The following is a 56,879-nucleotide window of genomic DNA, read 5'->3' as shown; positions in this document are numbered from 1 at the left end:
GTCGCTTGTCGCCCTTCTCGTATTCGAAAGTGCCGGTCATCGAATTGGCGATGACCTCGGCGTCGGCGCCGACATATTCGGGCCGCGACAGGATCTCGACGGCTTCCTGGCGGTTGGCGCCATCGTCGGCGTCGAGCCACTGGCCGGCGCGGATCAGCGCCTTGGTCACGGCGATCGCGGTATTGGGGTTCTCGTCGACGAATTGCTTCGTCATCCCGAACACCTTTTCGGGATTGTCCTTCCAGATCTCGTAGTCGGTGATCACTGGAACGCCGATGCCCTTGAACACGGCGGCCTGGTTCCAGGGCTCGCCGACGCAATAGCCCTGGATGGTGCCGGCCTCGAGCGTCGCCGGCATCTGCGGCGGCGGCGTCACAGACAGCAGAACGTCGGCCTTGATCTGACCGGAGGTATCGGACGGCGAATAAAAGCCCGGATTGAGCCCGCCCGCCGCGAGCCAGTAGCGCAGCTCGTAATTGTGGGTCGAGACCGGGAACACCATTCCCATGTTGAACGGCTTGCCAGCGGCTCGGTATTCGTCGACGACAGGCTTTAGGGCGCTGGCGGAAATCGGATGTTGCGGCTTGCCGTCCGGACCCGACGCGATATGGGCCTTCATCTTCGCCCAGACGTCGTTAGACACGGTGATGCCGTTGCCGTTGAGGTCCATCGAGAACGGCGTCACGATATGTGCCTCGGTGCCGTAACCGATCGTCGCCGCAAGCGGCTGCCCCGCCAGCATATGGGCGCCATCGAGCTCGCCGGTGATGGTGCGATCCAGCAGAACCTTCCAGTTCGCTTGGGGCTCGATGCTGACGTAAAGCCCTTCATCCTCGAAGAAATGCTTTTCCTTGGCGATGGCGAGTGGCGCCATGTCGGTCAGCTTGATGAAACCGAATGTGAGTTCGTCCTTTTCGACCGGCAGCATGTCCGCTTGCGCCACGGTCGCCGTGAGGCCGAGAGCGACGGCGGCTGTGCCGCCCAGCAGGACACGTCTGGAGATCGTCGTCAGGTTGCTCATGGCGTAAAACTTCCCCGTTTCGCCGGTGGCGACGCCGCCCGGCAATGGTGCTGATGAAACGAAAAAAGGCTGCTCGACCCGTCGATGCCCCCGCTGTCGCGGGGCACTTCAAACGAAGTCGGCAGCCTTGCCGAAAACCGCCCGCCATTGGGCGTAAATTCCATTGGCCTGTGAGGCCCCGTCGGAGAAAACGACTGGTGATCAGCACCGCGCTTCGTCCGACAGGCCAATCTATACGGCCGCAAATTTCATGTTGCAATGCAAAAACAGCAAATTCTGCAATTTTTTTATACGCAGACATAAGTTGATCAAAAAATAAGCATAACGATGCGAGAGCGCGCAGCGAGCTTGCTCAATTCGACGCCGGATTCTCCTCGGCGACGTCATAGAGCCCCGCAGGCCGATCATTCTCGCTCAGCCTCCGTTTCGAATCGCGGTTCGGCGCAAGACGGCCAAGAGCCGCGTCATACGAGGCTGGGCTGAAGACCGCGGCCGCTTGGTCACGCGCGGTCTCGGAGTCGGTGGCGTCGCCCCAGCGGACCATTTGCCGAAACAGCCATTGGCCATGGTCCGGGTTCGGGCGGTTGGCATCCGCGCCGTGGAAGGTGACGAAGCCTTCGATGGCGCGCCGTTTTCCTGGTGCTGTCTCCAGGCGTCCTTCAAGGGCCGGCAGCAGGGCGCTCTCTGGAACATTGAGGTGTTCCTTTGCCGCGAGAAGGGCGGCGAGAGCCTCCCGGTTGTTCGGGTCTTCGCACCATGCGGCGGCATCATGAAGCGCGAGGATCAGTCGTGCGAGCACCTCACCGCGTGTTTTGGCGAAATGCGCAGAGACACCGAGGACTTTTTCGGGTCCACGTCGCCAGATCTCCGCCTTGCTGGTCACGATGTGGCCGGCGCCCCGGCGGACGGCAATCGTGCTCCACGGCTCGCCGACGCAGAATCCATCGATCTGCCCCGTCGCCAGCGCGTCGGGCATCAAGGGCGGCGGCACCACGGTGATGTCGATGTCCCGGTCGGGCCCGATCCCGGACGCCGCCAACCAGTAGCGCAGATCGTAATTGTGGCTGGAATGCCGATGGACGACGGCAAATCGGAGTGGTGGGCGACCGTCGCGGCGAGCCGCCTCGACGGTGCGGCACAGTGCCTGTCCCGCTGCGGCGGCACCGTCCATGACCGGGTCGGTGGTCGCCATCCTTTCCGCCACGGCATTGGAGACAGTCACCGCGTTGCCACCCAGCGCCAGGATGAACGGCGCGACCATCGGCACGGCGAGGGGGCCCAGGCCAAGGCTCGCGGCGATCGGCATCGGCGCCAGCATGTGCGCGGCGTCGAGCTGGCCGACGCCCATGCGGTCGCGGATCGTCGCCCACGAGGTTTCGCGGTTGAGGATGAGGCGGACATCCCTGGCCTCGGCGAAACCCTTGTCCGCGGCGACGAGCAGAACGGCGCTGTCGAGAAGTGGCAGGTAACCGGCGCGGATGTCGTCCAGCCGTGGCATCAATCGTCTCCTAGCAGGCTGTGGGCGCTGACGAGACCGCGGGCAACGTCGGCGAGGCGCCGGTTCTCGTTCATCGCCGTCTTCCGCAGCAGCCGATACGCGGATTCTTCGTCGAGGTTCTTCGCCTTCATCAGGATACCCTTCGCGCGGTCGATGATTTTTCTGTCGGCGAGTTCGGTGCGCGCGTCCTGAAGTTCCCGCGTCAGCCGGTTGAAGGCGTTAAAGCGCGAGATCGCCATGTCGAGGATCGGCTTGACGCGCTCCTTCTTGAGCCCGTCGACGATGTAGGCCGATACCCCCGCGTCCACTGCGGCGGCGATCGAGGCGGTGTCGGATCGATCGACGAACATGGCGATCGGTCGCTGGACGGATCGCGACACCTGAAAGAAATGCTCGAGCTGGTCCCTGTTGGGATTTTCGAGATCGAGGACGATGACGTCGGGATTCAGCGTCTCGATGCGGCGCACCAGGCCGGCCGTCTCCGTCACAACCTCGACCCGGGAGTGGCCCGCCTCGCGCAGCCCGTCCTCGATGATCGCCGCGCGCGCCCGGTTTTCATCGACCACGAGAATGGAAAGGGCAGCGCTCATCTCACGGGATCGCGCATACGGAGGGTGGCGCGGCAATACCACATCGCGTCAGCGTGTTGCGTCCAGCTTCGGCGCCAGCGCCCGCGCTTCCTCGAACGACAGGCTGCGCGTGGCCTTGCCGTCGAAATAGACGAAGGCGAGGGATTCGCGCCGGGACACCATCGCCGCCGGAAGCGGATCGTAGCGAAAGCTCTCGCCGCCGAGATGCGGCGCCAGCGCGCCGATGTCGACGACGTTTTCCTGCGCGACCCTGAGCAGGGACAGCGTACCACCGTCCCCGGCCACGGCGAGGAGCGGTATGCCGGTCAGCCGCAGGAAACTGGTCGGGTCCTTGACGGCGGGAAAGGCGTCGGTGAATGCCTTCTCCACCAGATCGAAATCCGGCTCGTGGGTGTGATCGTCAGCCGGATGCGCGGCGTCCGGCTCATGCGGCGTTTGCCACTGGGCCGTCGCCTCGGTGTGGTTGTGGCCACGGGGCGCCCGTGGCGGGTCGAAGGGGTGGAATTGGTCGTGATCGTGATCGTGGCCGCGATGCATGGTCGGTGCTCCCTCTCGCGATCAATAGGTGACCGGCTTGTCGATGATGCCCTTGTGCTTGCCCATGTTGCCATGGGCAACCATCGAGCCCAGCGCCTCGACGCAGACGCGGACGCCCATAAGGGCTGTGATGTCGGACGTGTCATAGGGCGGCGAGACCTCGACGACCTCCAGTCCGCAAATGCCGGGAGCGCAGACGAGGCCGAGGATTTTCAGCGCCTCGCGCGGCAGGAAGCCGCCCGGCTCGGGCCAGCCGGTGCCGGGCACGAAGCCGCAATCGAGCGAGTCGACGTCGAAGGAGACATAGACCGCGTCGGCGTCCTTCCAGGCGAGTTCGAGGGCGATTTCGGCGGTCTTTTCGAGGCCGTAGTTTTCGATGTCCTCGATGGTCAGGACATTGGTCTGACGGCGAAACGCCTCCTTGGCGCCCGGACGTGGCACCTGCCAGCCGCCGATGCCGAGTTGCACGAGGTTGACCGCCGGCACGTTCGGCAGATTGGTGGCCCAGAACCAGGGCGTCGTGTGCATGCGCTCGTCGAGATCCTTTTCCTGGATGTCGATGTGGCGGTCGAAATGAATGATGCCGATCCGCTTCGAGGTGCATTCGGCGATGCCCCGAACGCAGGGAAAGCCGATCGAATGGTCGCCGCCGAGCATGATCGGCACCGCGCCCGACGAAAACACGTGGCTGACGCCGCGCGAGATCTGATCGAAGCTCTTTTCGAGATTGCCCGGGATGGTGAACACGTCGCCGGCGTCGCACAGCGTCATCTGTTCGCGCAGGTCGACGCCGAGCTCGTAATTGTAGGTGGTGTAGAGTGAGGAGATGCGGCGGATGCCCTGCGGTCCGAAACGGGTGCCGGGCCGGTAGGTCGTGCCGCTATCGAACGGAATGCCGAGGACGGCGGCATCATATTTTCCGACGTCGCGGACGTTCTCGACATAGGGCGCCTTGAGGAAGGTGTTGATCCCGGCGAAATGCGGTAGTTCCCCGCGCGAAAAGGTCGGAATCGACTTGTCGGTGATAGAGTCGGCGCCGGGCAGCCCCATATCGAGCGCCCATTGAACCTCGCGCTTCCAGCCGTCGCCGGAAAGCTTGTCCTCGGCTTCGAGCGCCTTCCAGCCGCGCGTCGACTTGGCGTCGAAATTCGGGTGGTGCGCGCGCGCGCGTTCCCATTGCGGCGAGCGCGCGCCGGCCCTTCGCGTCGGGCGGGTCGGCTGTCGGTCAAGCATCATGTGTCGTGTCCTTGTTATTCAACGCGGCGATGGCAGCGACGGTGTTCTCGTCCGTCGTCCATCCTTCCCGGGTCTTCAGGGGTAGATCGTAGGTGATGGTGGCGCCGTAGGCGGCGGGGAACTGCGGGTCGTGGCGGACCTTGTCGAAAACGATCAGCCGTGTGCCGAGATCGAACGCTTCCTGGATGTCGTGGGTGACCATGAAGACGGTCATGCCGGTCTCGGTCCACAGGTCGAGGAGCATCGCCTGCATGTCCTTGCGCGTTCCCGGATCGAGCGCGCCGAAAGGCTCGTCGAGAAGCAGGATGCGCGGTCGCTTCAAGAGCGCCTGGCCGATGGCGAGGCGCTGCTGCATTCCGCCGGAGAGCTGGGCCGGATAGCGCTCGCTTGCGTGCGCGAGGCCGATCTTGTCCATCATCCGCTCAGCCATGTCCGCGGCTTCGCGGCGACGGCGGCCGAACAGCCGGGCGAGAAAGCGCGACCCGTCGAACTCGAAGGGCAGCATGAGATTCTGGTGCACGGTGAGATGCGGGAACACCGAGTATTTCTGGAACACCACGCCCCGGCCGGGGTCGGGCTCGGGCGCGATCACCGCGCCGTCGATGCTGATCTCGCCTGACGTCGGGGTTTCCTGGCCGAGCAACAGCCGCAGGAACGTGGATTTGCCGCAGCCGGAGGCGCCGACGATGGTCACGAACGAACCTTCGTCCACACCGAGATTGACGCGCTCCAGGATCGGCGCGTCGCCGTAGGTGACGGAAATCTTCCGTGCGTCGAGAAACCTCACAGGCGGTCTCCCGACAGATGCGCCCACGGAAACATCCGCCGCGATAAAAACGCCAGCGCCCGGTCGATGGCAAAGGCCAGAACGGTGATCCAGACGACGTAGGGCAGGATCACATCCATCGCGAGATAGCGGCGCACAAGAAAGATCCGGTAGCCGAGGCCGTCCGTTGCGGCGATCGCCTCGGCCGAGATGAGGAAGATCCAGGCCGGAACCAGGCCGAGCCGGATGGCGACCAGAAGCAGCGGTCCCATGCGCGGAAAGACGATCCGCGTCGCGATCTGCCAGGTGCTGGCGCCGAGCGTCTGCGCCTTGACGATCTCCTCCTGTGGGATGTCGAGCACGCCCTGCGCCAGCGCCCGCGTCATCAAAGGCGCGGTCCCGACCACGACGAGCCCGACCTTGGCCGCTTCGCCGAGGCCGAGGACGATGAACAGGATCGGCAGGATGGTGATCGGCGGGATCAGCGAGAAGGCCGAGACAAAGGGCGAAAACAGCGCGCGGGCTGTCGGGAGGATGCCGATCAGCGCGGCCAGGACGAAGGCGAGCGCCGCCGCGATGGCGATGCCGAGCCCGAGCCGTTCCAGGCTCGCCGCCGTATCCGTCCATAAGAGATAGTCGCCGGTCCGGTTGTCGGCGACCGCGGCCATCCGATACATCGCCTCGCCGATCGCCTGCAGCGACGGCAAGAGCTTGTCGGCGGGGTTGTCCGCCCGGCGAATGGCGCTGCCGGTCGCATAGGCGCCGACCGCGATCGCGAAGGGCAGGGCGCCCAGCGCGATCGCCGTCGCACGGCTTGGCTTGAGATTGATCAGCCGCATGGCGTCTCGTGCCTCGCCACGGTTCTTACAGCGCCGCGTCGGCGGCCATTTTCATCACGCTCGGGTCGTAGCGCAGCTTGATATTGTCCGCGTCGCCCGTCGTCTTGTCGCCAGGATAGGCGATTCCGACGAAATCGGCGCTCGGCGCGCCCTGGCCGAGAATCCCGTGGTCGAACAGGAATTTCGACACGAAGGTCATCGTCTTCGGCAGCTGTTCGGCTTCGGTGAAGGCGACGGCGTCCTTGGGATCGTAAAACATTGCCGTCGTGGCGAGTTGGGCCTTGTAGCCGGCGAGATCGGTGCCCGACGCCTCGGCCATCGCTTCGAGCGCGGCCTGGCCTTCAGGCGTGTCCGACTGCACCAGCGTCATCGTCTCGTACCAGGCGCCGACCAGCGCCTTGCCGAAGTCCGGATTGGCCTTGAGGGTCTCGGTGTTGACCACCATCAGATCGATGATCTCGCCGGGAATCTGCGAGGAATCGAAGACCTGGTGCGAATCCGGGGCAGCCGCGACCTCCGACAGGAGCGGGTTCCAGGTGACCACGGCGGTCACGTCCGGCGTCTGATAGGCGGCGACGAGATCGGCGTCGGAGGTATTGACGACGGTGATGTCGCGCTCGGACAGGTCGACGCTCTCCAGCGCGCGGGCGAGCAGGTAATGGGAGACGGACAGTTCGACGAGATTGACCTGCTGCCCCTGGATGGCGGCCAGTTGATCCTTGCCCTTGAGGACGATGCCGTCATTGCCGTTGGAATAGTCGCCGACGATCAGCGCCGTCGTGTCGACCCCGCCACCGGCCGGGATCGACAGGGCGTCCATGTTGGTCATGGTGCAGCCGTCGTACTGGCCGGCGGTATATTGGTTGATCGACTCGACATAGTCGTTGATCTGCACGGCCTCGATCGTCAGGCCGTAGGTGTCGGCCCATTTCTTCAGGATGCCGGAATCCTGCATGTAGCCCCAGGGCATCCAGCCGGCATAGATCGACCAGCAGACGGAGAACTCGGTCTTCTCCTGGGCGTTGGCGACGCCGCTCAAAGGGGGGGCGGAAAATGTGACGGCAAGGGCCAGTCCGGCGAGGAGGCGTCTCATGGGCATCGTCCTTCTTCGTCGCTGCGACCGCCATGCGACCGCGTTCGAAAATTGACGCGAAGAGGACCGGGAGACAGCCCGCGTCGCGCGGAACTGTGCGGCGTTCTCCCGGGATTTTGGCCCGCCGTGTCTCCCCGCAACTCACGGGGAGTGCGTCTCTCGGACCAGTCGCATCGCTCGATGCCGGAACCCTAGACGCACCGCACGAATGAGCCGAAGCAAGAGGTGTGCCACGTCGGGTATCCCCATTTTAGGTCGTTTGCTTATCTTGATCGACCGGCCCGCTGCCCACGTTGCGACCGGACGCTGCCTCGAAAAAGAGCAGACGCTGAATTTTGATGCTCCGGGTAAGATCATTCCCGGGACAGGTCGCCCTATGTCGACAAGCCCGTTGCGGTTTGACCATTTTTCCGTCGAGGAACAGAGCTCCGTGCTACCCGGCGCCTGCCTTCCGGAGATCCATGGAAGGCCTCGAGCAGGCGGTAACCGCAACAAAATGGACCAAACAAGGACCCATCGATCAAGGCGTGGGACTTGCGCCGAGGCCGATGTTCGGCTCAGCGTCCAGTGATTCCGGGAAATGCGATCAGCAGCCCGACCGCTAGCATCTGCATGGCAATAAAGGGGAGATGTCCCGTGAGTACGGACAATCCTACATGCCCTGGCATCATTGAAACCAAAATGTGGGCCTACAATGATACCGTCTGGGGCAAGCTTCTCGGCGACTACAAGCCGGGCGAACTGATGGCCGAATGGGTGGAGGGAATTCCGATGGGGGGGCGGGGTCGGGTGCGGACGTTGCCGGTCTCGTCGCATTCCTGGCATCGAAGGATGCCGCCTACATCACGGGGCAGACGATCAATGTCGATGGTGGGCTGATCATGTCCTAGAGGGATCGGGCCGCCTGGACGACTTAGAGGGTCTTCTCCACCAGCGCGCGCAGGTTCATCATGTCGTCGGTCATCGGTGGTCCTTTTCCGAAAAGGGTTGGCATTAACAACCAGACCCTACCGGAAAGCGCCGATGACCACCGCGCCGCCGCTCGCTCGCTACGGCGCGCTCGCGGGCAGCTTCGTTACCGCCGAGCTACACCACCTGTTGGGACACCACCGGTGGCGGATCGAAGTCGAGAATCCCATCCACTCATGCCGCCGGGAAATGAATCTTCCTCAAACCTGAACTTCGCGTCGAGCGTCGTCTTCTTATCCTTGAGTGAGAGAGGCGTTGGGCCTGATTCCGTTGCAAAATGAACTCGGTGCGCGTCCGACTCGCCGGAGCCTTTATTTATAGCATATTGGGAGGAGACTTCCCTTTGATCGCAATACTCGCACTATGAACTGAGTGTGTTCGCCTGGGTGCAGGACGCAGGGGCGGGAGTTCTGTCGTCGGCACCAGCGGCCCAGCCGATCTTTGATCGGGTAAGCTGAATCATGGGGTCAGATCGGTCCCTCTATTGCTGGCGTGGGACTACCGCGCCACGTCATACGATAGAGGGCACCCTGCCGCACCGATTGGACGGCAGCTGGCCTCAGCGCAACCAGGCAGATGCCGCCCTTATGCCTCACCGAAGGATATATGATGCCGTTTAGTCCAGCGGCGCGGGCGCCATCGGCCAGGGCGTTGCCCACGGGGTAAGCCTTCGCCTTGTCTGGATCGAGCGAAGGGTGACTAGGAAGTCGCCGGAGATCGAGGAACTCGCCAGCGAGGCTGCAGAACATTTCCGCATATTCGACGGTGGCGTTGAAGTCGCCGGCGTCGGCTAGTGCGTTCGTGAGATGATAGCCGACTTCATCCAGGCAGGTCGCAACGTCGAGCGCGGCGTACCAAGCACCGCGGTCGGCGCCGTTGAACCGGTTGGGTTGCTGCGGCTTGGCGTAGGCAAAGGACGCATTGATGAAGTGGGCATTGGGCAAATCGAAGACGAGTTCGTTGGCGGCAAGACCCGAAATGCCGCGGTCTTGGGCGATAAGCCGGGTGCTCGTTGCTCCTTCGATCTCGGCGAGGAGTTTGAGTTCATCATCGTCATCTACCAACGGTACAAGCACGGCCGCGCGAAGGCGCGCGGTCGTCACCAATCGGACAGTTTTCGGAAACGCCTCGGTGACGACGGGCACATCGTCGATCGACAATCACAGTCCTCCACGGACTGCATCGACATATCTGCGAACCTCAAGCATCTGGGGAATGCCGCCCTTCATCATCGAGCCGATGGGGCTCATGCGGGCGAAGAGGGGACCTTTGTTATCCAGCTTGGGCCAGCGATCAGCCATACCGTCGGCGAACAACAGGTGGAGGCCCTTGTAGATTCCGACCAAGGCCGAGATGCGCGTCAACTGATCCTGATTCAGGGACTTGTCTTTTTCCTGCTGCTTCAATCGCTCCCAAGTGCTTGTCGAAACGTCGAGCAGCGCTGCGGCCTGCTGGCCCGTGAGTTCCCACTGCTCGACGAGACGCTTGTAGGCCTTGAGCGCCACCTTCGACAGCCTGGCGCGATCAGCTTCGGCAGAAAAGTCTTGCCGTTCGGATAGGATGGGAAGTGTGCGGTCAGCCACTAGCATTGGAGTTCTCCATCACTTGACAGTGAATCTATACATCAGATGATGGTCGGATGTCCATAATGCAAGATTCGAGGCGGGGAGGCACCCCAAATAGGGAACTATGCGTCGCGATGGCGCCCGGCCGTCGACTCTTCGTCGACGATCCTCTGGAGGACAGCACGGTCCATTTCGGTAACACGAGAGCGCCTTGCGATCTCCGAAGCGACCTTGGCCCAATGCCAAAAGGCGGCACGGTCGCCTTGGGTCCGGCTGCGCGCAGCGCGGCGTTGTGCGGCATAATATGCGCGCGGTTCGTCGTCGTCGATCAGCCTGCGCGCATCGGCTTGCCAATGTCGCCTGACGGCTCGCCGGTGTTCGAGCCATCGGAAAAACGCACTGATCATTGTGACCTCGCACCCGCTTTCGGCGCGAGCATAGCGGGTTAGGTGGCCTCGTTGCACGATTTCCGCGCGAGGACCTTTCTGAGATAGGCGTCCCACTTCTTCATCGCGGCACGCTTCTGAGGCATGTAGTTCCAGCGGTCGTAACTCTTCGAACTGACATCCTGTAAGGCATGGTTCTGCAGGCGATCGCGCATTTCCTTGGAGATTCCGGCTTTGCCCGTGAGGGTCTTGAATGTTCTGCGCAGGTCGCGGTTGGTCGCGTAGGGTATTACCCCGCGATCCCGTTGCCGCCAGACGAAACTGTAGAGCGACCCGTGGCCGACCGGCCTTGATGAATCATTCGCCGATGGGAAATACCAGCCGTATTCGTTCGGGGTGATGGATTCGATCAGTTCGATTGCCAACGACGGAACCGGTACAGCGTGCGGCTGATCATTTTTTGTCTTCGACCAGTCGATTATCTTTTCGGCCGCATCCCATTGATCGACATGCAGACGCGCGATTTCCTCAACACGCTGGCCGGTCAGCATGATGAGCTGGATGGCGCGCGGATACGACGGATGCACCGGGACGTCGGGGCAGTCGAGCCACCAATAAAGGCGTGCGAACTCGTCCTCGTCCAACCAGCGTGTACCGCGAACCTTTGGCTCAGTTGGGATTGCGGATGCGGGATTGAACGGAATGTGGAAACGGCGCGGCGATTTGGTTCGATAGTCATGTTCGGATTTCATGCCCCAACTGTAGGCCGCGCGGACGTAGCTTCGGACATGATCGGCCATGGCGCGGGCGCCGCGCTCGTAGATGGGTCGAATAACCTCGACGATTTCTTCCGGCTCAATTTCGCGGGCCAGGCGATGGCGCCCGAGCGTGTTCGCGATCTTGTTGAGACCCTTTTCTGTTTCCTTCCAGGAGGGCTTGCCCGCAGCCTTGAGGGCAGCGACATAGCCTGCGAACAGATCTGCGACGGTTCCAGGTCGAGTATCCACCGCGATCTTGATGCTGCGACCCTTCTGGATGATCTTTGCGAAATCGCGCTCAAATATCTCGCGCGCGTTGGCGAGAGACATCGCCGGGTAGGCACCGATCTTCTTTTTGACCCGCTTTTTGTCGCGCCATTGCTGCACCATCCAGTCGGCCGTCACGCGGGTCGGCATTGGCTTTAGGATCATGATAAGACGGCCGGTGCCGTGTCCGTCGCCATCAACGAGTGTTTCTTGCTTGGCGCTTTGTTCGACACGCTTGATTGCGGAGCGGATTTCTCCATCGGCGATAGTCGGCATCCTGCTCTCCCCTTGAGTTGAGAAGTGGGATTTGCCGACGGGTGATAAGTGGGTTTGTTCCCACCGAAAAATGGGTGTCGGCAACTGGGGTCGGTAGGGGGGATGACCCCCCGAAAACCACCCCGAATTTGCCACACTATCCGGGATTACGACAAGTAAAAAAATATAGGTGAATCAGTTGGATAGAGCGTGATCCTGCGTGATCGAAATAGGCCATTTTGTATGATTGTGGACGAGGATGATCGCGGTCGCCGACAATTCGAGCGCGCGTTTGACCACCTCGCGCGGATAGACCGGCGTATGGTCGACGGTGCCCGTGCTCTGCACCTCGTCGGCGATCAGGGCGTTCTTCCGGTCGAGGAACAGGATGCGGAATTGCTCTCGCGTCTCGTAGGCCATCGCCGCCTTGCAATAGTCGAGAACCGCCGCCCAGGACGACAGCACCTCGCGGCTTTTCACCGCCGATCGCATCGCCCGCTGGTTGACCGCCGCGACGATGGCGATATCGAGCGCCACAGCGTCCCTGGCCCCTGGCACCTCCATCAGCCGGCGCGGCGGCGCGTTCAGCACCTCCGCCAGCGAACCGAACCGGGCGATCAGCGCCTTGGCGATCGGCTTGACGTCACGGCGAGGGATGGTGCGAAAGAGGATCAGTTCCAGCAATTCGTAATCGGCCAGCGCCGTGGCGCCGGCGTCGCTGAACCGCTCGCGCAGGCGATCGCGGTGGCCGTCGTGGTGCTTGGGCGCAGGCTTGGCGTGGCCGGCGGCAGCCGTCGTTCGCGGTGAAGGAGCCTCGCCGAGGCCGGGAAAATCCGGTTCGTCGTCGGAGCCGGAATGCGTCATCGCCGGGCGGCTATTCCGCCGCGCCGGCTAAGGGCTCGACCGTCAGCCCCGGCGTGTCGAGCCCGGCGGGCGACAGGGTGAAGACCTCGCAGCCGGTCTCGGTCACGCCGACCGTGTGTTCGTACTGGGCCGACAGCGAGCGGTCGCGGGTGACGGCGGTCCAGCCGTCGGAAAGGATCTTCACATGCGGCCGGCCGATATTGATCATCGGCTCGATGGTGAAGACCATGCCGGGGCGCATTTCCGGTCCTTCGCCCCGCCGGCCGTAGTGCAGGATATTCGGCGCATCGTGGAACAGCTTGCCGACGCCATGACCGCAGAAATCGCGCACGACCGAGCAACGCTCGGATTCCGCGTAGGTCTGGATCGCCTCGCCGAGGTCGCCGGTATGGCCGCCCGGACGCACGGCCTCGATACCGAGCAGCAGCGAACGATAGGTGATGCCGCACAACCGCTCGGCGGCGCGCTTGACGCGGCCGACCGGGTACATGCGCGAGGAATCGCCATGGTATCCGTCGTGAATGAAGGTCACGTCGATATTGACGATGTCGCCTTCCTTTAGCGGCTTGTCGTTGGGTATGCCGTGGCAGACCACATGATTGATCGAGGTGCAGACGCTCTTGCCGTAGCCGCGATAGTTCAGCGTCGCCGGAAAGGCGTTGTTGGCGAGCGCGAAGTCCACGACATAGCGGTCGATCGTCTCGGTTGTCACGCCCGGCTCGACGATGGCGGCAAGGCCGTCGAGACAGCGCGCGGTGAGCTGGCAGGCCCGCCGCATCCCCTCGAACGCCGCGGCGTCGTACAGGCGGATGGCGCCGGAGTTGCGGGTCGGGTTCGGTTCGGCTTCGAGATAAGTGGTCATGTTCGGGATGCGGTATCGACGATCGGAAGGGCGGTCACGGGACGGATGGCTGTCAAGCTGATGTCGCATCGAACGGCATGGGCTTCAACCCCTCGTGCGCGCGCGACGGCGAATGCGGCGGCGTAGGCCGGGTCCAGATCGGCGGCGAAGGCCACACGGTCGCAGTCCGCCCTTTGTACCACGTAGAGCATGATTGCCCGCTCGCCGGCCGTGACGCGGTCGCCGAGTTCGACGAGATGCTTGGCGCCGCGCGTGGTCACGCAGTCGGGAAATTCGGCGAGGCCCGGTTGGCGCATCAGGTGGACATTCTTGACCTCGACATAGACCGGCTGTCCCTCAGGATCGGTATAGAGAAGGTCGACGCGGGAGTTGCGGCCGTATTTGACTTCGCGCCGCGCCGCTCCGAATGCTGCCAGCGGCGGCACGAGCCCCGACGCGATCGCTTCTTCGGCGAGTCGGTTCGGCAGGGCGGTATTGAGGCCGACGAGGGTTCCGTCCGCTTCGATGATCTCCAGCGTCAGGGGAAGCTTGCGGGCGGGATTGGCCGACCGCGACAGCCAGACCCGCGATCCTTCCGCCTTGAGCCCCAGCATCGCGCCGGGGTTCGGGCAGTGGACGGTGACCGGATCGCTCTCGCCGTCGATCTGGACGTCGGCGAGAAAGCGCTTGTAGCGGCGCAGAAGGCGGGCCGGTATGAGCGGGGAGGGGAAGGCGACCATAGGCCCGCCGATAGCGGCGGCGGGACACTCCCGTCAATGCCCGTGTCCGCAGCCCGTCTTGGGCCGCGAACTGTCGTGATCGCCTCCCGCGCCGATCAGCGCACCGCCGTCGGGTTGATGATGGCCTGCACGCCGCCGGTGAATTTTGACTGGCCGAGCACGAACATGAACTCCCAGGCGTCGTCCGCGACGAGTTCGGCAGTGTCCATGTTCTCCAGAATGAAGACGCCGTTGCGCGGGATCAGGATCTGATGCACCTCGAAGATGCCGACGCCTTCCTCGAAGGGCACCGCTTCGAGCCCCCAGCTGTCGGCTCCGACGGCGACCACGTTCTTTCCAACGAGATACTCGGCGCCGTCCTTGCCCAGCCCCGGCTCGCCCTTGATGTAGCGCTCGTCGTCATTGCCCACGAGCGAAAGCCAGCCGGTATGGAAGAGAACGACGTCGCCCTCGCGAATCTCGACGCCCTGCTTTTCGGCCTGGGCCTCGATCTCCTCGCGATTGAAGGCCGTGCCCGCTTCGAGCACGTCCATGCCGAAGTGATCCGTCATATCGAGAACGATGCCGCGGGTGACGATATTCGGGATCGTCTCCACACCAAGCTTGGTCAGCCCGTCGGCCTGGACGAAGTCGCTGTTTTTGTTGCAATTGTAGTAGACATTGTCGATGCCGATATGGCCGAGGCCGTCGATTTGCGAGCCGGTCCCGACATAGCCCATGTAGATGTCGTCATTGTAGTTGGTCTTGGTCGGGCCAAGACCGATACCGCCGACCTGACCCGGCTGGTTGATCACCAGCGCCCATGAGCGGGAGCCGAATGCCGGCGTCTTGGAATTGGTCTCCGCGCCGAGGGAATAGACCTTACCGGTCTTCACCAGCTTGGCGGCCTCAAGCGCCATCTCAGGGGTCAGCAGATTGGCCGCCCCGATCTCGTCGTCAGGTCCCCATTTGGATTGGCACCATTCGTCCGGCTGGGCCGCGGCCTGCGCTTCCGGCTGGTCGGGTGTCTGGTTGTCCTGTTGTGCCCTGGCGGGCGCCGACAAGACTCCCGCTGCCAGCATGGCCACAAGACCGGTTTTCGCGAATTTGTTCATGTCGTCCTCCCCTTTGTGATTTTCGGTTTTCGTTCCCGTTCTATCGGTGGGCCGGCCGCAACCCTTCCGCCTCGGCTGTCAGCCGACCGTCCTCCTCCAATGCGATCGGACGGGAACTCCAATATCCGTTCGGCCCACCCGCCTGTGCTAAACCCTGACCTTCACATAGCTTCCCGGCGCATCCTCGATCGGTTTCAGCTTGCGACCGCCAGGCTTGCGCGCCTTGACGCGATTGCCAGACTTTTCGGTGATCCATTCCTGCCAGTGCGGCCACCAGGAACCTGCTGTTTCGTTCGCCGCGAGCAGCCAATCTTCGTAGGCCGCGACCTTCTTCGGCGTCGGACCCGTCCAGTACTGATATTTCTTCTTGGCGGGCGGATTGATGACGCCGGCGATATGGCCAGAGCCGGACAGGACGTAGGTGACATCCGAACCAAAGGCGCGACTGCCGACGAAGACGCTGCGGGCCGGCGCGATGTGGTCCTCCTTGGTGGCCAGATTGTAGATCGGGACGTTGACCGTCGACAGGTCGAGGCGTTTGCCGTCGATTTCCATCGTGCCCCGCGACAGCCGGTTTTCCAGATAGCAACTGCGCAGATAAAACAGATGGTTCGCCTTCGGCATGCGGGTGGAATCGGCGTTCCAGTAGAGCAGGTCGAATGGCATCGGCTCCTTGCCGCGAAGATAGTTGTTGACGAAATACGGCCAGATCAGATCGCCAGACCGCAGCAGATTGAACGCCGTGGCCATCTGCGAGCCGTCGAGATAGCCCTTCTTGCCCATCGTGCGTTCCAGCGTCTGCAACTGGGCCTCGTCGACAAAGACCTTCAGGTCACCGGCGTGGGTGAAATCGACCTGAGTGGTCAGAAATGTCGCGCTGGCTATGCGCTCGTCGCCGCTGGCTTTCAGATAGGCGAGGGTGGCGGCGAGCAGCGTGCCGCCGACGCAATAGCCGATCGTGTTGACCTCGCCGACGCCGGTGGCGGCCTCGGCTGTGTCGATGCCGAAGACGATGCCCTCCTCGATGTAATCGCTCCAGCCCTTCTCCGCCTGCTTGTCGTCCGGGTTAACCCAGGAGATGACGAAAACGGTATGGCCCTTTTCGACCAGCCATTTGATGAAGGATTTTTCAGGGTTGAGATCGAGAATATAGAACTTGTTGATCCAAGGCGGCACGATGAGAAGCGGCCGCTTGAACACCGTCTCGGTCTCCGGCGCATATTGAATGATCTGGCAGACGTCGTTCTGCGCCACTACCTTGCCCGGCGTCAGGGCCATGTCGCGGCCGACCTCGAACGAGGAGTCTTCGGACTGCCGCAGCCGCAGATTGCCGCCGCCGGCCGCCATGTCCTCCGCGAACATCTTCATGCCGCGCACGAGGTTTTCCCCGTTCGAGGCGACCGTCTCGCGATAGAGCTCGGGATTGGTGGCAATGAAATTGGATGGAGACAGCGCGTTCGACACCTGCTTCATGTAGAAAGCGGCCTTGTGGCGCGTGTGCGGGTCCAGACCTTCGGTCTTGTCGACCAGATCCTCGGCCCATTGCGCGGTCAGGAGATAGGCCTGCTTGACGAAGTCGAAGAACAGATTGCTGTTCCATTCCGTGTCGGCGAAGCGCTTGTCGCCGGGCTGCGGCTCGACCGGGCTCAACGCCGTCTCGCCGGACATGCGGCGGATCGAATTGTTCCAGACGTCCATGTAGCCGGTGAACAGGCTGGTCTGCGCCTCGACCGCGCGACCGGGATCAGTTAGCCAATAGTCGGAGATTTTCGAAAGGGTCTGGACCATTTCGTCCATGGAGACAGGACCGGCGTCGAATTCTCCCTTCTCGCGCGGCTCCACCCAGGCTGCCGCCGCCTTGCCCAACTGCTCCAGCACCCGCGCCATATTCAGGGCAAAGGCTTGTGGGTCCTTCACCACGTATTCCTCGCCGGTGCCGGTCTTGTCGATGCCGCCGAGCTCTGCCGATCGCTTGGTTGTCATCGTGCTTTCCTCCTGTCGAGGCTGCCGTTTTCTCCGTCCGGGCCTCGCTACGCTGCGTCGCGCGGGTGCATTGTGACCGCACCTTGGTCCATGAACAATCGATCGGCGGGATTTTGTAAATGCCGTTCCTGTAGGATATGACACAGTGCGCCGTTTCAAGAAGGCCTGATACCGACCTGCGATGATTACGCTTTCAGTTCTTCGGCCGCTTGCGGTCCTTGCGGTGCTTTTGCCGGCAGCCGCATGCCAGTCGATCTTTCCGGACGAGGAGGATCCATCGCTGGCCGCCCTGCGGGCGCAGGCGGCGGCGCCGGTCACCTCCTCGCAGCGGTTCGACAGCGACGGCTATCCGCTTCTCGGCGCCTATCCCGACACGGCGGCGCCGCAACTGACCGACGCGCAAGTTCGGGCGCAGCAGTCGCGTCTCAATGCACAGGCCAGCCAGCGCGCATCCGCCGCGACGTCGAGCAGCTATCCCTCCGAAATCGCTCGACTGGAAGGCGTTCGACGCAAGCAGGCGGCCGACGTCGATGCGGCGCTCGCGGCCAAGCCGACGCCGAACGCTCAGCCAACACTGAGTCCCGAAGAGGTGTTGCGGCAGATCGAGGCGGGGCAGTAGACCCGCGTCGTTCGCCGCTTCCTTCCCGCAACCAGCGCCACGCCGCGGAACGAAAACCATGGAAGAATTTCACAAAGTTCGCCGACTGCCGCCCTACGTGTTCGAGGAGGTCAACCGGCTCAAGGCGACGGCGCGGGCCAACGGTGCCGACATCATCGATCTCGGCATGGGCAACCCCGACCTCGCGACGCCGAAATTCATCGTCGACAAGCTGTGCGAGGTCATTCGCGATCCGCGCACGCACCGCTATTCGGCGTCCAAGGGCATCGGGGGGCTGCGCAAGGCGCAGGCGAAATACTACGCGCGCCGGTTCGGCGTGACGCTCGATCCGAACACGCAGGTTGTCGCGACGCTCGGTTCGAAGGAAGGCTTCGCCAACATGGCGCAGGCCATCACTGCGCCTGGCGACGTGGTGCTATGCCCCAATCCGACCTATCCGATCCATGCCTTCGGCTTCATCATGTCCGGCGGAACGATTCGCGCGATTCCGGCCAAGCCGGACGCGGATTTCATGGTCGCCATCGACCGAGCCGTCCGTCATTCGATCCCGAAACCGATCGCGATCATTCTCAATTATCCGTCCAACCCCACGGCCTTCGAGGCCGATCTCGATTTCTATCGCGAGATCGTCGCCTTCGCCCGCAAGCACGAGATCATCGTCCTGTCCGATCTTGCCTATGCCGAGATCTATTTCGACGGTCCGCCGCCGCCCTCGATCCTCCAGGTTGAGGGAGCCATGGACGTCGCCGTCGAATTCACCTCGATGTCGAAAACCTTTTCGATGCCAGGATGGCGCATGGGCTTTGCCGTCGGCAACGAGCGCTTGCTGGCCGCATTGGCCCGGGTCAAATCCTATCTCGATTACGGCGCCTTCACCCCGATCCAGGTAGCCGCGACCGCGGCCCTGAATGCCGGCGAGGAGGCCACGCGGGAGGTGCGCGAGATCTACCACCGGCGCCGCGATGTGCTCGTCGAATCGTTCACGCGGGCCGGCTGGCCGGTTCCCGCGCCGTCATCGACGATGTTCGCCTGGGCACCGCTGCCGGCGGCGTATCGCGACCTCGGCTCGCTCGAATTCTCCAAGCTTTTGATCGAAAAGGCCGACGTGGCCGTCGCGCCCGGCATCGGCTTCGGCGAACACGGCGACGAGCATGTGCGCATCGCATTGGTCGAAAACGAGCATCGCATCCGACAGGCGGCGCGCAACATCCGCCGCTTCCTTGCCAGCGGCGACGAAGCCGGGCAGAAGGTCGTTTCCCTCGGCGCCCATTTGTGAACGGCGCCAAAACGACGCGAACAGTCACAAGGTGCTCATGAAAAGCCCATTGCGGCTCGGCCTTGCCGGGCTAGGAACGGTCGGCGCGAGCCTCGCGCGGCTCATCGAGACCAAGTCGGAAACCTTGGCGAACCGGGTCGGTCGGCCGATTGAACTGGCCGGCATCTCGGCGCGCGACCGATTGAAGGATCGTGGTTTCGACACATCGCAACTCGCCTGGTTCGATGATCCTGTCGCATTGGCGAAAAACGGCGACATCGACGTTTTCGTCGAATTGATCGGCGGAGATACCGGGCCCGCATTGGAAGCGGTGACGGCCGCGCTGGGGCGCGGCTTGCCGGTGGTTACCGCCAACAAGGCCTTGCTGGCGCATCATGGCGTGGCGCTCGCCACGCTGGCGGCGCGAAACGAGACCGAGATCTTGTTCGAGGCAGCCGTCGCGGGCGGCATCCCGATCATCAAGACGATGCGCGAGGCGCTGTCGGGCAATGACGTCAGCCGCGTCTACGGCATTCTCAACGGCACCTGCAATTATATGCTGACGCGCATGGAGAACGAGGGCATCGCGTTCGACGATTGCCTGAAGGACGCCCAGCGGCTCGGTTATGCCGAAGCCGACCCGACCTTCGATATCGGCGGATTCGACGCCGCCCACAAGCTGGCGATCCTCACCTCGCTCGCCTTCGGTTGCGAGATCGATCTCGACAGCGTGTTCATCGAGGGTATTTCGTCGGTCACCAATGACGACATCGAAGCGGCAGCGGAACTCGGCTATCGCATCAAGCTTCTGGCGGTGGCGCAACTGACCGAGACGGGGATTGAGCAGCGGGTGCACCCGACGATGATCCCGGCGCATTCGGCGCTCGCGCAGGTGGACGGCGTGACCAACGCCGTCGCCGTCGACAGCGATCTCCTTGGTTCGATCCTGCTCGCCGGCCCCGGCGCCGGCGGCGATGCGACGGCCTCGGCGGTTCTTTCCGACATCATGGATGTCGCCGGTGGCGTGCTTCCGCCGACCCTCGGGCTGCCGCCGGCAAAGCTCGTTCCCTACAAGCGGGCGCGGATGCGCGCTCACGAAGGCGGCTACTACATTCGCTTGTCGGTCTATGACCGGGTCGGCGCCTTCGCGTCGATCGCCCGGCGCATGGCCGAGAACGAAATCTCACTGGAATCGATCGTCCAGCGGCGACGCGAGGACTCTGGCGACGCGACGACCGCGCCGGTCATTCTCGTCACCCACGAAACCACGGAAGCCGCCGTGCGCAAGGCGCTGGAGCTCGTCTCCAAGGACGGGCATCTCAAGGATGAGCCGAAGATGATCCGGATCGAGGCGCTGGACTGACAGGGGCGGCTCTGCCTGGCGGCGTTGCCATCCGCGCCAGGCGGATGACATTGCGTTTTCACCGTCGCCGGGCATATCAGGCTTGTAATCCGACGCGGGATCGAATCGTGTGGGGTTGGCCATGAAGGGAACGGACATGACCGACAGCAGCAGCGGCGGCGAAACGCTGGATCGGGTTCTCACTCTCGAAATCGCCCGGGTGACCGAAATGGCGGCCGTCGCCGCGGCGAATTTGCGCGGACGCGGCGATGAAAAGGCCGCGGATCAGGCGGCGGTCGACGCCATGCGCAGCGAACTGAATGGGCTCGCCATCGACGGACTCATCGTCATTGGGGAAGGCGAACGCGACGAGGCGCCGATGCTGTTCATCGGCGAGGAAGTCGGCACCAAAGACGGCCCGAAGGTCGATATTGCCCTCGATCCGCTCGAGGGCACGACGGTATGTGCCAAGAACCTGCCGAACTCGCTGGCGGTGATCGCCATGGCGGTGCGCGGCAGCCTCCTGAACGCCCCCGACGTCTATATGGAGAAGATCGCGATCGGTCCGGGGTACGACGACGGCATCGTCGATCTGTCCCGTTCGCCGGAGGAAAACCTGCAGGCCCTGGCGAAGGCCAAGGGCGTTGCGGTCTCGGAAATCACCGCCTGCATACTCGATCGCCCGCGGCATGCGGCGCTGATCGAAGCGGTGCGCGAGGTGGGCGCGGCGATCCGGTTGATCGGCGACGGCGACGTGGCCGGCGTGATTCATACGACGGATCCAGAGGAAACCGGCATCGACATCTATATGGGCATCGGCGGCGCGCCGGAAGGCGTGCTGGCGGCGGCGGCCCTGCGGTGCACCGGTGGGCAGATGCAGGGGCGCTTGCAGCTCAACACCAACGAGAAACGCGCGCGTGCCGAAAAGATGGGCATCTCCGATCCGTACCGGGTCTATAGCGCCGAGGAGATGGCTGCTGGCGATGTCATCTTCGCGGCGACCGGCGTGACCGATGGCAACCTTCTTGACGGTGTTCGCTTCTACCGCGACCGCATCACCACCCACACGCTGGTGATGCGGTCGCACTCGCGCACCATTCGCGAGGTGCGGGCGCAGCATCACGGCCGATCGAAATTCGGCCTCTGAGCAAAAGCCGCCGGGCGGGTTGCACGTCCGGCCCCGCTTCGCCAGAACAAGCTCCATGGCCACATCTGCCCGCACCTTCCTTGCCGTAGACCGCTCGATCGGTGGTCGCCGTTGGCTGAACGCCCTCGACGAACGCGCCGAGGCTTCGGCGCTGAAGATGGCCCAGACTCTGGCGCTGCCCGATATCGTCTGCCGCGTCCTCGCAGCGCGCGGAGTGGCCGAGGCCGACGCCACCGCCTTTCTCGATCCGCGCATCCGCGACCTGATGCCCGATCCGTCCACCATGACGGACATGGAGTCCGCCGCAGCGCGCCTCGCCGATGCCGTGGAGGGGCAGGAGGCGGTCGCGATATTCGGCGACTACGACGTCGACGGTGCCGCGTCGTCGTCGCTCTTGTGGCGCTATCTGAAGCATTTCGGTATTGACGCGACGATCCGCATCCCGGACCGGATCACCGAGGGTTACGGTCCGAATCCCGCCGCGATGCGGGAACTGGCGTCCGCAGGCGCGACGCTGATCGTCACCGTCGACTGCGGCACTGGCAGTTTCGAGGCGATAGAATCTGCCCGACAGGCGGGTGTCGACGTGGTCGTCCTCGACCACCACCAGACCGGCCCCGAGCTTCCCGACGCGGTGCTCGTCAACCCGAACCGCCAGGACGACTTGTCGGGACTTGGGCATCTCGCCGCCGCTGGCGTCGTCTTCATGACGCTGGTCGCTATTTCGAGGGAATTGCGCCGTCGCGGACGGGCGCAGGCGAGTCTGCCGGACGTCTTCGGCCTGCTCGACCTCGTGGCGCTCGCGACCGTCTGCGACGTGGTGCCGCTGGTCGGCCTCAACCGCGCTTTCGTCGTGCAGGGATTGCGGGTGATGCACGGCCAGCACAATCTCGGTCTCGCCGCGCTGGCGCGTGTCGCCCGCTTGTCGGGGCCGGTCGAATGCCATCACCTCGGCTTTCTTCTTGGTCCCCGGATCAATGCCGGTGGGCGGATTGGCGATGCGTCGCTCGGCAGCCGCCTGCTTTGCCTCGATGATGCCGGTGAGGCGGAGGAACTCGCTGCGCATCTGAGCGTGTTGAACGAAGAGCGGCAGGCGATGGAGCACGTCATGCTCGAACAGGCCGAAGCCGAGGTCATGGCCGAAATCGGTGGCGGGGAGGGACCGTCGATTCTGGTCGCCGGATCGCGTGAATGGCACCCAGGGATCGTCGGATTGCTCGCGGCGCGGCTAAAGGAGCGCCATCGCCGTCCGGCTTTCGCCATCGCTTTCGACGGCTCAGGGCGAGGAACCGGGTCGGGTCGCTCGATCGGCGGCTTCGATCTCGGCCGGCTGGTGCGTGAGGCGGTGTCGGCTGGCCTGCTTGAAAAAGGTGGCGGGCACGCGATGGCCGCGGGTATCACCGTTCAAAAGGATCGGCTCGGTGATTTTCGAGCCTTCCTCGAAGTCGGCGCAGCGAACGCGGTCGCGGCGTTACGCGAGGGGGAATCCCTGAAGATCGATGGCGCCGTCAGCGCCGCGGGGCTGACCCCGGATCTCTACTCTACAATCGAACGGGCCGGGCCTTATGGATCGGGACACGCCGTGCCGATCTTCGCCCTCGCCCGGCACCGAATCGCGTCGTCCTCGATCGTCGGCAAGGGGCATGTCCGGGCAACGTTGCGGGGCGCGGATGGAGCCAGCGTCCAGGCCATCGCCTTCAAGGCTGCCGAAACCGATGTGGGGCAGCGGCTTCTGGCGGCGCGGGATCGGCCTATTCATGCGGCCGGCACCTTGTCGCTCGATCGCTTCCGGGGCCGCGAGGATGTGCGCTTTCGGCTGATCGACCTCGCCGAAGCGTTCGACTGATCGGGGGCTATGCGGAAGGGGGCATGGACGGTGGAGCTTGTCGAGGCGCAGGCCGAGCGTCGCGAGGTGCCTCGATACGATCAACAATGCCGATCATTTTCGAGCACATTACCGAGAGCGCACGCGTCACAACTCCTGTCCAAACCGGCCGAAACGCTTGACCGCTAAGGGCGGCAATGCTCGGCGCCTGCCCGCAATGTCGAAGACCTCGCGGAACGGGGCGCGCCGAAAACGACTGCAAAGAGCGTGTTTCAGTGCTACAGGACATACAGGCCATGAATCATGGCCGAGGATTTTACTCCATCATCTGGAACACCATCTCGGGTGCGCCGTTGTTTGTGCGTGCCGAGAACCGGGAACCTAAACGTCGATGAAAACCAATAACCTACCGTCCACGACGGGTGTTCGCGAGCCCGTCTGGCCGAAAGTCCTGTCCAACTACCGCAAGCCGCGACGGACCCGTAGTGCGATCGAGCTCGCGATCACGCTGGTCCCGTTTGCCCTGCTCTGGGCACTGGCGTTCGCCGCTGTCTCCTACGGGATCTGGTGGGGACTGCTCCTGATCATCCCGGCGGCCGGTTTTTTGCTGCGGCTGTTCATCATCCAGCATGATTGCGGCCACGGATCTTTCTTCGCCAATCGACATTTCGATAACTGGACCGGCCGCGCGATCGGCGTCCTGACCCTGACGCCCTACGACTATTGGCGGCGCATGCACGCCAAGCACCACGCCTCGACCGGCAATCTCGATGAACGCGGCGTCGGCGACATCATGACGCTGACGGTGGCGGAATATAAGGCTTTGTCGCGTTGGGGCCGGCTGCGCTATCGGCTCTATCGCCATCCGATCGTGATGTTCGGCATCGGGCCGATCTGGTTGTTTCTATTCGAGCAACGATTGCCGATCGGGATGATGCGCGCGGGGGCCGAGCCCTGGATTTCGACGATGGCGACCAATCTGAGCGTCGTCTTATTGGCGACCGCCATGATCTGGCTCGGCGGTGTCGGGCCGTTCTTCTTTGTCCATCTGCCGATCGTCATCCTGGCGGCCTCGATCGGCGTCTGGCTCTTTTACGTGCAGCACCAATTCGAGGAAACGCATTGGTCGCAGGGCTCCGATTGGGAGTTCCAGGAGGCGGCGCTGCACGGTTCGTCACATTATGATTTGCCGGGTGTCCTGCGGTGGTTCACCGGCAATATCGGCATCCATCACGTGCACCATCTTGCCAGCCGCGTGCCCTATTATCGGCTTCCGGAAATCCTGAGGGATCATCCAGAACTGAGCGAGGTCGGCCGGATCACCCTGCGCGATAGCCTTCGCAGCGTGCCGCTCGTCCTGTGGGACGAAACCAGCCGCCGGCTGGTCTCGTTTCGAAAGGCCAAGGCGCTGGCGTGATGCCGGCCGGGGCAGATGAGAGCGGGCGCCCGGACATTCGTTCGCCTTTGACGCAACTGTCTTGATGTGCCTGGAGGCCTACGAAGCCTGAAGGATGGCCGTTAGATCCGTCAGATCGCGGCGGTCGTAGGTCGGCGCGTAGCGTGGATCGAGGACGGCATCGTCGGCTCGATTCGACCAAAAACACTCCAGACCGGCCGCCGCCGCGCCGAGGGCGTCGGTCCGGCTGCCGGCGACATGCAATATGTCGGCGGGTGAGAGGCCGAGCCGCTGCTGCGGCAGGCGATAGACGGCCGGATGCGGCTTGTAGCGGCCAGCATGCTCGGACGAGAAGACGTGATCGGAAGGGGTCGCCAATGCGGCTGGCGACGGCCTTGAGCATGGCCTCGTCCCCGTTGGACAGGATGGCCGTCTGATAGCCGCGATCCTTGACCTCTCGCACGACGGATTCGGCCTCCGGCCACGGATTGATTTCATCCCACGCCGCGACCAGTTCCTCGCGTAAGTCGGGTGATGCTTCGAGGCGGTGCAGGCGGACGGCATAGTCGAAGGACTGCCGCGTCGCGTCGCGAAACGGGACCCGCTCGCCGTCGAGCGAGTTGCTGAGCTGCAGCCGCTCCATCTGCTTGTCGCGCCAGAGGGCGAAAAACGCCCGCGCGTCTGTCTCCGACAGAGACAGGCGGGACGCGACACGCGGCGCGATGCTGCCGGCAATGTCGAACAGCGCGCTGTAAACGTCGAAGGTAATCAGCTTTTTCACGCCGGTCTCCAGTCAGACATACGGTTGCCGACGCGCGCATCGAACAGCGGGCAGGGCGGTTTCGGAAGGCCCGCGGTGATCATCGTTCGCGGGCGCTCGTGTCGGTAGCGCCGATCGTCGCCTCGTCGAAGGTCGACAGAAACCTGAGCTTGGCCTTTTGGACATGCCGAAAGAAGGTTTCCTGCGCCCGATCCGCATTGCCGGAAGCCAAAGCCTCGACCATCTCGCGATGTTCTTTGTTCGACACCGACAGCCCCTTGGCTTGAACCAGGGTTCGCGCGCGGCACAGATGCAGCCGGTTGACCAGGCTGCGGTATTCGCCGACCAAGGTCCGGTTTCCGGCCGACGTCACGAGGTAGGAATGGAACTCCAGATTCATCGGATAATATGCGTCGAAGTCGCTCTTGGCTGCGATCTCGTCCATCCGCGTGAGGTAACTCTGGAGCCGACGCATCATGTCGTCGGTCACCCGCTCGGCGAGCAGTCGCCCCGCGAGGCCGAAGATCGCCGAGCGCAGATCGTAGATCTCCAGCGCTTCCTCGACGTGAATCTGGCGGACGAATACGCCACGATTGCGCACGACGTCGACGAAGCCCTTCGCATGGAGGCTGCGCATCGCTTCGCGCAAGGGACCCCGGCTCATGCCGAAACGGTTGGCCAGTTGAAACTCGTTCAAGCGCTCACCCGGCTGGAGCTCCCCGCCGAGAATCAGATGCTCGATCTGCTTCTCGACCGCACTGGCGAGCGAGGAGGTCTGAAGCGTGGTGAGTTCGTCTCTGGCTTGCGAAGCGTCCGTCACCGACATTGAGCGAGCCTTCCTGGATCGAAAGTGTTCCGAAGCTTCTACGTGAAATGTCATGCGATACGCAAAAGCTCTTGATCCAGCCGGAGCAAATCGGTGTGACGCAACGCCGGTCACATGTTCGCAGACCGCAACACCTCAAAACCGCGGTGAGCGAGATCTTCGGACGAAGGACGGAACCCGGTTTTCAGATCGTTCCGATGCGCAATCAAAGTGCTAGAGCGCCCTTTTCTCGTACCCCCGCGATGACCGCGTCGATCATGGCGCGTTGGGTTCCGGTACCGCGGATGTCCGCCGTCCGCGTTTCGGCCCGCGACAGCGCATGGTCGATCCCGCGTTTCATCAGCGCGGCGGCGTCGATGGCCGCGGGGATGGCTCGGCGACGGCCGAGCCAGTCGAACAGCATTCGTGTCGATTCGATCATGGCGAAGGGATTGGCGATCCCCTGTCCGGCGATGTCCGGCGCCGAACCATGTGTGGCCTGCGCCATCGCGATCGCGCCACGGCCGATGCACAGGCCGGGCGCCATGCCGAGCCCGCCGACGAGGCCCGCGGCCTCGTCGGTCAGGATGTCGCCGAACATGTTGGTCGTCACCACGACGTCGAAGCTCTGGGGATCGCGGATCAGGCGCATCGCCATCGTGTCGACGATCACTTCGTCGACGGTGACCTCGGGAAAGTCTGCCGCCACTTCGTAGCAACTGTCCACGAACATGCCGCAGCCGAGCTTGAAGACCGTATTCTTGTGGACTAGCGTTAGGCGCTTCTGGCGCGAGCGCGCGATCTCGAACGCGGCGCGCGCGACCTTGCGACTCCCCTCGCTGGTGATCACCCGGACCGAGATCGTCACGTCGTTTGTCGGGCGGAATTCTCCCGATCCCATGACGACGTTGCGATCGGGTTGGAAGCCCTCGTTATTTTCGCGCACGATGACGAGGTCGATGTCGTCATGCAGGCAGCCGATGCCGGGAAAGGAACGGGTCGGACGCACATTCGCGAACAGGTCGAAATGCTTGCGCAGGATCGGATGCGGATTGATCGCCTCCGCGACCTTGGGATAGTCGCGATGGCCGATCGGCCCGAGAATCCAGCCATCAAGGGTGCCGAGCGTCTCCAGCGTCCCCTCCGGCATGGTGTGGCCATGCGTATCGAGGGCGCGACGCCCGATCGGAACCTCGGTCCATTCGATCGTCAATCCGGCCCTGTCGGCGGCAGCCCTGGCGATTTCGACCGAGGCCGGTACCACCTCGTGGCCGATGTCGTCGCCTTCCAGAATGCCGATCCTGAGCGCGTCCTTCCGGGGCGAGGGCGTCATTCGGCGGCCGTGGAAATCCGTTGAGCGGCTGCTTCCTCCGCCAAGTCCGCTGCTTCGCTCATGCTTTCGATCGCCCAGGACATGTCCAGGATTCGGCGCGACTGCTCGGCGCCGACAACCAACTCGGCCTGATTGAGGAATTTCACGTTGAGCTGGTCGTCAGTGAGCGGACGTTCCCGGCTGCCGATCGCGCGCTCGATCCGCTTGTGCAGCTTCGAACCGTCATTGAACACGATGTCGATGTCCACCGAGGCTTCATGGCAGGCGGGATCGGCGGTCGCGCTGACCCGGTCGCGGAGCGCGACGATGTCCAGCCGGCCGACCAGGTCGTCGGTAAAGGCGGTGGGCGATCCATCCCCATCAAGCAGCGCGCTCGCGGCGGCGTGATAGACGCTGAATTTGCCTTCCAGGCCGGTGCGCGGCGCGGTCTTGCCGGTCAGTTCGAGAACCAGCGGATGCGTCGTCAGGTGGACGGACTGAATGTCCTTGACCTTGTCGCCGATCTCGCTCCGGATCTGCTGGCAACCGTCGATGGTCGGATGGATGACGATTCCGCAGGCGAAGGGCTTGTAGCTGTTCAGCGCGGCTTCCCATCGCGTGCCGAGATCGTCGAGAATTTCGCCATAGTCCTGCTTGGTCGACAAGACGTTGGCGAAACCGCGCGGTGCCTCGATGCCCTGCAGCGAACTGTCGAACCCGGCCTCGGCCAGAAGGGCCGACATGGCCCCGTTCTGGGCAGCGCGGCCGGGATGGAAGCTTTTCGTCATGGTGCCGAACATCTCGCGCAGGCCAGAGGACTGGGTGGCCGCCAAGCCAAGCGCCCACTGCATCTGGGTCTTGTTCAGGCCGATGGCGTGTCCGACCGCGGCTGCCGCGCCGAAAACCCCGGTCGTGCCGGTGATGTGCCAGCCGCGGTCGTAATGCTCGGGATAGACGCAATTGCCGATGCGGCATTCGACCTCGATCCCGACCAGCATCGAGGTCATCAGGGCACGTCCGCTCATCGGACGGGTTTCGCTCAAGGCCAAGAGGGCCGACGCCACCGGTCCGGCCGGATGGATGATCGTCTTCAGATGCGTGTCGTCGTAATCGAGAACATGCGACGAGATGCCGTTGACGAGTGCGGCATGCAGAACGTCCAGCCGTTCGCCACGCCCCAGGATCGTCGCCATGCGCGGGCCGGAAAAGGGATCCACGGCCCTGATGGCGGCATCCACCGTCGGGTGGGTTGCCCCGCCGACGGCGCAGCCGACCCAATTGACGAAAGTGCGCACGCCTTCACGGCGGACCTGCGGGGAAATGTCATCGTCCTTGACGGCGACGATCCATTCGGCGAGGGGGCCGGTGACGTGAGGAACAGGCATGAGAACTCCAGAAATCAGGCTGCGGTCGATCCTTCGCGCCCATGCGGTGGGACGATATCCAACTCCCATCGCGACATCGGCGAGCCTGGCGAAGGATGCGGCCAGGTGCTGGAACTGCCGCGACAGGCGTTCGTCGTTATAGAATGGCGAAGGAAAAAATTGTCAACAGATGGCAATTCCCGCGCAGCAAAATGGGCGGCGAGCGCGACCGTTTCCCGGCTCAGGCGCTGTCCGGGTTCCGGGCCAGGCGAAACGCCCTGCGTTCATCGGCGTCAAGTTGCGCGATCAGCCCGGTCTCCCAATCCAGATAGCGGCGGGAGGATTCCAGATTGCCGTCGTGCCGGTCGTGGACGAAATCCAGGAAGTCGATCGCATCGGCATCGCTCGGGTCGTCGGGCGATGCGATTTGATGGCCGCCTTGGTCGACGAGTGCCGCGTGTCCTCCCTCGACGACGGCGACGTCTTCAACTCCCATGCCGCGCAGATCGCGCGCCACGCCCCTGACGATGTCGTCGTCGTCCGCGACCAGCAAGATCGGCGTCGGTCCAGCCGTCGATACCACCCGATCGAGCCGCGCCCGCGTCGCCCAGACAGCGCCTTCGACATGATTGCGGCGAAAACTGCGGGAGGATCTGAGATCGAAAAGACGGGCTTCGTTCGCCCGCAGCTTTTCGAGTGCCGGGACCGCCGCGATCCGGAATATACCGCCCGATGCTGCCGCGGACGGAGCGTCCGGAGCGGGCAGGGCCCGCAGGTCGCCGTCGAGGAGAGCGATGAAGGGCTCGAAGCCGAGTTGCCGCAGCCAGAAGGCCGCCAGTCCGGCGCGGATACCGACATCATCGCACAGGACGATGCGCGCATGCCGGACGCCAACATATTGGTCGGTGGCCTGCACGAAATGGCCGCTGGGAGCAGGGCGTGCGCATCGAACGGGATCGGCCGCCGCCTCGACCCCGGAGCGGACGTCGAAGACGACGGTCGTGCGCGAGGCGTCGCCGAGGAAGGACCGCACCGTCGCAGGGGAGGCGACCGGGATCTCCCATCGCTCGGCGAAGGCCGCGGCGCGCTTGCGTCCGGCGATGCGAGCCGCGCCATCGAGCGGCGGTAAGTGGTCGGCCTCGACGCCGCGTTCCAGATCAAGCCCGGCCAGCGCCCATCCCTGTGTGCCGTTCCGCATGGCGAAGACTGGCGCCGGACAGCCCATCAACTCTAGACCGATGGCCCCGATGATCCCGCGCGTTCGCCCGGCACAGCCGACGATGAGATTCCGGTCGTGCGTCCCAGCGAGGGCATCGACGCGATAGGCGAGTTCGCCATTCGGCATGCAGATGGCGCCGGGGACATGCATCTTGGCGTATTCGGCGGGCGGGCGGCCATCGAACAGTGTCGCCTGTCCCGCCGCCTGCCATTCTTGAAGCGTGAGGGCGTCCACCTGTTGCGGGTGCCATTCATGCTCGGCCAATTCGCCGAGCGTCTTGGACGGAACGTTGATGCCCTTGAAGAGCGTGTATCCGGCCGCCTGCCAGCCGGGCGCGCCGCCCTCGACGATCGCCAGATCGTGAAAACCGAGCGCCGAGAGATGGCCGGCGGCGCGATCCGAGACACCATCGCCGGCATCGATCAGCAGCACCGGAACGTCGCGGTTGGGGACCAGCGATGCGGCCAGCGTTTCGAGGCGGCTATAGGGGCAGGGGACCGCGAACAGCGGATGCCCCTCGCCGAACTGGCCGGCCTCGCGCACGTCGAGAAAGGCGATTTCGCCCTCCGCGTGAACGAGCGTCTTTGCGTCGACGGGATCGATGGTCCGGATCATTCCCGATGCGTCTCCGCTGCGCCTCATCCGGAGGGAACCGGCGCATCGGCCCGCAGGAGGCCCTCGGATCGCAGGTCGGACCAAAGCCCGGCGGGAATCGGGCGATGCATGAGCGCGAGGTTGCGGTCGAGATGCGCGCAAGCGGCAACGCCCGGAATCACGGCGGCAACGCTTGGATGGGTCAGCGGAAACTGCAGCGCCGCGGCCGCCAGCGGCACGTCATGCGCCTTGCAGAGGCTTTCGATCCGGCGCGTCCGTTCGAGGATTTCGGGCGGGGCGGTCTCGTAATCGTAGGTGGCGCCGGCTTTCGGTCCCGTCGCCAGGATGCCCGAGTTGAACGGACCCCCGATGACGATGGAGACATTCTCGCTCTGGCATCGCGGCAGGAACGTATCGAGCGCCGTCTGTTCCAGCAGCGTGTAACGCCCGGCGAGCAAAAAGACGTCCCAGCGGCCGTGGTCCATCGCCTCCTCGCAGACCTGCCATTCGTTGACGCCGAGCCCGATCGCCTTGATGTCGCCATTGCGCCGCAACTCGTCGAGCGCGCGGTAACCGCCCTCCATCGCTTCGCGGAACAGCGCCGGATGCGCCTCGGCGCCATGGGTCATCGCGCCGATGTCGTGCAAATAGAGGATGTCGACCCGGTCGATGCCCAGCCTTTGCAGACTGTCCTCGTGCGAGCGCATGACGCCGTCGTAGGAATAGTCGTAATCGGAGCGGAACGGGGCGGCGTCGATGAATTTCTCGCGGTCCGGATTGGGGCCTGGGTCCGGCCGGATCAACCGACCGACCTTGGTCGAGACGACGGCGTCACACCAAGGCAGCGAACGGAATGCGTCGCCGAAGCGCCGCTCCGAAAGGCCGAAGCCGTAATAGGGCGCGGTGTCGAAATAGCGCAGGCCGGCGTCCCACGCCGAGCGGATCAGCGCATGGGCCTCGTCGTCGGCCACCGGAGCGTAGAGATTTCCCAGCGGCGCCCCGCCGAAACCGAATTTGGTGACCTGGACGCCGCTGCGTCCGATCTCGCGAAGTGGAAATTGCAAGGTTTTATCCTCCTGGTGGGGTTGGGCTCGCGTCGCTCAGCGCGCGACATTGCCATTCGGGCGCGGGGAGGCAGGCCGCCGCGCCGTTGATCCGCGTTGGACGAGTTCTGACTTCAAGCGAATCTCCAGCGGTCGCCTGGCGGGATCCTCGATGAACCCCAGCATCATATCGGTGGCCGTGTCGATCATCTCGCCAATCGGCTGACGGATCGTGGTCAGTTCGTAAGCCGCGTTGGCGGTCACCGGGATGTCGTCAAATCCGACCACGGCGAGGTCGCCCGGCACGGCGAGGCCGAACTCGCGGCGCGCCACGTCCATGGCGGCCATCGCCATCAGATCGTTCGCGGCATAGATGGCGTCGGGTCTTTCCGCGGCCGACAACAGCGCGCGCGCAGCGTCGAGTCCATCCGCATAGTTGAAATTGCCGATCGCGACGGCTGCGAGCTGCGCGCCGCGCACGGCGAGGCGATCTTCGAAGCCGCGCCGGCGCTCGCGGCTCGTCGTGGCAGCGGGAAGTCCGGCAAGGTAGGCAAGGCGGGTGTAGCCGGAATCGAGCAGCAGATCGGCGACGCGCGCAGACATCTCGACATTGTCGACGCTCACGGCGCCGACGGGCACTTCGTTGCCATGATCGGAAATCCCCTCCATGTCGGAATTGAACACCACGATCAGCGGAATGCCGAGTTTGGTATATTTTGCCGCCGCGCTGGGCGAAAGATCGTTGCTGAGAAAGAAGCAGCCGTCGACCCGGTATTCGATCATCGACGGCAGCGCGACCTTCAGATCGTTTTCCGCGTCGCCCGAATAAATCAGCGACTTGAGGCCTTCCTGTTGCAACCTTCGGGAAAGGTGTTCGAGCGCCACGGCGATGAACGGATTGTCCAGACGCCCCGCGACGATGCCGATGATGCCGGAGCGCCGACGAACCATGCCGCGCACCAGCGCATTGCGATGGTAGCCGAGTTCCTTGGCGGCGCGCAGCACCTTGCGCCGGGTTTCGGCCGACACGCTGGCCCCTTCGGTCAAGGAGCGCGACACCGCCGATCGCGAGACGCCGGCACGCCGGGCGACATCGAGAGCGGTCACGCGGCGGCGGGGAGGGGCCGGGGATTGAATGTTGCCACTCATGCCGTCTCGATCGCGCCCGTGATCAGTGCGGTCGCCTCTTCGGGAGAGCTTTCGGCGATGGGCTTGTCGGCAACCTTGCGGCCGCGCCGCAGCACGACGAGGCGTTCGGCCACGGCAAAGACGTCGGGCATGCGGTGGCTGATCAGCACTACGGTCACGCCGCTGTCCCTGAGGCGTTTGATCAGGTCGAGCACCTGCGCGACCTGCCGCACGCTGATCGCGGCGGTGGGTTCGTCCATCATGACGATGCGGGAGTCCGACAGCCGTGTCCGGGCGATGGCCACCGCCTGGCGCTGACCACCCGACATCATGCGCACCTTATCGGCTGGCCGGGTCTCCGACTGCAATTCGGCGAAGATCTCGGCCGAACGCCGGGCCATGGCGCGATAATCGAGGATCGTGAACGGGCCGATGCGCCGCTTGAGTTCGCGGCCGAGAAACACGTTGTCGGCCGCCGTCAGATTGTCGCAAAGGGCGAGATCCTGATGGACCACTTCGATGCCTCGATCGCGGGCAGCGGCACTGTCGGCGAACCGCACGGTCTCGCCATTCATCCGGATTTCGCCTTCCGAGGGCTGGAAGTTGCCCGCGATGATCCGCACCAGCGTCGACTTGCCGGCACCATTGTCGCCCATCAGTCCGACGACCTCGCCGCGGCCCAGCGACAGATCGATATTCTCCAGCGCATGAATCGCGCCGAACCGCTTGGAGACGTTTACGAGTTCGAAGAGGGGCGCGTTCACTGGGCCAGCCTCCGGCCGGCGGCATACTGGTCGAGCGCCACGGCGGCGACGAGGATGACGCCGATGACGATCTGCTGGACAAAGGACGAGACATTGAGCAGCACCAGCCCGTTGGTCAGGACGCCGATCAACAGCGCGCCGACGACGGTGCCGAAAATGCCGCCGACGCCGCCGAACAGACTGGTGCCGCCGATCACCACCGCGGCGATGACAGTGAGTTCGAGGCCGAGCCCGGCGACGGCTTCGGCGGAGTTGAGGCGCGCCGAGAGCAGGAAGGCCGCGAGGGCGCAGAAGAACCCGCTGATGACATAGACCGACAGGACGATCCGCTTGGTCGGAACGCCGTTGAGTGCGGCCGCGCGGGCGTTGCCGCCGGTGGCGTACACATGCTTGCCGAAGGCGGTGTAGCGCAGCACCAGATGCGCCAGGATCGCGGCAACGAGGAAGATGATCACCGGGATGGGAACCATGCCGATGCGCCCCTGTCCCCACCAGGTGAACGCCGGTGAAAAGCCGGAGATCGGCCCGCCGCCGGAAAACAGCAGCGCGGCGCCGCGAAAGGCGGTGAGCCCGCCGAGGGTGACGACGAAGGGTGGCACCTTGAGCCGCGTTATGACCAGCCCCTGGAGCGCGCCGCCGGCGATCCCGACCGCCAGCGCCGCGGCGACCGCGAGGATCAGCGGGTTGCCCGCCGCGTCGGTAGCGGCGACAGCGAACCGGTCTTCAAGGCCGCCCTTCGACACATAGGCGCCGACGAGGCCGGCCAGGGCCATGAGCGAGCCCACCGACAGGTCGATCCCCGCCGTGAGAATGACGAAGGTCATGCCGACAGCGATGAGGCCGGAGATCGAAACCTGCCTGAGCACGTTGAAAATGTTCAGCGGATGCAGGAAACGGGGCTCGAGGATCGCGAAAACGGCGATCAGCAGCAGCAGGAACAGGGGCGCGGCATAGGTGGCTATGAATTCGATCGCATCGAACCGAGGCTCCGGCGGTTTCGAGACCGCCGGCGAAGTCGCGTTGCTCATGATCACATCCCGGAAAGCGGCGTGTGGGCCGGGCACGGGCCCGGCCCTCTCGACCCGTGAGGACTACTGGATCTCGCCGAGGCGTTCGGCCTTGTCGAGATTGTCCTTGGTGATCGCGATCGGCTGCAGCAGAATCAGGCTCTCCGGTTTCTTGTCGTCCCGAATATAGTCGACCATCGCCTGAAGCGCCGTGCTGCTCTGTCCGCCCGGAAATTGCTCTACCGTGGCGGCAAGGCCCCCGTCGCGGATCGAGGCCAGCGCTTCCGGCAGCGCGTCGAAGCCGAGGATCGGGACGCTCAAACCCCGTTCCTGGGTCACCTGAAGCGCCCCGAGCGCCATGTCGTCATTGGCCGCGACGATCGCATCCGGCGGACTGTCGAGACCGGCGAGGATCGCCTCGGTGACAGACGCGCCCTCTTCGCGGGCAAAATTGGCGGTCTGCTCGGCGACGAATTCATACTTATCGGACACCGGGTCGAGCACGTTGTGCAGACCCTTGTTGCGATCGATCGCGGGACTTGATCCGGGCTGGCCCTGGAGGTTCACGATCCGGGCGCCGTCCGGAAACAGCTCCATGATCAGCTTGCCCTGGGCTTCGCCGCCGATGACGTTGTCGGCGCCGACATGAGCCAGAATGCCCGGCACGCCCTCGACCCGGCGGTCGATGGTGACGACCGGAATGCCGGCGTCGACGGCCTGCTGCAACGCAGGAGCCATCGCCACCGAGTCGAGCGGGCTGATGATGATGCCGCCGACCCCGCGAATGATCGCCGCTTCCACGTCGCCGGTCTGCTTGGTGGTCTTGTTCTGCCCGTCGGTCGCGATCAGTTCGATGCCGCCGATCTCGGCGGCCTTCTTGGTGAGGGCGTCCTGCATATGCACGAAGAACGGAAATTCGAGCGCCGGCATCGACGAGGCGATCGTCACCTTTTCCTGCGCGTGCGCCGCCCCGAAGGCGCCTAGCAGCGACGCCGCGACGGCGCCCGCCAGCAGCGATTTCGACCAAAACAGTTTCATGATGTCCTCCCTCTCAGGCTCGCACCTGCCTCCCAGCATGTGCGCCCAACTTGTTATCGTTGAGGGTCGGTCGAAGTCTTGCGACCGCGCATGCGACCCAAGCCATTGCACACGTGTGCAGCGATGCTACGCTATCGCTGGGCCAGGATTGGGTCAACGGCCGTGGAATCGGTTGCCCCGATGGCACTTGGTGGAGACGGGGCCGGACCGAACAAAGACGGTGTGGGGAAGAACAAGGAATGGCGACGGAACAGGCATTTCTTTCCTCAGACGATGCGCGCTTTGCGTCGTTCTTTCCGGCGGGCGCGACACTGGAGCGGATTGCGGAGGGCTTCATCTGGGCCGAAGGCCCAGTGTGGTTCGACGAGATCGCGGAGCTGCGGTTCTCGGACATTCCCAACAACCGGATGATGGCGTGGTCCGAGCAGGCCGGGCTGCGGGTCTTCCGCCAGCCGGCGCAGTGGACCAACGGTCATACTCGCGATCGCACCGGGGCGATGATTTCCTGCGAACATGGCGGGCGTTGCATCAGCCGCACGACGATGGATGGCGGCTATGAGGTGCTGGCCACCCATTGGCGGGGCAAACGCCTGAACTCGCCCAACGACGTCGTGGTCAAATCCGACGGCTCGATCTGGTTCACCGATCCGCCCTACGGCATCGTCTCCGACCATGAGGGCATCCGCGCCGAGAGCGAGATCGGCGGCAACCATGTCTACCGGATCGACCCGGCGCGCGGCGCGGTCGAGCGTGTCGCCGACGATTTCGACCGGCCCAACGGCCTCGCCTTCTCGCCCGACGAGACGACGCTTTATATCGCCGATTCCGGACGGGCGATGGGGCATGGCTTCGGTTCCGACGACAGACGCCCGCATCATGTGCGCGCGCTGGAGGTCGTCGACGGATGCCGGCTTGGCGCCAGCCGCGTTGTCGCCGACATCGACCGTGTGCCCGACGGGCTGCGCGTCGACACAGAGGGGCTGTTGTGGGTCTCGGCCGCCGACGGAATCCATTGTCTGACGCCGTCCGGCGCGCGGCTCGGCCGGATTCTGGTGCCGGAGGTCGTCGCCAATCTGACCTTCGGCGGTCCGGGTCGGTCGCGGCTGTTCATTTGCGCGACCAGTGCGATTTATGCAGTGGACACGACCCGATGTGGCGCGCAAATCTCATGAGGCTGGGAGAACATGAACAGCGATGAAGGGGACTTGACGGGACGACGGAGTTCAAACCGCCAAGGGAAGAGGCCATCGGAGGGGGAATGAAATCATGCTGAAGGGGATCGACCCGCTCTTGAATCCGGAGCTTCTCCAGGTGCTCGCGGCGATGGGGCACGGCGACGAAATCGTTCTGGTGGACGCCAATTTCCCGGCGGAATCGGTGGCGCGCGAAACCGTTCACGGTCTGGCGATCCGCGTCGACTGCGCCCTGCCGCGAGCGGTCGAGGCGGTGCTGACTCTGTTGCCGATCGATAATTTCGAGCCGGGGGCGGTGCGCTGTATGGAGGTGGTCGGCGATCCTCAGGCGGTGCCCGAGGTGGTCGCGGAGGCCGCCGTGTTTTTCGCGGCCGAGGGCGCCGATATCACCGGTGTACCGCGCTTCGACTTCTATGACGAGGCCAAGCGGGCCTATGCCATCGTCCAGACCGCCGAGCGGCGGCTTTATGGCAACTTCATCATCCGCAAGGGTGTGATATCGCCGCCCGACAAGACGGCTTGAGGATGTCGGCATGAGCGCCCGCATCGACGCCCATTGCCATTTCTGGCGCCTGTCGCGCGGCGACTATGGCTGGCTGCAGTCGGGCGATCCGGCTCTCGCTTCGATCCGCCGCGACTTCGCGCCCGCCGATTTGCGCCCGCTGTCGGCGGCGGCGGGGATCGAGCGGGTCGTATTGGTGCAGGCCGCGCCGAGCGACGCCGAGACCGATTTCATGTTGGCGCTTGCCGCGGACAACGCCGAGATCGCGGGCGTGGTCGGCTGGGCCGATCTCGCTTCGCCCGAGGCCGCCGGGCGGTTGGAAACGCTGGCGCAAAACCCGACGCTGAAATCCATCCGGCCGATGCTCCAGGACATCGCCGATCCGGACTGGTTGCTGACGGCGCCGAACGCCGGGGCTCTGGATGCGCTCGACCGGCTCGGCCTTCGCTTTGACGCTCTGGTGCTGCCGGTGCATCTCGACCGACTGTTGCGGTTCGCCGAACGCCGCCCCGACTTGCCGATCATCATCGATCATGCGGCCAAACCGGCCCTTGGCGCGGCTGCGGACGACCCAAGGCATGCGCTTTGGGAGGAGGGGATGGAAAGAATGGCGCGCGAGACGGACGCGGTCTGCAAGCTGTCGGGCCTGCTCACCGAAATGCGCCCCGATCAGCGGGAAAGCGAAGCGGTCGCGCTCGCCGTGCTGCGGCCAGTGGTCGAGAAGCTGATCGGCTGGTTCGGCCCCAAGCGTCTGATCTGGGGCTCGGACTGGCCGGTGCTGACCCTGGCCGCGCCGCACGAAGGATGGGTTCGGATCACCGACGCGCTGCTCGATCAGCTTTCGCCTGACGAGCGGGCCGCCATTCTCGGCGATTACGCCGTGACCTTCTACGGACTGGACGAGGCCGCCGGATGACCGCGCTTGTCCAGATGACCGGAATCGAAAAGCGCTTCCCCGGCGTGCATGCCCTGAAGGATGTGCATCTCGAAATTCTGCCGGGCGAGGTTCACGCCGTGATGGGCGAGAATGGCGCCGGCAAGTCGACGCTGATGAAGATCCTCTCCGGGATCTACCCGAGGGACGGCGGCGAGATCGAGGTCGAGGGCAATGCGGTCGAGATCGACGGTCCGCGCGCGGCGCAGGATCTCGGCATCGGCATCATCCATCAGGAACTCAGCCTGATGAACGATCTGACGATCGCCCAGAACATCTTCATCGGGCGCGAGCCGCGCCGTCGCTTCGGCCGACTCGACGAAGCGGCGCTAAACCGGCAGGCCGCCGACATCTTCGCCGGGATGAACCTCAAGCTCGACCCGCGCACCAAGGTGGAGCGGCTCACCATCGCCAAGCAGCAGATGGTCGAAATCGCCAAGGCGCTGTCGTTTCGCTCGCGCATCCTGATCATGGACGAGCCGACGGCGGCGCTCAACGATGCCGAGATCGAGGAGTTGTTCATCATCATCCGGCGGTTGAAGGCCGAGGGTGTCGGTATCGTCTACATCTCGCACAAGATGGACGAGTTGAAGCGGATCGCCGACCGGGTGACGGTGATGCGCGATGGCGAGACGGTCGGAACCGTGTCCGCCGCCGATACGCCGGTCAGCCGGATCATCGCGATGATGGTCGGCCGTGCCCTCAGCGACGAGGCGGCGGCACAGCCGGATTTGTCCGCCGCCGAGATCGCGCTGGAAGTGCGCGGGCTTAGCCGCGGCCGGGAGATTCGCGACGTCAGCTTTGCCGTGAAGAAGGGTGAAATCCTCGGTTTCGCTGGATTGATGGGCGCGGGGCGCACCGAGGTGGCGCGCGCGATCTTCGGCGCCGATCCGCGCGATTGCGGCGACATCCTGGTGCATGGACAGCCTTGCTCCATTCGCAGTCCGGCCGACGCCGTCAAAGCGGGGATCGGCTACCTCTCCGAGGACCGCAAGCATTTCGGGCTGGCGGTTTCCATGGACGTGCGCGCCAATATCGCCATGGCGAGCCTCGATCGTTTCACCAGCCGCGCCGGCATGCTCGACGAGAACGGAATGGGGGAGGCCGCGCGCCGCTATATCGACCGGCTCGGCATCCGCACCCCGTCCGATCGGCAGGAGGTGCGGCTTCTGTCCGGCGGCAATCAACAGAAGGTGGTCATCGCCAAATGGCTGCTGCGCGATTGCGACATCCTGATTTTCGACGAGCCGACACGCGGCATCGATGTCGGCGCCAAGAGCGAGATCTACAAGCTCCTGAACAGCCTTGCCGAACAAGGGCGCGCAATCATCGTGATCTCGTCCGAACTGCCGGAAATTCTGCGACTCAGCCACCGGATCGCGGTGATGCGCGAGGGCCGGCTGACCGGCATTCTGCCCGGCGGCTCCGGCACCAGCCAGGAGGACATCATGCGCCTCGCGACGATGCGCGAGAGCGCGATGGAACCAGTGGGAGAACACGCATGACCACGGTCGACGCCGCGCGGCCTGGCTTTGCCGCCCGCCTTCTGAATACCGGCGCGCATCAAAAGCTGCTGGCCTTCGCCAGTCTGGTTCTTCTCCTCATCGGCTTTTCGCTCGCCTCGCCGAATTTCATGCAGATGACCAATATCATCGCCATCCTGCAGGCGACCTCGGTCAACGGCGTGCTGGCGGTCGGTGTCACGCTGGTCATCATCACCGGCGGCATCGACCTTTCGGTCGGAACGCTGATGACGTTTTGCGCAGTCATCGCCGGAGTGGTGCTGACCTATTGGGGGCTGCCGCTGCCGCTGGGCATCATCGCCGCGATCGGCGCCGGCGCGCTGAGCGGACTCCTCTCCGGCACCTTTGTCGCCAAGATGAAGATTCCTCCCTTCATCGCCACGCTCGGCATGATGCTGATGTTGAAGGGGCTTTCCCTGGTGATCTCGGGAACGCGGCCGATCTATTTCAACGACACGCCGGGCTTCACCGAGATCTCCCGCGGTTCGCTGATCGGCGACCTTATTCCCGCTCTGCCGATCCCGAACGGCGTGCTGATCCTGTTCCTGACCGCCTTCTCCGTCAGCTACATTCTGGAGCGGACGGTTCTCGGCCGATACACCTTCGCGCTCGGCTCCAACGAGGAGTCGGTCCGGCTTTCGGGCGTCAACACCGACGCCTGGAAGATGGCGATCTATGCTCTGTCCGGGGGGATCTGCGGCATCGCCGGACTGCTCATCGCTTCGCGTCTCAACTCGGCCCAGCCGGCGCTCGGCCTCGGCTACGAACTGGAGGCGATCGCCGCTGTCGTGATCGGCGGTACGTCGCTGTCGGGCGGGCGCGGCACCATCCTCGGCACGCTGATCGGCGCGCTGATCATGGCCGTGCTCACCAACGGCCTGCGCATTCTGTCGGTGGCGCAGGAATGGCAGACGGTGGTCACCGGCGCGATCATCATCCTGGCGGTCTATGCCGACATGATGCGTCGCCGCCGGATATAGCGAAGGCGACAACAACCAAGAGGGCGAACCGCGCCCCGACGACATCACCCAGCAAGCAAACGCAACCCGGAGGAAAAATCATGTTCACCAGACGAGTCATTCTCGGCGCGATCAGCGCCGCAGCCCTCTTGGCCGCAGGCGGAGCAGCCACGGCGCAGGAAAAGATGTATGTGCCGCTGATCTCGAAGGGCTTCCAGCATCAGTTCTGGCAGGCGGTCAAGGCGGGCGCCGACAAGGCGGCCGAAGAGCTTGGCGTCGAGGTCAGCTTCGAGGGTCCGGACAACGAAACCATGGTCGACCGCCAGATCGACATGCTGTCGGCCGCGCTGGCGAAGAAGCCGGACGCGATCGGCTTCGCGGCGCTCGATAGCCAAGCGGCAATTCCGCTTCTGCAACAGGCGAAGGATGCTGGCATCCCGGTTATCGCCTTCGACTCCGGCGTCGACAGCGATATTCCGATGGCGACCGCTTCGACCGACAACGTCGCCGCCGCGGCGCTCGCGGCCGACAAGATGGCGGAATTGATCGGTGACAAGGGCAAGGTCGCGGTCGTCGCGCATGACCAGACCAGCCGCACCGGCATCGACCGCGTCGAGGGCTTCAGCAACCGGATCAAGGAGGCGCATCCCGACATCGAGATCGTCTCGGTGCAATACGGTGGCGGCGATCAGCTCGAGTCGACCGAGATCACCAAGTCGATCCTGCAGGCCAATCCCGACCTCGCCGGTATCTTCGGCGCCAATGAGGGATCGGCCATCGGGGTTCTCAACGGCAAGCGTGAGATGGGCCGGGACGAGGTCGTGGTGATCGGGTACGATTCCGGCGCGGCTCAGAAAGAGGCCGTGCGCGATGGATCGATGGCGGGTGCTATTACCCAGAATCCGGTCGGCATCGGCTACGAGACGGTGAAGGCGGCCGTCGCAGCCGCCAAGGGCGAGACCGTCGAGAAGAATATCGACACCGGCTTCTTCTACTATGACAAGGCGACCATCGACGATCCGGAGATCGCGGCGGTTCTCTACGACTAAGTTGGATGCCAGGCCGCTCCGCGGGGCCGTGCGTCCTTGCGGAGCGGTGAAGCATCCAACCGCAACCGGCTCGCGGCCGTTGCGACCTATGTCCCGGCCGCCGCCAACCGCGCCAGCGTCTTTTCGTCCATTCGTCCATCGCAATAGCGTTGGAGCGCCAGAGCGAACGGACTTTCCTCCGCTTCGACGGCCTGTGCGAACAGGGTCATGGAGGAGCGGAATTTCATGTCGTCGGGCGAGCCGAAGATGGCGCGGAGGGTGCGGTCCCGCACTCCCAGTACCGTTTGCGTGCAAAGGACCAGCCGCGGTCCGAGGACAGGATCGGCCAGATAGGCGCGCGCCTCGTCGAGCGAGCCGATGCCGTAGAATTCAGCCAGCGATGAACGCCCCAAGCCCCGCAGTTGCGGGAAGATGAACCACATCCAGTGGCTGCGCTTTTGTCCCGCGCTCAGCTCGTCGACGACAGTGTCGAAGACCGGCGCCTGAGCCCTTACGAAGCGCGCGAGATCGAAGGGGTCGGTGGTTTCCACGGGTTGCTCCCTGGTTCGGCGTCGAATTCCATCCGGTCAGCGCCTGCAATCTCTCATCAATGAAAGCTTCGAGAAAGAACCCCTGCGGATGTCCTTTTTACCGACAAGATCGACGGCGGCTCCGTTTTGCGACATTCTGCCTGGAACTCGCCGCGGTCGCCCCGATGCGGGGCGCCCGAACGCCGCGAGTGCGAAGCGTAAAGGAGCCGATCATGCGGTGCTTCACGGTTCTCGGTCCGGCAGGTGCCGGGAAAACCACACTCGTCAATCGGCTCGCCGGGCCCCAAGCTGCGGGCGAGCGCTTCGAAACCCGTGACGGCCTCGGTGTCGTCAGATTCGATTTCATGGACGAGCCTTGGTGCGCGATCGACTGCCCGGGCGACATCGAGACCCTACCGCAAGCGCGCGCGGCCTTGCTGGCCAGCGATGCGGCGGTGATCGTCGTTTCGCCCGATCCCGAGGCCGCCGTGCTCACGGCGCCGTTCTTCCGGGCAGTGGAGGCATCGGGCATGCCCTGTCTCGTCTTCGTCAACCGTATCGATGAAACCCGGGCCCGACTCCGCGACGTCGTTGCCGGGCTGCAGGACTATTGCGGCCATCCGATCGTGCTTCGCCAGATCCCGATCCGCGACGGAGAGCAGGTCGTCGGCGCGGTCGATCTCGTCTCCGAGCGCGCCTGGCGCTATCAGGAGGGAGGACCATCCGCTCTGGTCGAGGTTCCCGAGAGTGCCGTGGCGCGTGAGCATGAGGCGCGGGCGGAGCTGCTGGAAAACCTATCCGAGTTCGACGATCGGTTGCTCGAGGAGATCGTGGAGGACCGCGAACCGGCGACAGGCGCTCTCTATGCGATCTGCTGCCGGGCGCTTGCCGAGAACCGGGCGAACCCGGCGCTGATCGGCTCCGCCCTGCATGGTGCCGGCGTTGTCCGGCTGATGAAGCTGCTGCGCCATGAGGCTCCTTCCGTCGATGTCCTGCGTCAGCGGCTGGCCGCCGGATCGCAGGCGGGGGAGGCGGGGCCGATGGCGGTCACGTTTCACGCCCAGTACCGGAAGCATCTCGGCAAGGAGAAAATTCTCCGGGCGCTCGTCGACGGGGTGAGCGCCGGGTCCTCGCTCGCCGGCGGAAATCTGGGTGCGCTCATGGAGGTTGGCACGGGCAAGCCGGCGTCGTCGCCGCTGCCAGCTGGCGGTATCGCCTTGGCGCTCAAGTCGGATCATCTTGCCGCTAGCCGGCTGCTCTTCGCTGACCGGAGCGGCGATCCGCCCGCCTGGGCCTGCTCACCGGAACCGATGTTCGTGCGCAGCCTGGCGCCAGAGAACGATCGCGACCAGGCGAAGCTTTCCCTGGCCCTTGCCCGCATCGCCGAGGACGATCCGGGCTTGGCGGTCAGTCAGGAGGGGGCGACGGGCGCGCTGGTCGTGCATCTCCAAGGGCCGATGCACCTTCGTCGCGTGCTCAGCATGCTGGCGGAAGAGTTCGGCGTGAAGGCGTCGGACCACGCGCCCGACGGCGTCTGGCGCGAAACGATCAGCCGACCGGCCAGCATCCACCATCGTCATCGCAAGCAGACCGGAGGCGCGGGGCAGTTCGCCGACGTCAAATTGACCGTGCGGCCAAACCGGCGGGGTGGTGGCTTCAGCTTCGACGAGACGGTGAAGGGCGGTGCCGTGCCGCGAAACTACATCCCTTCGATCGAGGCGGGAGCACGGGACGCGCTGGCGTCGGGGCCGCTCGGCTTTCCCGTGATTGACATCGCTGTGACGCTGACCGATGGGCAATACCATGCGGTGGACAGCTCGGACTTCGCCTTTCGCGCGGCGGGGCGAGCGGCGGTCGCGGAGGCGCTGGCGGAGGCGGTCCCGATGTTGCTGCAGCCGATCCATGAGGCCGCTATCCACGCGCCCGCCCTTTATACCGGCGCGCTCGTCGCGATGATCTCGTCGCTGAAGGGGCGCGTGCTGGGCTTTGAACCGAATCCGGACGCACGCGGCTGGGATCTGCTGCGTACGCGACTTCCCGCCGTCGCGCTGGAGGAACTGGGGCAGGCGCTCCGATCAGCGACCCAGGGCATCGGCTGGTTCGAAAGCGCCTTCGACCACTATGAGGAGGTTTACGGTCGCGATGCCGACCGCGTCATCGCGGCGCACGGCGGCGCCCGTGGGGAAAGGGTAGCCGCAAGGTAGCCGCGTCGCAATTGTCGGTCCAAGCCGGGCGGGCCGAACCCATGCGTTACTCAGCGGCCCCCGCGATAGGCAATTCGATCACGAACCGCGCTCCACCTGGCGTGTCGCCCAACCAGACGTGTCCGCCGTGCCGATCGACGATTTCCCGCACGATGGCAAGGCCGAGTCCGCAGCCTTCCACCCCGTCGTCTACACCGCGCTGGAAGCGCTCGAAGATGCGGTCTCGCTGCTTCGTCAGTACGCCGGGTCCATCATCCTCGACGGCCAGACGAACAATTCCCGGCTCGAATCCGACCGCGACCCGGACAGCACCGCCGTCCCGGCATCCGTATCGGATGGCGTTATCGAGAAGGTTCTCGAGGGCCTCGCCGAGCAACACCGGATCGCCTCGTATCAGGACCGGTTCCCCCGCCACGTCCAGCGACACGTCGATACCACGCAGCAATGCGGCAGCCGCTCGTCCGCGCAATATGTCGGCGGCCAGTTTCGCGAGTTCGATTTTTTCCTCGCTCGATCCGGGCGGGAGGCCGCGCGCCCGTTCCAAGGATAGCAGTTGCTGGGTCAGGCGTGCGGTACGCCGGGCCGCTTCGGCGACCTCCGAGACGCGTCCGCGCAAATCCGCGTCCGGCGGTGCCGCCTCGGCCGCCTCGGCTTGGGCGAGGATCGCCGCAATTGGGTTCCGCAGCTGGTGCGCCGCGTTGGAAATGAAGGCGTCCCGCGCCGCGAAGGCGTCGGAGAGCTGCCGGAAGAGCGCATTCATGGCCCGCACGAGGCTCTTGACCTCGCGCGGCACAGTTCGCCGGATCGGGCTCAGATCGTCCTGCGAACGGCGCTCGACGGCTTCGCGCAATTGCAGCAACGGCCGCAAGCCGAAATTGATGCCAAACCAGACGAAGGCGCCCGCAGCGACGATTACCACTGCCATGAGGGTCGACGCCTCCATAGCCAGTTGCAAGCTCAGCGCGTCGCGCTGGCGGACGGTCTGCCAGACCTTGACCGTCACCCAACCGCCGAATTGCGGTTCGGGGATGAATTCGCGGAGAACGACCGCCCGAACGGGCGCGTCGAAATATTCCGCGTCGAAGAAGGCGGGAACGCCGCTTGCGATCTCTTCGGTTCCCGGTTGCGGCGGTGAGTTGGTATATCCCGTGACGAAGCGTCCGCCGGGGCCGGTCACTTCGTAATAGATGGCGTCGCCGAGCGTTTGGGTCAGCGATTCCAACAGCTGCTCGGACAGGAGATCGCCCTCGCTGAGGACGACGTCGCGGGAAATCGCCAATGCGACGGCGAGGAGAGTATTGTCGTAGAGGGTCTGCGACGTCCGCTCCGCCATCACATAGCGAGCCACGGCGGCGAAGCCGGCGACGACGACCAGGGGCAGGACGATCAGCAGGAATAGCCGAGAGCGCAGCGAGCGGTTCATTGTTGCCCGTCATTGCCGGCATCAAGCATGTAGCCCACCCCGCGAGCCGTGCGGATTTCGACGCCGGTCTCGCGCAGCTTGCGTCGGAGACGCGACACCGCCAGTTCGACCGCGTTCGGTTCGATCTCGGAGCCGACGCCATACAATGCCTCGCCGATTTGCTCTTTCGCGATCACGCGCCCCGAATTTTGAAGCAGATACTCGAACAGCGCGAGTTCACGCCGCGCGAGGTCGATGGGGCCCTGCGGCCCGAACAGCTGTCGCGCCCCGTGGTCGAACCGGAGCCGGCCGAGCGTTTCCTCGACGGGCCGCAAGCCCGGTAGCCGCCGCGCAAGCGCACGCAGTCTGGCGATCAGCTCGGCCATGTCGAACGGCTTGACCAGATAGTCGTCGGCGCCGGCGTCCAGCCCGGTGATCCGATCGCTTGTCTCGCCCCGCGCCGTCAGCATCAGGACCGGCGTCGAATCCCCGCGTTGCCGCAATGCCCGGACCAGATCGAAGCCGCTCAGCCCCGGCAGGTTGACATCGACGATCGCGACGTCGGCGCCTTGGGTGGCGAGATAAGTGGCACCATCGCTGCCGTCCAAAAGGCAGTCCACGGCATGTCCGAGATCGCGCAGCGCCGTGGCGATTCCACGCGCCAGGCTCTCATTGTCTTCGATCAATACAATTCGCATGGTCCTCCGGCCCTTGACAGGGTTCAGACAGGTTGCGCGGATAAACAGGCCCGGATCAAGCTGGCCCCGCGATTTCGACGACGCCGGCAGATCTATGGGAGAGGAGACGCGGAGCGCGGGATACCGTCATCTGCTCTCGACGATCAATGCAACGGTCTGGGAGGACCCAATGACACTTAACAGTTTCACGCGCCGCGCGACGCTGGCGATCGCGGCTTCACTCGCCGCGCTCACCGTGTCGGGGCCGGCTTCGGCTCAGGTCTCGTTCGAAGGCAAGACTATCGAATGGATCATCCCGTTCTCGCCGGGCGGCGGTTCGGACACCTGGGCGCGGTTCAACGCGCCGTTCTTCTCCAAATATCTGCCCGGCAACCCCACGGTTGTCGTGGTCAACGAGCCGGGCGGTGGTTCGACCAAGGGCACCAACCTCTTCGCCAGCCGCGCAAAGCCGGACGGCCTGACCATCCTCGGCACGTCGGGCTCGACTCAGTTCCCGTATCTTCTGGGCGATCCGCGCGTCCGCTATGAATACAAGGATTGGAAGATCGTCATGGCCGCGCCGACCGGCGGTGTCGTCTATGCCTCTCCCGAACTGGTTCCGACAGCGGATGACATCGGCAATCTGAAGGATCAGAAGCTGGTCTATGCGAGCCAGGGCGCTACCTCGCTCGATCTGGTTCCGCTGCTCGGTTTCCAGATGATGGGCCTCGACGTCCAGCACGTCTTCGGCTTCAAGGGCCGTGGCGACGGACGCCTCGCCTTCGAGCGCGGCGAGGTCAACATCGATTACCAGACGTCTTCGGCCTATCTGAAGAACGTGCAGCCGCTGGTCGACGAGGGCAAGGCGGTTCCGCTGTTCTCCTGGGGCGCGCTGGACGAGGACGGCAATCTCGTCCGCGATCCGACCTTTCCCGACCTGCCGCATTTCGGGGAAGCCTACGAAATGCTGACCGGAAAAGCGCCGTCGGGTCCGGAGTTCGATGCCTATTTCGCCTTCTTCACCGCCGGTTTTCCGGCCCAGAAGATGGTCTTCTTGCCCAAGGACACACCCGACGACATCGTCGCCGCCTATCAGGACGCCGTGACCCAGATGAAGGCCGATCCCGAATACCAGTCGGCCAAGGAGCCGGTCCTGGGCACCTACGAGCAGGTCACCGGCAAGCCGGCGCAGGCATTGTACGACAAAGGTACGACGATCTCGCCCGAGTTGCGCAGCCAGGTCGTCGACATGCTGGGCACGGAATATAACGTCAAGCTGAGCGACGACTGACCCCCTGATGTGATGTGGCGGGCGGCTCGCAGGGGCCGCCCGCTACGAGTCTGGAGCATCGGACCAAAAAGTGGAATCCGGTTTTTGGATAATTTCGATGCTCAATCAAAGTGTTAGAGCGTCCTTTGTGCGTTCGAATGGACGCACGGCGCTCTAACGCGGCGCTGGGAGGTCACCGCCATGTTCGACGTCTTCGTTTCGGCACTCGCCGAACTCCTGACGTGGCAGCATATGCTCTACATGCTGCTCGGCGTGCTGCTCGGCCTGTCGATCGGCGTCTTCCCCGGCCTCGGCGGCATCGCCGGATTGTCGCTGCTGATCCCCTTTCTCTACGGTATGGACTCGGTCACCGCGTTGGCCATGCTGATCGGCCTGATCGCGGTCATCCCGACCTCCGACACCTTCGCGTCGGTCCTCATGGGCATTCCCGGATCCAGTGCCAGCCAGGCCACCGTGCTCGACGGATTTCCGCTGGCCAAGCAGGGCCAGGCAGCGCGGGCGCTCTCGGCCGCCTTTGTCTCCTCGCTCTTCGGGGGCCTGTTCGGGGCTGTCGTCCTGACCGGTTTCGTTTTGATCGCACGGCCGATCATCCTCGCATTCGGCTCCGCGGAACTGTTCATGCTGTCGCTGTTCGGCCTCTCCATGGTCGGCGTGCTGGCCGGCCGCAGTCTTGCCAAGGGGCTGGCGGCCTGCGGGATCGGGCTGGTGCTCGGCTCGGTCGGTGGCGCGCCCGCCACCGGCGAATTCCGGATGATCCTGGACTTCGACTATCTCTACGACGGCGTGCCGCTGGTCGTTGTTGGCCTCGGACTCTTCGCATTTCCCGAAATCGCCGAATTGCTGCGCCGCAATCAGTCCATTACCGGTGGGGTCGCTCTCGGCGCTGGATGGTTCGAGGGCGTCCGCGATTGGATGCGCCACTGGTTCCTTAGCCTGCGTTGCGCCGGCATCGGCTGCATCATCGGCGCGATCCCCGGCCTCGGCGGATCGGTGGTGGACTGGATCGCCTACGGTCATGCGGTGCAGACGACCAAGGACACCTCGCGATTTGGCCACGGCGATATTCGCGGCGTGATCGCTCCGGAAAGCGCCAACAACGCCAAGGAGGGCGGTGCGCTGCTGCCTACGCTGCTTTTCGGTATTCCCGGATCCGGGTCGATGGCGGTGTTTCTCGGCGGCATGGTGCTGATCGGCATCGAGCCTGGCCCCTCGATGGTCACCTCCGATCTGAACATCACCTATTCGATTATCTGGTCGCTTGCCCTTGCCAATGTCATCGGCGCGGGGCTGTGTATCGCACTGGCGCAGCCGATCTCGCGGCTGACGACGATTCCGTTTCCGCTGCTCGCCCCGTTCATGATCGCGGTGATTTCCTTCGCCGCCTTTCAGGCGACGCGCGACCTGGCCGATCTGGTGGCGCTACTGGTGCTCGGCGTGCTTGGCGTCCTGATGAAGCGGTTCGGCTGGCCGCGTCCGGCGATGCTGATCGGCTTCGTGCTGGCGCCGCAGGCCGAGACCTACCTCTACCAGGCAGTGCAGTTCTACGGCTGGGAGTTCCTGAGCCGTCCCGGCGTCTTGATCATCGGCGCGCTGACGGCGCTGTCGATCTGGTTCGGCGTGCGCAACCGCGTCGACGACACCGGCGCCCCGGCTCCGGCAGGTGCCTCCGAGACCGCCGTCTCGGTTTCGGGGCGCGCGCCGTTGGCCGACCGCGGGCCGCAGATCGCGTTTGCCGCCCTCGTCGTCGCGATCTTTGCCTATGCGATCTGGGATGCGGCCGGGCAATCCTTCCTCGGGGCGGTCTTCCCGATGGGCAGCGCGGCTGTCGCCGGTCTGTTCGCGTTGCTGCTGCTCGGGGTGCTCGTGCTCGGCGAGAATGCCAATCCGGCGATCTTCGATCACGAGGTCCACGGCGATCATGTCGGCGCGGACGATATTCGCAGTCCTTGGGCCGGAGCGCTCTGGATCGCGGCGTTGGTCGCCATCACCGCCCTGATCGGATTCTGGTTGGGCGCGCTGGTCTTCTTCCTGGTGTTTCTGCGGGTGCGGGCGCAAGCCGGCTGGACGCGCACACTGCTCCTGACGGCGGTGGCGATGGTCTTCTTCACCTTCCTGGCCAACGCCCTGTCGCTTAATTTCCCGAGCGGATGGCTGCAATCGGCCGTCGATCTCCCTTGGCCTTTGAGGTAGCATCAATGCGGCAGACCGAAATCCCTTTCCTGTTCATGCGCGGCGGGACCTCTCGCGGCCCTTATATCGCGAGGCAGGATCTTCCCGAGGACCGCGAGTCACTGGCGCGGGTGCTGGTCGCGGCCGTGGGCTCCGGCCACAAGCTCAACATCGACGGAATCGGGGGCGGCGCGGCGGTGACCACCAAGGTCGCCATGCTGTCTCGGTCCGAAGACGACTGGGCCGAGGTAGATTACTTCTTCGCCCAGGTTTCGGTGCTCGACGGCCTGGTCGACTTCAAGCCGACCTGCGGCAACATCCTCTCCGGTGTCGGCCCCGCCGCGATCGAGATGGGGCTGGTCGGTATCAAGGGTCCGCAGACACCGGTGCGCATCCGGGCCGTCAATACCGAAGCGCGGATCGAAGCGATCGTGCAGACGCCGGACGGATTCGTCGAATATGATGGCGATGCGCGTATCGACGACGTGCCGGGGACGGCGGCGCCGGTGACGCTCAATTTCATGGACGTGGTCGGGTCGACCTGTGGGGCGCTGCTGCCGACCGGCAATCTGCGCGACGTGATCGACGGGGTCGAGGTCACCTGCATGGACGTGGCGATGCCCATCGTCATCGCGCGCGCCGACGCGTTCGGCCTGACCGGCGAGGAGAGCGCCGAGGAACTCGACGCCAATCGCGACTTCTATGCCCGTATGGAGCCGATCCGGCAGGAGGCCGGACGCCGGATGGGGCTCGGCGACGTGTCGAAATCGGTGATGCCGAAATTCGGCCTGCTCAGTAGCGCCCGTTCCGGTGGAACGATCTCGGCCCGCTACTTCATGCCCTGGAATTGTCATCCGTCGATGGCCGTCACCGGCGCCCAATGCCTCGCCTCGTGCGCCTTGGTCCCCGGGACCGTCGCCGACGGCCTGGCCGAGCGTCCGGTCGAAGGACCCGCCGTGGTCACGATCGAGCACGCCTCGGGAAACATCGAGGTCGCGGCCGATTTCACCCATGGGTCCGACGGCTTCGATCTGCGCTCGGCGGGGCTGCTGCGTACGGCGCGCCTATTGGCAAAGGGGCAACTGATGGTGCCCGGCGCGGTCTGGAGCCGCTGAGCCGACGAAGTGGCTATAGCTCTCGGATCGGCGTGCCGTCGCGCCAGGCGGCGACGGCCTCGACGGTGTCACCGTAGAACAGCCGCCAGGTTTCGTCGGTGACATAGCCAAGATGCGGCGTGGCGAGCAGGCGGTCGCCGAACTCGGCGAAGGCCGCGCGAAGCGGATCGTCCTGCGGAAGTGGCTCGGCGTCGAAGACATCAAGCCCGGCCTTGGCCGGTCGCCCGGCGCGCATTGCGGCAAGGAGCGTCGGCGTATCGACGATTCCGGCGCGGGATGTGTTGACGAAGACGGCGCCGTCTCGCATCGCGGCGAAAGCGTCCGATCCGATCAGGCGATCGGTCCGCGGCGAATGCACGAGGTGGACCGAAACCACGTCGCTTTCGCCCATCAGAGCCGCAAGCGATGGCGCATGAGGCACTCCGCATTCGGCGCAGCGCGCGTCTGTCAGGTTTTGCGACCAGGCGCTGACGCGCATTCCCAGACCCTGTGCCAACCGGGCGACCTGTGCGCCGACGGTCCCCAGGCCGATCAGGCCGAGCCGGAGGCCATCGAGGTCGCGCCCCGGCGGCCCCTGCCAGCCGCCCTCGCGTAGCCGCCCGGCTTCGCCGAAAAGGTTGCGCGACAGCGCCAGGATCAGAAGCAGCGTCAGTTCGGCCGTCGTGGTCTTGCGCGCCCGGGTGCCGCAGACCGTGATCCCGGCTGCCCGCGCCGCCTCGAGATCGATCGCATTGTTGCGCGCGCCGGTAGTCACGATCAGCGTCAGCGCCGGCAACGCTTTGATCACAGGGGCAGGGAAGGGGGTGCGCTCGCGCATCAGACAGAGCACGTCGAACGGACGGAGAGCGGCGACCAGCGCCTCGGTGGACGCAAAGGGCTCGGAAAACACCTCGATGCTGGCGCCGAGGCTGGCCCAGTCGGCATAGTCGAGCGCCGAGCCGGACCAGTCGTCGAGAATGGCGATTCTCATTCACGATCCTTCCATTTCAGGAAATGCGCCACGATAGGCGCGCCGGCGATCACCACCACGATGCGGGCGATGTGGTGGGTGACGACGAAGGCGAGATCCGCGCCGGCGATGATCGTCAGCATCGCCATTTCGGCCTGACCGCCCGGCGCGAAGGACAAGAGCGCCTCGACGGCCGGAGCAAAGCCCGCCAGCGCCACGGCTTCGGCGAAAATCGTCGCAACGACGCCGAGTAGTACGCAGAAAGCCGCGCCCGCCAGGACGTCGACCCGCAATTCGCGCCAGCTGACGCCGGTGTATTTCGCGCCGATCGAGGCACCGATGAAGAACTGCGCTGCGAGAATCGCCAGCGCCGGCGGGCGATGTTCGATGAGGCCGAGCAGACTGAAAACGGCCGTGACGACCAACGGCCCGATGATCGAGGCGCCGAACAATCCGATGCGTTCGCCACCCTTCCAGCCGACCAGGGCGGCAACCGCCATCAGGAGCAGTTCTCGTGCCGGAATTTCCGCCAGCGCAGCACCCGGCGCGTTGGTGAGCGGTTGACCGTAGATCGACGTCATCAGGAACGGGACGAGCGTGACGATCAGCAGAACCCGTGTGGCGTGGATGAGCGACAGGGCCCGAATGTCCGCGCCGGCCTCTTGGCCAAAGATCACCATGTCCTGAAATCCGCCGGGCATGGCGGCGTAGTAGGATGTCGGCCCGTCGAATCCGCAGACGCGGCGGAAGAACGGATACCCGATCAGTCCGATGATCAGGACGAACAGCGGCACGAGGGCGACGGAATAGGCCATGCCGGGGAGGCGGGTCAGAAGATCCGGCGTAATGGACGAGCCGACGGCCACGCCGAGCACCGTGCGCATCATGACGCCGACCTGACCGGAGTCGGCCAGCGTTGCCCCAACCATCGCCGCAGCGAGACAGGCAAACAGCGGACCCAGAAGGAACGGCAGGGGCATATCCGCCAGCCAGAACAGCACGACGCCAACAGCGGCGATGATCAGCGTGATCAACTGTTTGCGCAGCCGCGTGGGGCTTTTATGCCCCGGCACCGGCGGCTTCCTGTTCGATTGTCTTGCTCTCCTTGGCATAGCGAACCAGCGCCAGATACCGGTAGATGCCGTGCACAAACTTGCCATAGGGCAGGGTCAGGAACAGGGCCAGCACAAAGCCGAGGTGCACAGCCAGGAGCACCCCCATGGCCGGGGTCGCGCGCAGGAACAGCAGCATGAGCCCCGTCAGGCCGGTGAGGAACAGCATGGCGAGGAACGCCGTATCCATGCCGAACCGGCTACCATCCTGCAGCGCCTCGTCGCGGCGCAGTTTCGCTGCGAGAAGACCTGCGGGGCCGATCAACAACCCGATTCCGCCCAGCGTGCCGAGGATGACCGGCACGTCCCACCAGGGATAAGGGGCCACGCGCCCGAAGACGTAATGATAAAGCGTCGCGACCGATGTTGCGGCGAAGCAGAGCATGAACCCGTAGAAGGTCAGGTGGTGGTAGATTCGGCGGCGATCGGTTGGCGCCTCGTCCTCGTTCATGCAGCCCTCGCCGCCCCCGTCGAGATAACGCAAGGTGCCGGCGTCATGGGCCGCGCGAGCGAGCGCGGCCGGCTGGGCAAGCGTCGCGGCCGGCTCGCCGATGTCACGCCAGAAGTTGCGCGCGCCCATGCCCAGGGCAAAGATTGCGAAGAGGAAGACCGTGCCGAAGAGCAGCGCCATGGCGTTGTGCGGCATCAGCGCGTAGAAATTCTCGTCCGTGAGATGCGCCGTGAACAGGGCTGCCGGCGCGTTCCAGGCTACGAATCCAATCAGGAAGAGTGCGACCGATAGCGCCACCAGCAATGCCGCGACCAGGCCATGGCGGGCAAAGACCCCGCGAAACGCCTGTGGCCAAGCATATTGCTCGTAGGACTGGTTGCGGACTTCGGCGAGGACCTTGGGCACGTTGACCGCGAATTCATGCGGCGGAGAAAACTGGCAATCGTAGTAGCAGGCGCCGCAGGAATGGCAGAGATTGGCCAGATAGTTGAGATCGCCGTCCTGGAAGTCGCGCCGCATCTCCATCGCCGGGAATACCGCGCACAGGCCTTCGCAGTAGCGGCAGGAGTTGCAAACCGTCATCAGCCGGTCGGCCTCGGCAAGGGCATCGGTCCTATGCATTGCGGGCAGCCTCCTGTCCGGCGATCCGCCCGAAGACGCTGCCGATGGTCATGCCGATACCGGCCGCGTAGCCTTGTCCGAGGACGTTGCCCGCCATGATCTCTCCCGCCGCGAACATGTTCGGCGCTGGCCGGCCGTCGGCCATCTTCATCCGCGCCTGTTCGTTCACGCGCACGCCGAGATAGGTGAAGGTGATGCCGGGCCGCACCGGATAGGCATAGAACGGCGCTGTTTCGATGCGCTGGGCCCAATTGGTCTTGTCGATGTCAAGGCCGCGCGTCCGGTTGCCGTCGAGTGTCGTATGGTCGAAGGGACGGCCGCCCTCGACCGCCGCGTTGAACGTGGTGACGGTGTCTTGCAGCGCCTTCCGATCGAGGCCGAGCGTGTCGGCCAGTTCGCCGATCGATCCGGCCATGACAGGCGGAAACAGCGACGGCATGAACTTTTCCAGCGATGGGGCGTCGAAGATGATGTAGGCGATCTGGTCTGGTTGCGCCGCGACCAGTCGTCCCCAGATCGCATAGCGCTTCGGCCAGATGTCCTCGCCCTCGTCGTAGAAGCGGGCGCCATCCCGGTTGACGACGATGCCGAACACCACGCAGTCGAGTCGCGTAATAATGCCGCCGTCGAATTTCGGCGCCCGCGCGTCGATCGCCACGGCGTGGCACTGGGTCGGATCGCCGATCTGTTCGACACCCGCTTCCAGCAGCATGCGGATGATCGTTCCCTTGTTGTAGGGCGTGCCGCGGATGAGGAAGTTGTCGGCCTTGTCGCCCCAGCCTTCCTTCAGCCATTCGAGATTGGCCTCGAAACCGCCGGACGCCGCAACGAAGTTCGCCGCGACGACGCGATGCGCTCCCTTCGGCGTCGTGACAGTCGCGGATCGGAAGGCGCCGTCCTCGATTTCCAGCCCCGTCACCTCCGCATCGTAGGCGACCACGACGCCCAGCCGTTCCGCCGTCCGGTAGAGCGAATTCAGCATCGAACGACCGCCACCGAGAAAGAACGAATTGGTCCGCCCCAGGCTCAGCGTGCCGCCCAGGGAGGGTTGAAACCGCACTCCCTGTTCCTGGATCCAGTCCAGCATCGCCTTCGACTCGCGGATCATCAGGCGCGCCAACGTCTCGTCGGTGTTGCCCGCCGTCACCAGCATCAGATCGTCGAAGAATTCCGCCTCGCCATAGGGACCCGACAACGTCTCGGTCGCGGCATCGTGGGCGCAGCGCATGTTGCGGGTGTGCCGGGTGTTGCCGCCGCGGTAGAATTTCGGCGCTGCCTCCACCACCAGCACCGAACGCCCCTCCCGCCGGGCGGCGATCGCCGCGCAGAGGGCGGCGTTACCGCCGCCCGCCACGAGCACGTCCCAGCGCTTGTCCCAGTCCGCCATGGCTGCCCTAGTCCGTTAAAGTTGGCTTCGTATTTATTTGTATACGAAAAAACACAAGTTGCTACACTGGTCAACAGCCGCGTGCTATTCACAGCACCATCGGCGGCGCATTCAGAGAGGCGTAGTCATGGTTACAGGAGCAGCGTCACCAAGTTCCGGCGCGCGCGAAGGCAATCGGCAGGGCCTGTCGCAATATGTCTTCGACGCCTTGCGGGACGCTCTCCGTGCCGGCCAATACCGTCCCGGAGATCGGCTACGCGAGGAGGAAGTGGCGCATCGGCTCAAGGTCAGCCGAACGCCCGTCAGGGAAGCGTTCAGCCGCCTCTTGGCCAAGCGCTTGGTCGAGCCTGCGAGCGGCCGAGGGCTGGTCGTGCGCCGTCTCGGATCGGCGGAGGTGTTCGAACTCTACGCCATGCGGGAAATTCTCGAGGGCGCCGCCGCGCGTCTGTCGGCGCAGCATGGCGCACCGGCGGAGCACCAGGTGCTGGCCGACATCGGGCAGCGGTTCGCCGCTGTCGCCCCCGAAGCGAGCGACCTGGCCGCCGACCTCAACCATCGCTTCCACGATACGCTCTACGCCTCCGCCCGTAACCATTATCTCGATGCGGCGCTGCAGGAGATGCAGGACGCCATCGCCTTGCTTGGCCCCACGACCTACTCCGTTCCAGGCCGCCACGCCGAGGCTTGCCGGGAGCACACGGCGATCGTGGAAGCGGTCGCGGTGCGCGACGCGGATACGGCCGAACAGGTCGCGCGCGAGCATATCCGCCGGTCCTTGGCCGCCCGCGTCCTGCTGCTCCACGGCTAGAGCATCCGGCGAATAATTTGAATCGACGGGTTCCCATTTGATGTTCGGTTTGATTCTCTGTGAGCAGGAGGTGCTTCATGGGAAAGGCTGTTTCATCAGATTTG

At 64.5% G+C, this 56,879-nt stretch carries 51 protein-coding genes, 2 pseudogenes and 1 riboswitch (1 of these 54 running past the window's edge); of the genes and pseudogenes, 19 read left to right on the top strand and 34 right to left on the bottom strand.

The genetic code is table 11. The features are described from left to right. The 8 genes from VSX60_RS06370 to VSX60_RS06335 all read right to left on the bottom strand — a co-directional run. Positions 1-1,021: the 5' portion of a CmpA/NrtA family ABC transporter substrate-binding protein gene (locus tag VSX60_RS06370; protein ID WP_327623315.1), read on the bottom strand. Its footprint begins 365 nt before the window's first position; the window shows 1,021 of its 1,386 coding nt (coding positions 1-1,021); it begins with the start codon at positions 1,019-1,021; its stop codon lies off the left edge, out of view. 352 nt (positions 1,022-1,373) lie between these two features. Beyond that, positions 1,374-2,519, bottom strand: a complete 1,146-nt coding sequence (locus tag VSX60_RS06365) for a CmpA/NrtA family ABC transporter substrate-binding protein (protein WP_327623314.1) — start codon at positions 2,517-2,519, stop codon at positions 1,374-1,376. After that, on the bottom strand, positions 2,519-3,109 hold the full coding sequence (locus VSX60_RS06360) for an ANTAR domain-containing response regulator (protein WP_327623313.1): 591 nt from the start codon (positions 3,107-3,109) through the stop codon (positions 2,519-2,521). Before VSX60_RS06360 ends, VSX60_RS06365 begins: the two co-directional genes overlap by 1 nt. Positions 3,110-3,157: 48 nt before the next feature. Next, on the bottom strand, positions 3,158-3,646 hold the full coding sequence (locus tag VSX60_RS06355) for a hypothetical protein (protein ID WP_327623312.1): 489 nt from the start codon (positions 3,644-3,646) through the stop codon (positions 3,158-3,160). A 21-nt stretch (positions 3,647-3,667) separates the two neighbouring features. Continuing rightward, positions 3,668-4,879: an agmatinase family protein gene (locus VSX60_RS06350; RefSeq protein WP_327623366.1), complete on the bottom strand. Its 1,212-nt coding sequence runs from the start codon at positions 4,877-4,879 to the stop codon at positions 3,668-3,670. Further along, on the bottom strand, positions 4,872-5,669 hold the full coding sequence (locus VSX60_RS06345; protein ID WP_327623311.1) for an ABC transporter ATP-binding protein: 798 nt from the start codon (positions 5,667-5,669) through the stop codon (positions 4,872-4,874). The genes VSX60_RS06350 and VSX60_RS06345 overlap by 8 nt, the downstream gene beginning before the upstream one ends. After that, on the bottom strand, positions 5,666-6,487 hold the full coding sequence (locus tag VSX60_RS06340; RefSeq protein WP_327623310.1) for an ABC transporter permease: 822 nt from the start codon (positions 6,485-6,487) through the stop codon (positions 5,666-5,668). Before VSX60_RS06340 ends, VSX60_RS06345 begins: the two co-directional genes overlap by 4 nt. Positions 6,488-6,512: 25 nt before the next feature. Continuing rightward, entirely contained in the window at positions 6,513-7,580 is a 1,068-nt protein-coding gene (locus VSX60_RS06335; RefSeq protein WP_327623309.1) for a putative urea ABC transporter substrate-binding protein, read from the bottom strand. Positions 7,581-7,683: 103 nt separating this feature from the next. After that, positions 7,684-7,786, bottom strand: a riboswitch (guanidine-I (ykkC/yxkD leader). 436 nt (positions 7,787-8,222) lie between these two features. Here VSX60_RS06335 and VSX60_RS06330 point away from each other — a divergent pair. Together VSX60_RS06330 and VSX60_RS06325 are read left to right on the top strand one after the other, a co-directional pair. Continuing rightward, positions 8,223-8,470 (top strand): annotated as a pseudogene (locus tag VSX60_RS06330) (SDR family oxidoreductase); the annotation flags it as partial. Positions 8,471-8,603: 133 nt separating this feature from the next. Next, positions 8,604-8,759, top strand: a complete 156-nt coding sequence (locus tag VSX60_RS06325) for a hypothetical protein (protein WP_327623308.1) — start codon at positions 8,604-8,606, stop codon at positions 8,757-8,759. 257 nt (positions 8,760-9,016) lie between these two features. On the opposite strand, the gene VSX60_RS06320 is transcribed toward VSX60_RS06325, so the two are convergent. The 8 genes from VSX60_RS06320 to phaC all read right to left on the bottom strand — a co-directional run bounded on the left by VSX60_RS06320 (position 9,017) and on the right by phaC (position 17,302). Then, positions 9,017-9,709, bottom strand: a complete 693-nt coding sequence (locus tag VSX60_RS06320; RefSeq protein ID WP_327623307.1) for an RES family NAD+ phosphorylase — start codon at positions 9,707-9,709, stop codon at positions 9,017-9,019. Then, on the bottom strand, positions 9,710-10,138 hold the full coding sequence (locus tag VSX60_RS06315; RefSeq protein WP_327623306.1) for an antitoxin Xre-like helix-turn-helix domain-containing protein: 429 nt from the start codon (positions 10,136-10,138) through the stop codon (positions 9,710-9,712). A gap of 421 nt (positions 10,139-10,559) precedes the next feature. Then, positions 10,560-11,801 carry a tyrosine-type recombinase/integrase gene (locus tag VSX60_RS06310; RefSeq protein ID WP_327623305.1) on the bottom strand — a complete coding sequence of 414 codons (1,242 nt, stop codon included), beginning with the start codon at positions 11,799-11,801 and terminating at the stop codon, positions 10,560-10,562. A gap of 174 nt (positions 11,802-11,975) precedes the next feature. Next, positions 11,976-12,644 carry a JAB domain-containing protein gene (locus tag VSX60_RS06305; RefSeq protein ID WP_327623304.1) on the bottom strand — a complete coding sequence of 223 codons (669 nt, stop codon included), beginning with the start codon at positions 12,642-12,644 and terminating at the stop codon, positions 11,976-11,978. Positions 12,645-12,654: 10 nt separating this feature from the next. Then, on the bottom strand, positions 12,655-13,506 hold the full coding sequence (map, locus tag VSX60_RS06300; protein WP_327623303.1) for a type I methionyl aminopeptidase: 852 nt from the start codon (positions 13,504-13,506) through the stop codon (positions 12,655-12,657). Beyond that, positions 13,503-14,225: a DNA/RNA nuclease SfsA gene (sfsA, locus tag VSX60_RS06295; protein ID WP_327623302.1), complete on the bottom strand. Its 723-nt coding sequence runs from the start codon at positions 14,223-14,225 to the stop codon at positions 13,503-13,505. Before sfsA ends, map begins: the two co-directional genes overlap by 4 nt. A gap of 95 nt (positions 14,226-14,320) precedes the next feature. Further along, on the bottom strand, positions 14,321-15,319 hold the full coding sequence (locus tag VSX60_RS06290; RefSeq protein WP_327623301.1) for a cyclase family protein: 999 nt from the start codon (positions 15,317-15,319) through the stop codon (positions 14,321-14,323). A gap of 147 nt (positions 15,320-15,466) precedes the next feature. After that, a complete protein-coding gene (gene phaC / locus VSX60_RS06285; protein WP_327623300.1) occupies positions 15,467-17,302 on the bottom strand; it encodes a class I poly(R)-hydroxyalkanoic acid synthase in 1,836 nt (611 codons plus the stop codon). 181 nt (positions 17,303-17,483) lie between these two features. Here phaC and VSX60_RS06280 point away from each other — a divergent pair, with 181 nt between their 5' ends. From VSX60_RS06280 to VSX60_RS06255, 6 genes are all read left to right on the top strand, one after another. Continuing rightward, on the top strand, positions 17,484-17,921 hold the full coding sequence (locus tag VSX60_RS06280; protein ID WP_327623299.1) for a hypothetical protein: 438 nt from the start codon (positions 17,484-17,486) through the stop codon (positions 17,919-17,921). A 58-nt stretch (positions 17,922-17,979) separates the two neighbouring features. Continuing rightward, positions 17,980-19,197 (top strand): LL-diaminopimelate aminotransferase, encoded by a 1,218-nt coding sequence (locus tag VSX60_RS06275; protein WP_327623298.1) that lies wholly within the window; start codon positions 17,980-17,982, stop codon positions 19,195-19,197. Positions 19,198-19,234: 37 nt separating this feature from the next. Then, a complete protein-coding gene (locus VSX60_RS06270; protein WP_327623297.1) occupies positions 19,235-20,539 on the top strand; it encodes a homoserine dehydrogenase in 1,305 nt (434 codons plus the stop codon). Between the two features lie 136 nt (positions 20,540-20,675). After that, the gene (glpX, locus tag VSX60_RS06265) at positions 20,676-21,665 is read left to right on the top strand and encodes a class II fructose-bisphosphatase (RefSeq protein WP_327623296.1); all 990 of its coding nucleotides are present in this window, start codon (positions 20,676-20,678) and stop codon (positions 21,663-21,665) included. 55 nt (positions 21,666-21,720) lie between these two features. Further along, positions 21,721-23,511, top strand: coding sequence for a single-stranded-DNA-specific exonuclease RecJ (gene recJ / locus VSX60_RS06260; RefSeq protein WP_327623295.1), 1,791 nt, complete (start codon positions 21,721-21,723; stop codon positions 23,509-23,511). A gap of 370 nt (positions 23,512-23,881) precedes the next feature. Further along, entirely contained in the window at positions 23,882-24,907 is a 1,026-nt protein-coding gene (locus VSX60_RS06255; RefSeq protein WP_327623294.1) for a fatty acid desaturase, read from the top strand. A gap of 78 nt (positions 24,908-24,985) precedes the next feature. Here the strand turns inward: VSX60_RS06255 and VSX60_RS06250 are convergent, their stop codons facing one another. The 11 genes and pseudogenes from VSX60_RS06250 to VSX60_RS06205 all read right to left on the bottom strand — a co-directional run bounded on the left by VSX60_RS06250 (position 24,986) and on the right by VSX60_RS06205 (position 35,920). Continuing rightward, positions 24,986-25,264 carry a hypothetical protein gene (locus VSX60_RS06250; protein ID WP_327623293.1) on the bottom strand — a complete coding sequence of 93 codons (279 nt, stop codon included), beginning with the start codon at positions 25,262-25,264 and terminating at the stop codon, positions 24,986-24,988. A gap of 55 nt (positions 25,265-25,319) precedes the next feature. Then, positions 25,320-25,667, bottom strand: a pseudogene (locus VSX60_RS22550) (hypothetical protein); the annotation flags it as partial. 79 nt (positions 25,668-25,746) lie between these two features. Continuing rightward, entirely contained in the window at positions 25,747-26,472 is a 726-nt protein-coding gene (locus VSX60_RS06245) for an FCD domain-containing protein (RefSeq protein WP_327623292.1), read from the bottom strand. A gap of 205 nt (positions 26,473-26,677) precedes the next feature. Next, positions 26,678-27,784, bottom strand: coding sequence for an isocitrate/isopropylmalate dehydrogenase family protein (locus VSX60_RS06240; RefSeq protein WP_327623291.1), 1,107 nt, complete (start codon positions 27,782-27,784; stop codon positions 26,678-26,680). Then, on the bottom strand, positions 27,781-29,148 hold the full coding sequence (locus VSX60_RS06235) for an MmgE/PrpD family protein (protein ID WP_327623290.1): 1,368 nt from the start codon (positions 29,146-29,148) through the stop codon (positions 27,781-27,783). Before VSX60_RS06235 ends, VSX60_RS06240 begins: the two co-directional genes overlap by 4 nt. A gap of 220 nt (positions 29,149-29,368) precedes the next feature. Continuing rightward, on the bottom strand, positions 29,369-30,961 hold the full coding sequence (locus tag VSX60_RS06230) for a rhodanese-like domain-containing protein (protein WP_327623289.1): 1,593 nt from the start codon (positions 30,959-30,961) through the stop codon (positions 29,369-29,371). 23 nt (positions 30,962-30,984) lie between these two features. Then, the gene (locus tag VSX60_RS06225; RefSeq protein ID WP_327623288.1) at positions 30,985-32,004 is read right to left on the bottom strand and encodes an aldo/keto reductase; all 1,020 of its coding nucleotides are present in this window, start codon (positions 32,002-32,004) and stop codon (positions 30,985-30,987) included. Positions 32,005-32,040: 36 nt separating this feature from the next. After that, positions 32,041-33,132, bottom strand: a complete 1,092-nt coding sequence (locus VSX60_RS06220) for a LacI family DNA-binding transcriptional regulator (protein WP_327623287.1) — start codon at positions 33,130-33,132, stop codon at positions 32,041-32,043. Then, entirely contained in the window at positions 33,129-33,875 is a 747-nt protein-coding gene (locus VSX60_RS06215; RefSeq protein ID WP_327623286.1) for an ATP-binding cassette domain-containing protein, read from the bottom strand. The genes VSX60_RS06220 and VSX60_RS06215 overlap by 4 nt, the downstream gene beginning before the upstream one ends. Continuing rightward, positions 33,872-34,903, bottom strand: a complete 1,032-nt coding sequence (locus VSX60_RS06210) for an ABC transporter permease (RefSeq protein WP_327623285.1) — start codon at positions 34,901-34,903, stop codon at positions 33,872-33,874. The genes VSX60_RS06215 and VSX60_RS06210 overlap by 4 nt, the downstream gene beginning before the upstream one ends. 63 nt (positions 34,904-34,966) lie before the next feature. After that, positions 34,967-35,920 carry a substrate-binding domain-containing protein gene (locus VSX60_RS06205; protein WP_327623284.1) on the bottom strand — a complete coding sequence of 318 codons (954 nt, stop codon included), beginning with the start codon at positions 35,918-35,920 and terminating at the stop codon, positions 34,967-34,969. Positions 35,921-36,159: 239 nt separating this feature from the next. Between VSX60_RS06205 and VSX60_RS06200 the strand changes: the two genes are divergently transcribed. From VSX60_RS06200 to VSX60_RS06175, 6 genes are all read left to right on the top strand, one after another. Next, positions 36,160-37,092, top strand: coding sequence for an SMP-30/gluconolactonase/LRE family protein (locus tag VSX60_RS06200; RefSeq protein WP_327623283.1), 933 nt, complete (start codon positions 36,160-36,162; stop codon positions 37,090-37,092). Positions 37,093-37,186: 94 nt separating this feature from the next. Then, complete coding sequence (locus VSX60_RS06195) at positions 37,187-37,636, top strand: RbsD/FucU family protein (RefSeq protein ID WP_327623282.1); 450 nt, start codon at positions 37,187-37,189, stop codon at positions 37,634-37,636. Between the two features lie 10 nt (positions 37,637-37,646). Further along, positions 37,647-38,531 (top strand): amidohydrolase family protein, encoded by an 885-nt coding sequence (locus VSX60_RS06190; RefSeq protein WP_327623281.1) that lies wholly within the window; start codon positions 37,647-37,649, stop codon positions 38,529-38,531. After that, positions 38,528-40,054 (top strand): sugar ABC transporter ATP-binding protein, encoded by a 1,527-nt coding sequence (locus VSX60_RS06185; protein ID WP_327623280.1) that lies wholly within the window; start codon positions 38,528-38,530, stop codon positions 40,052-40,054. Before VSX60_RS06190 ends, VSX60_RS06185 begins: the two co-directional genes overlap by 4 nt. Further along, a complete protein-coding gene (locus VSX60_RS06180) occupies positions 40,051-41,052 on the top strand; it encodes an ABC transporter permease (RefSeq protein ID WP_327623279.1) in 1,002 nt (333 codons plus the stop codon). Before VSX60_RS06185 ends, VSX60_RS06180 begins: the two co-directional genes overlap by 4 nt. A gap of 80 nt (positions 41,053-41,132) precedes the next feature. Then, the gene (locus tag VSX60_RS06175; protein ID WP_327623278.1) at positions 41,133-42,080 is read left to right on the top strand and encodes an ABC transporter substrate-binding protein; all 948 of its coding nucleotides are present in this window, start codon (positions 41,133-41,135) and stop codon (positions 42,078-42,080) included. 86 nt (positions 42,081-42,166) lie between these two features. On the opposite strand, the gene VSX60_RS06170 is transcribed toward VSX60_RS06175, so the two are convergent. Continuing rightward, positions 42,167-42,610, bottom strand: coding sequence for a DUF1810 domain-containing protein (locus tag VSX60_RS06170; protein WP_327623277.1), 444 nt, complete (start codon positions 42,608-42,610; stop codon positions 42,167-42,169). 212 nt (positions 42,611-42,822) lie between these two features. Between VSX60_RS06170 and VSX60_RS06165 the strand changes: the two genes are divergently transcribed. Further along, a complete protein-coding gene (locus VSX60_RS06165) occupies positions 42,823-44,793 on the top strand; it encodes an elongation factor G (RefSeq protein WP_327623276.1) in 1,971 nt (656 codons plus the stop codon). 46 nt (positions 44,794-44,839) lie between these two features. Here the strand turns inward: VSX60_RS06165 and VSX60_RS06160 are convergent, their stop codons facing one another. Then, the gene (locus VSX60_RS06160; RefSeq protein WP_327623275.1) at positions 44,840-46,216 is read right to left on the bottom strand and encodes a sensor histidine kinase; all 1,377 of its coding nucleotides are present in this window, start codon (positions 46,214-46,216) and stop codon (positions 44,840-44,842) included. Continuing rightward, the gene (locus tag VSX60_RS06155; protein WP_327623274.1) at positions 46,213-46,893 is read right to left on the bottom strand and encodes a response regulator transcription factor; all 681 of its coding nucleotides are present in this window, start codon (positions 46,891-46,893) and stop codon (positions 46,213-46,215) included. The genes VSX60_RS06160 and VSX60_RS06155 overlap by 4 nt, the downstream gene beginning before the upstream one ends. Before the next feature lie 169 nt (positions 46,894-47,062). Here VSX60_RS06155 and VSX60_RS06150 point away from each other — a divergent pair, with 169 nt between their 5' ends. The 3 genes from VSX60_RS06150 to VSX60_RS06140 all read left to right on the top strand — a co-directional run bounded on the left by VSX60_RS06150 (position 47,063) and on the right by VSX60_RS06140 (position 51,447). After that, complete coding sequence (locus VSX60_RS06150; RefSeq protein WP_327623273.1) at positions 47,063-48,163, top strand: Bug family tripartite tricarboxylate transporter substrate binding protein; 1,101 nt, start codon at positions 47,063-47,065, stop codon at positions 48,161-48,163. Between the two features lie 180 nt (positions 48,164-48,343). After that, positions 48,344-50,353 carry a tripartite tricarboxylate transporter permease gene (locus tag VSX60_RS06145; RefSeq protein WP_327623272.1) on the top strand — a complete coding sequence of 670 codons (2,010 nt, stop codon included), beginning with the start codon at positions 48,344-48,346 and terminating at the stop codon, positions 50,351-50,353. Positions 50,354-50,358: 5 nt separating this feature from the next. Continuing rightward, on the top strand, positions 50,359-51,447 hold the full coding sequence (locus VSX60_RS06140; RefSeq protein ID WP_327623271.1) for a 4-oxalomesaconate tautomerase: 1,089 nt from the start codon (positions 50,359-50,361) through the stop codon (positions 51,445-51,447). Positions 51,448-51,460: 13 nt separating this feature from the next. Here the strand turns inward: VSX60_RS06140 and VSX60_RS06135 are convergent, their stop codons facing one another. Genes VSX60_RS06135 through tcuA form a run of 4 tightly spaced genes read right to left on the bottom strand, consistent with a single transcriptional unit; the run spans position 51,461 to position 55,967 of the window. Then, positions 51,461-52,417 carry a D-2-hydroxyacid dehydrogenase family protein gene (locus VSX60_RS06135; protein ID WP_327623270.1) on the bottom strand — a complete coding sequence of 319 codons (957 nt, stop codon included), beginning with the start codon at positions 52,415-52,417 and terminating at the stop codon, positions 51,461-51,463. After that, positions 52,414-53,469, bottom strand: coding sequence for an AbrB family transcriptional regulator (locus VSX60_RS06130; RefSeq protein WP_327623269.1), 1,056 nt, complete (start codon positions 53,467-53,469; stop codon positions 52,414-52,416). The genes VSX60_RS06135 and VSX60_RS06130 overlap by 4 nt, the downstream gene beginning before the upstream one ends. Further along, the gene (tcuB, locus tag VSX60_RS06125) at positions 53,456-54,580 is read right to left on the bottom strand and encodes a tricarballylate utilization 4Fe-4S protein TcuB (RefSeq protein ID WP_327623268.1); all 1,125 of its coding nucleotides are present in this window, start codon (positions 54,578-54,580) and stop codon (positions 53,456-53,458) included. The genes VSX60_RS06130 and tcuB overlap by 14 nt, the downstream gene beginning before the upstream one ends. Next, the gene (gene tcuA / locus VSX60_RS06120) at positions 54,573-55,967 is read right to left on the bottom strand and encodes an FAD-dependent tricarballylate dehydrogenase TcuA (RefSeq protein ID WP_327623267.1); all 1,395 of its coding nucleotides are present in this window, start codon (positions 55,965-55,967) and stop codon (positions 54,573-54,575) included. Before tcuA ends, tcuB begins: the two co-directional genes overlap by 8 nt. Before the next feature lie 127 nt (positions 55,968-56,094). On the opposite strand from tcuA, the gene VSX60_RS06115 reads away from it, so the two are divergent. Beyond that, entirely contained in the window at positions 56,095-56,775 is a 681-nt protein-coding gene (locus VSX60_RS06115; protein WP_327623266.1) for a GntR family transcriptional regulator, read from the top strand. Positions 56,776-56,879 lie beyond the last annotated feature (104 nt).

It is taken from the genome of Aurantimonas sp. A3-2-R12 (genome assembly GCF_036016755.1).
Taxonomy (GTDB): Bacteria; Pseudomonadota; Alphaproteobacteria; order Rhizobiales; family Rhizobiaceae; genus Aurantimonas; species Aurantimonas coralicida_A.
Note: the sequence above shows the minus strand (reverse complement) of the source record. Positions and strands in the feature narration are given on the sequence as shown.

Excerpts from the sequence above, each read along its gene's own strand:
- VSX60_RS06185 (WP_327623280.1), top strand. The coding sequence starts at position 38,528 with ATGACCGCGCTTGTCCAGATGACCGGAATCGAAAAGCGCTTCCCCGGC.
- VSX60_RS06220 (WP_327623287.1), bottom strand. The coding sequence starts at position 33,132 with ATGAGTGGCAACATTCAATCCCCGGCCCCTCCCCGCCGCCGCGTGACC.
- VSX60_RS06335 (WP_327623309.1), bottom strand. The coding sequence starts at position 7,580 with ATGAGACGCCTCCTCGCCGGACTGGCCCTTGCCGTCACATTTTCCGCC.
- VSX60_RS06150 (WP_327623273.1), top strand. The coding sequence starts at position 47,063 with ATGACACTTAACAGTTTCACGCGCCGCGCGACGCTGGCGATCGCGGCT.
- VSX60_RS06365 (WP_327623314.1), bottom strand. The coding sequence starts at position 2,519 with ATGCCACGGCTGGACGACATCCGCGCCGGTTACCTGCCACTTCTCGAC.
- VSX60_RS06315 (WP_327623306.1), bottom strand. The coding sequence starts at position 10,138 with ATGCTAGTGGCTGACCGCACACTTCCCATCCTATCCGAACGGCAAGAC.
- VSX60_RS06195 (WP_327623282.1), top strand. The coding sequence starts at position 37,187 with ATGCTGAAGGGGATCGACCCGCTCTTGAATCCGGAGCTTCTCCAGGTG.
- recJ (WP_327623295.1), top strand. The coding sequence starts at position 21,721 with ATGGCCACATCTGCCCGCACCTTCCTTGCCGTAGACCGCTCGATCGGT.
- map (WP_327623303.1), bottom strand. The coding sequence starts at position 13,506 with ATGACCACTTATCTCGAAGCCGAACCGAACCCGACCCGCAACTCCGGC.
- VSX60_RS06140 (WP_327623271.1), top strand. The coding sequence starts at position 50,359 with ATGCGGCAGACCGAAATCCCTTTCCTGTTCATGCGCGGCGGGACCTCT.
- VSX60_RS06280 (WP_327623299.1), top strand. The coding sequence starts at position 17,484 with ATGATTACGCTTTCAGTTCTTCGGCCGCTTGCGGTCCTTGCGGTGCTT.
- VSX60_RS06350 (WP_327623366.1), bottom strand. The coding sequence starts at position 4,879 with ATGCTTGACCGACAGCCGACCCGCCCGACGCGAAGGGCCGGCGCGCGC.
- VSX60_RS06200 (WP_327623283.1), top strand. The coding sequence starts at position 36,160 with ATGGCGACGGAACAGGCATTTCTTTCCTCAGACGATGCGCGCTTTGCG.
- VSX60_RS06230 (WP_327623289.1), bottom strand. The coding sequence starts at position 30,961 with ATGATCCGGACCATCGATCCCGTCGACGCAAAGACGCTCGTTCACGCG.
- VSX60_RS06180 (WP_327623279.1), top strand. The coding sequence starts at position 40,051 with ATGACCACGGTCGACGCCGCGCGGCCTGGCTTTGCCGCCCGCCTTCTG.
- VSX60_RS06145 (WP_327623272.1), top strand. The coding sequence starts at position 48,344 with ATGTTCGACGTCTTCGTTTCGGCACTCGCCGAACTCCTGACGTGGCAG.
- phaC (WP_327623300.1), bottom strand. The coding sequence starts at position 17,302 with ATGACAACCAAGCGATCGGCAGAGCTCGGCGGCATCGACAAGACCGGC.
- VSX60_RS06155 (WP_327623274.1), bottom strand. The coding sequence starts at position 46,893 with ATGCGAATTGTATTGATCGAAGACAATGAGAGCCTGGCGCGTGGAATC.
- VSX60_RS06310 (WP_327623305.1), bottom strand. The coding sequence starts at position 11,801 with ATGCCGACTATCGCCGATGGAGAAATCCGCTCCGCAATCAAGCGTGTC.
- VSX60_RS06115 (WP_327623266.1), top strand. The coding sequence starts at position 56,095 with ATGGTTACAGGAGCAGCGTCACCAAGTTCCGGCGCGCGCGAAGGCAAT.
- VSX60_RS06165 (WP_327623276.1), top strand. The coding sequence starts at position 42,823 with ATGCGGTGCTTCACGGTTCTCGGTCCGGCAGGTGCCGGGAAAACCACA.
- VSX60_RS06290 (WP_327623301.1), bottom strand. The coding sequence starts at position 15,319 with ATGAACAAATTCGCGAAAACCGGTCTTGTGGCCATGCTGGCAGCGGGA.
- VSX60_RS06135 (WP_327623270.1), bottom strand. The coding sequence starts at position 52,417 with ATGAGAATCGCCATTCTCGACGACTGGTCCGGCTCGGCGCTCGACTAT.
- VSX60_RS06190 (WP_327623281.1), top strand. The coding sequence starts at position 37,647 with ATGAGCGCCCGCATCGACGCCCATTGCCATTTCTGGCGCCTGTCGCGC.
- VSX60_RS06325 (WP_327623308.1), top strand. The coding sequence starts at position 8,604 with ATGACCACCGCGCCGCCGCTCGCTCGCTACGGCGCGCTCGCGGGCAGC.
- VSX60_RS06235 (WP_327623290.1), bottom strand. The coding sequence starts at position 29,148 with ATGCCTGTTCCTCACGTCACCGGCCCCCTCGCCGAATGGATCGTCGCC.
- VSX60_RS06255 (WP_327623294.1), top strand. The coding sequence starts at position 23,882 with ATGAAAACCAATAACCTACCGTCCACGACGGGTGTTCGCGAGCCCGTC.
- VSX60_RS06240 (WP_327623291.1), bottom strand. The coding sequence starts at position 27,784 with ATGACGCCCTCGCCCCGGAAGGACGCGCTCAGGATCGGCATTCTGGAA.
- VSX60_RS06305 (WP_327623304.1), bottom strand. The coding sequence starts at position 12,644 with ATGACGCATTCCGGCTCCGACGACGAACCGGATTTTCCCGGCCTCGGC.
- sfsA (WP_327623302.1), bottom strand. The coding sequence starts at position 14,225 with ATGGTCGCCTTCCCCTCCCCGCTCATACCGGCCCGCCTTCTGCGCCGC.
- VSX60_RS06245 (WP_327623292.1), bottom strand. The coding sequence starts at position 26,472 with ATGTCGGTGACGGACGCTTCGCAAGCCAGAGACGAACTCACCACGCTT.
- VSX60_RS06340 (WP_327623310.1), bottom strand. The coding sequence starts at position 6,487 with ATGCGGCTGATCAATCTCAAGCCAAGCCGTGCGACGGCGATCGCGCTG.
- VSX60_RS06175 (WP_327623278.1), top strand. The coding sequence starts at position 41,133 with ATGTTCACCAGACGAGTCATTCTCGGCGCGATCAGCGCCGCAGCCCTC.
- VSX60_RS06270 (WP_327623297.1), top strand. The coding sequence starts at position 19,235 with ATGAAAAGCCCATTGCGGCTCGGCCTTGCCGGGCTAGGAACGGTCGGC.
- VSX60_RS06160 (WP_327623275.1), bottom strand. The coding sequence starts at position 46,216 with ATGAACCGCTCGCTGCGCTCTCGGCTATTCCTGCTGATCGTCCTGCCC.
- VSX60_RS06355 (WP_327623312.1), bottom strand. The coding sequence starts at position 3,646 with ATGCATCGCGGCCACGATCACGATCACGACCAATTCCACCCCTTCGAC.
- VSX60_RS06210 (WP_327623285.1), bottom strand. The coding sequence starts at position 34,903 with ATGAGCAACGCGACTTCGCCGGCGGTCTCGAAACCGCCGGAGCCTCGG.
- VSX60_RS06360 (WP_327623313.1), bottom strand. The coding sequence starts at position 3,109 with ATGAGCGCTGCCCTTTCCATTCTCGTGGTCGATGAAAACCGGGCGCGC.
- VSX60_RS06205 (WP_327623284.1), bottom strand. The coding sequence starts at position 35,920 with ATGAAACTGTTTTGGTCGAAATCGCTGCTGGCGGGCGCCGTCGCGGCG.
- tcuB (WP_327623268.1), bottom strand. The coding sequence starts at position 54,580 with ATGCATAGGACCGATGCCCTTGCCGAGGCCGACCGGCTGATGACGGTT.
- VSX60_RS06275 (WP_327623298.1), top strand. The coding sequence starts at position 17,980 with ATGGAAGAATTTCACAAAGTTCGCCGACTGCCGCCCTACGTGTTCGAG.
- tcuA (WP_327623267.1), bottom strand. The coding sequence starts at position 55,967 with ATGGCGGACTGGGACAAGCGCTGGGACGTGCTCGTGGCGGGCGGCGGT.
- glpX (WP_327623296.1), top strand. The coding sequence starts at position 20,676 with ATGACCGACAGCAGCAGCGGCGGCGAAACGCTGGATCGGGTTCTCACT.